The sequence below is a fragment of the Flavobacterium artemisiae genome (assembly GCF_042678225.1).
Lineage (GTDB): Bacteria > Bacteroidota > Bacteroidia > Flavobacteriales > Flavobacteriaceae > Flavobacterium > Flavobacterium artemisiae.
The window spans coordinates 191,115-247,645 of the sequence record NZ_JBHUDZ010000009.1 but is presented as its reverse complement, the minus strand read 5'-3'; the positions used below and the strand labels follow the sequence as shown (position 1 = coordinate 247,645).

Sequence of the window (56,531 nt, the reverse complement as noted above, 5' to 3'; positions counted from 1 at the left end):
AAATATTACACGACCGATGGTTATAATATTTCTGGAAAATCTATCGGAATTGGGAGTTCTTTTGCGAAATATTTCGAAATGGAATATGGATCCCAAAAGGCATTTGTGGTAGAATATTCACTTCCAAACCAAACTGAAAAAATAACCAAAACTGTTGCGGGGATTTCTAATGATGTCCGAAAAGGGAATTTCAAAAATCGTCATTCGCTTCCTATTGATAGTCTGCAATATGGAAAAATTAAAACCAAATATTCTTTTAAAGTCATTTCTTCCAACACCTCTTTACTTACCATCAATACTTTTGCAATTGGCAGAAATGCAAAAGATAAAGAGCATTTGATTTACAAAAAATATCTGGACAGTTGTTTTCAATACCTTTCTAACAATTCACAAATAAAAAATTTAATTGTTGATGTTAGAAATAATGGCGGCGGAACTGATCCAAATGATATTTTGACTTTCTCATATTTAACACAAAAACCGTATCGTGAAAATTCATCTGCTTACGTCAACTTTCAGCAAATTCCGTTTCCAGAATATTTAGTTTATGAAGAAACCGAGCCTCAAAAACAAAAAGAAGAAAGAAAGGATTTTGAAGATGAAGTGAAAGAAGAATTTCCAACTCTGATGAATCAAAAATATATACAAGACCAAAAGTTCAATCTAGTATTACAGCCTGACAAAAATAGTTTTAAAGGACAGATTTATTTATTAATAAGTCCAAGAATTGCTTCTGCAGGATCTTTGTTTGCTTCTTTAGTAGCGGGAAATACAAATGCAATAGTGATTGGCGAAGAAACAATGGGCGGTTATTTTGGACATAACGGCCACACTCCTATCGAATATGAACTTCCAAATACTAAAATCAAAACACAGTTTTCGATTGTAAACTTAGAACAAGACGTTCCTAAAAAAGCCAATCAAATTTTTGCAAGAGGAATTATTCCTGATCATGAAGTGAAACAAACTTTAGAAGATTTTATGCAAAATAAGGACACACAATTTGAATATACTTTGAAATTAATTGAGCAAGAATAAATATGAAATCAAAAAAATATCGATTTTTAAAAGCCCTATTATTACTATTTATACTAATGAATTTGATTGCTTTTTTTCATGCGTATAAGTTCACTCATTTTAAAGAAAATAAATCTGAAAAAACACAAAGTCCTGAAAAATTATCTTCTTTAGAAAAAGTAAAAACATTGTTTTTTGGTGTCAACAATCCTAAACCTAAGAGTTCGAAGATTCCTAGTCAGAAATACCAAACTCTAAAACTAAAAAGCAACAAAGAAATTGAATGCTGGCATATTCAAAATCTAAATCCAAAAGGAACAGTTATTTTGTTTCATGGTTATGGTTCTGAAAAATCGTCTTTAATTGAACGCTCTGATGAATTTCAAAAATTAGGATACAGCACAATGTTAGTTGATTTTATGGGAAGCGGGAATTCAGACGGAAATCAAACTACAATTGGTTTTAAGGAAGCTGAAGAAGTAAAAACTTGTGTTGATTATATTTCCTCACTTGGAGAAAAAAATATTTACCTTTTTGGTTCTTCAATGGGAGCTGTTTCAATAATGAAATCAATAAATGATTATCAAATAAAACCAAAAGGAATTATTATTGAATGTCCATTTGGATCTATGTATGAAACAGTCTGCGCCAGATTTAAAAAAATGAACGCTCCCACTTTTCCTATGGCCGGGATTTTAGTTTTCTGGGGAGGAATTCAAAATGGCTTTTGGGGTTTTGGACATAATCCATCAGAATATGCAAAATCTATAAATTGTCCTGTTCTATTATTATACGGGGAAAAAGATAAAAGTGTAAGTCGAAAAGAGATTGACGAAATATACACAAACCTGAAAGGGATAAAGGAATTAAAGGTTTATAAAAATACCGGGCACGAAAACTATTTGATTAAAAATAAAATAGAATGGAATAAAAATGTTTCTAATTTTTTGATGAAAATCAAATAAACAATCTTAATACAGAATTCTAAAAAAGTTTTTATAGAATTCTTTTTAATCATTTTACAATCTCATTTTAACTCAACCAATATCTAATTATCTATGAAATTATTTTACTTTTTAAGAGCAGAGAAAACTTCTCTTTTTTTATTTATTCTTTGTTTAACTGCAACGATGTCTTTAGCTCAAAGCAATCAAAACTTTGATTGCAAAATTCTAAAAAACATCAAATTAAAATATACCGATAATCCTGATAAAACAGCTTATTTAACAATCTCAGGAAATAAACATGTTGAATATTTAGAAAGTGGCAAATATTTTATAAAATCGGATTTAGAGTGGTTGAACGATTGCGAATACAATGCTAAAATGACGGAAATTACATTACCAGAGTTCCCTTTTAAAGCTGGAGAAATTATGAATGTAAAATTCGAGAATATTGAAGGTAATTTTATCACAGGAAGAGCTATGGTAAGAGGCTCCAGTTATCCAATAAAATTTGAAATTATAAGATAGTTTAATATAAAATAAAGTATGAAAAATTCTATCTCATAAATGTAAATCACGAAAATAATACAAAAAATCATGTAACCCTTTTAAGCTATCACATTTATACCTTTATCATAATTAAAATCAGCAATTATGAAAAAGTTATATTACACTGCAAATGCCATGTTACTATTGATTTTAACTTTGTTAGTTTCTTGTAATCAAAGCAAAACAAATCGTAACGAAAATCAAGCAGAAACAAAAGCAAAACCACATAAAAAAATAGAGTACAAAAAAACATCTTCTGTTGAATACCATTTTGAAAAAACAAAAGAATGGCTGAAAGCAAATGAATCTGACAGTACAAAAACCGCGATTGTATATGCCGTAAACAGAACAGACAAACCTAATCTAGCTAAACAAGATTCGATTGTAGTTCCTTCCGATTTTAGTGGCGATTTGGTTTATTATTTGCCATTTCCACTTCATGTAAGCTCTTTAGAAGAGATTTCTAAAGTTATTATTTTCTCTTACCCAACGCAGACTTTTGCCGCTTACGAAAATGGCGAATTGGTTCGTACGGGCCCAACTAATATGGGAAGAAAAAAAGATCCTACTCCAACAGGTTTATTTTTTACAAATTGGAAAGCTGAAAAAACAACCAGTACTTTTAATGATGAGTGGGAACTAAAATGGAATTTCAATATCGAAAATAAACTTGGTGTTGGTTTTCATCAATATGAATTACCAGGTTATCCAGCTTCTCATTCTTGCTTGAGATTGCTGGAAAAAGATGCTAAGTTTTTATATAAATGGGCAGATGAATGGATTTTGAAAGACAAAGAGAATGTAAAAGTAAAAGGTACGCCAGTTATTGTATTCGGAAGTTATGATTTTGAGGGTAAAAAACCGTGGTTGCAATTGGTCTCAGATGCTAAATCTTTAAATATTTCTGAATCCGAAATTGATACTCAAGTTAAACCTTTTGTACAACAGATTTTAGAAAATCAAACTTTAAGAGAAACAGAAAAGAATACTGCTTCGCTTTAAAAATATAGTTCTTTCTTAAAAAAAGCAGCTCATTACTCTCATGAGCTGCTTTTTTTATTTTTTAAATTCTAAAAAGAATATATTTTGATTGCTAATAATTATATACTTTCGCTATTATTAAAAACCGACCCGATACAACCAACAAACATGAAAAAAGCTCTTTTACTGCTTCTTGTTATTCCATTTTCCAATTACGGCCAATCTTCGAAAATTTTAGATTTCAATGCTGGCTATGCTCCAGAGACCACTTACAATCAAACTACTTATACCTCTTCAAATTATGAAGTTACTTATACAGGATCAGAAGAAATATTGGAAGTCTTCAAAAAAAATGGAGCAACAAATCCCACGAAAATAAATAAAAAGTATGGTATTGAAACTCAAGCCAAAACCGGTAAAATTGATAAAGACGGAAATTTCCCTATTACAATTGAATACTTACAATCTCTTGACGAAAATGGAACAAGTATAATTCCTAGTGGCACAATGTTATTTGGCAAGGCTTCTGCTTCAAGTATGCCCCAAATGGATTCTATAGTTGCAAATAATACCGAAGAGAGTTTTAAAAATGCACTTTTTGAAACTGTAAAGAGCATGTTTTCACAGGTTATTATGCCTCAAAAGAAATTAAAAATCGGAGAATCTTTTACTCAGGAAAATCCGCTAACAATTCCAGTTGCAGGAATAAATTTTGAAATGATCATCAACACAACCTATACTCTTAAACGCATGACAGCTAAAGAGGCTTTTTTTGATATTGTGCAGACCTATACAATAAAATTAATCGAAAGCAGATTTGATACATCCGGAAGCGGCACAGGAAGCGGAAAGCTTATTTATGACATTCCGAATCATTTTATATCTGAAAATAATTTGGATATGGAATTTGATCTAAACCTGAAACACACTGATTTTGGTATCAACTTAATATCAAAGAGTGGTTATAGGCAGACAGTTAAAATTTCTAAAAACTAAAAATAACAAAAGGCGTAAGAATATAAATCTTACGCCTTTTATTTTATCTTGAAAAACTAAAAATTATCTAGAATAATTTGGAGCTTCTTTAGTAATTGTTACGTTATGCGGGTGACTTTCGGTAATTCCGCTTGATGTAATTCTCACAAAACGTCCAGATTCTTGTAAAGTCGGAATATCTTTAGAACCACAATATCCCATTCCAGCGCGAAGACCTCCGATAAATTGAAGCATACTTTCGTTTAATTCTCCTTTGTAAGGAACACGTCCTACGATTCCTTCTGGAACTAATTTCTTAACATCATCCTCAACATCTTGGAAATAACGATCTTTTGAACCTGTTTGCATAGCTTCAACTGAACCCATTCCACGATACGATTTGAATTTTCTTCCTTCAAAAATGATAGTTTCACCTGGTGATTCTTTTGTTCCTGCTAATAATGAACCCAACATTACACAGTCAGCACCTGCAGCAATTGCTTTAGGAATATCTCCTGTATAGCGAATTCCACCATCTGCAATAACTGGAACTCCAGTGCCTTTAATTGCTGCAGCAACTTCTAAAACTGCTGAGAATTGAGGAAAACCAACACCTGCAACGATACGTGTAGTACAAATAGAACCAGGTCCGATTCCAACTTTTACACCGTCCGCTCCATTGTCTACTAAATATTTAGCCGCTTCTGGAGTTGCAATGTTTCCAACAATTACATCTATTTGAGGGAATTTTGATTTTACTTCTTTCAATACATTCACCACACCTTCTGTGTGTCCGTGAGCTGTATCAATAATAATAGCATCTACGCCGGCAGCAACCAAAGCTTCAGCTCTTACAACTGCATCTCCTGTTACACCGATTGCAGCAGCAACTCTCAATCGTCCAAAAGAATCTTTGTTAGCAATTGGTTTTTGAGTCAATTTGGTAATATCTCTAAACGTAATTAAACCAACTAATTCGCTATTAGCGTTTACTACTGGTAATTTTTCGATTTTATGACCTTGCAAAACAACTTCAGCTTGTTCTAGAGAAGTTCCCTCTGCAACAGTTACTAAGTTTTGGCTTGTCATAACCTCAACAATTGGTCTTGCACCATTTTTTTCGAAACGTAAGTCACGATTGGTTACAATTCCTTTTAAGATTTTGTTTTCATCAACGATTGGAATACCGCCAATTCCGAATTCTTTCATTGCATTTTTAGCATCTGCAATTGTAGAAGTTAAAGGAAGAGTTACAGGATCGATAATCATTCCTGCTTCTGCACGTTTTACTTTTCGAACTTTTCCAGCTTGTTGTTCGATAGTCATATTTTTATGTAAAACACCAATTCCGCCTTCTTGTGCCATAGCAATTGCCATTGCGCTTTCTGTTACTGTATCCATAGCTGCAGATACAATCGGAACGTTTAATGTAATGTTTCTTGAGAATTTTGATTTAATGCTCACTTCGCGAGGAAGCACATTCGAGTAGTTAGGTACTAATAATACATCGTCGTAAGTTAAACCTTCGCCGATAATCTTGGAGTTGTGTGCTATCATGTTGCAATTTCTAGTTGAATTGCGTGCAAATATAGTGAATAAATTGCAAACTAGAATACTGCAATAATCATAAATTTAACTTTACAGGAAAATACGTACTTTATTGAACTTTAATTTTTTTAAATTCTAAATTCGAAGGTTGCTTCTAAAATTTGGAATTTCACCTAATCTTTATCTTGAAAAACAAAGTTTATTCCAAATTGAAATGCTGCGCTGTTTGCCTTAGAAACATCTTTGTACTCCAATATATTATTGACTAAAAGATACATATTCATTTTTCCTAAAGTTCCAGCAAGTCCTAATCCTATATTTTTATTCGAAAATGAATCAAACGTATATGTTGCTTTAAGATCTAATTTTCTAAAAATATTTCTTCTATAAAAAGCAGTGAAAGCACCGATTGGCGTTCTTGGTGTTGACATCGCAAAGACTTGGGCGCCAACAGCATTTTTATAATATTTCTCTACTTTTCCGCGGCAATTACATTCATCATCTGGCCGCGCTTCTCCAAATGAGTATTGAATAGATGAATAAAATTTTGTCGGACGCCAAGTGGTATATTTATTATAAAGTGTATCTCGCGGAATGGCTTGATCAAATTCATCAAAAACATTTTCGGGATCATTGGTGCCTAAAAAATCTGGGTTTGCACCTTCATATTGATAAGTTCCTTTATAAGTTAATGTCTCGATATCTTTTGATTGTCGAACAAAACCAAGATCAATTATACTTGCCGTTAATTGCAGATTATCTTTTATATAATAGGTTATTCCAGCATCCACGCCAAAACCTAAACTCCCATTAAAAAAGGTATTATGTGTGATGTCTTTTGCGATACTTCCTTCATATTCATCTTTTGTAAATGACGAAAGTCCAGAAGTTTTTAATTCTAAATCAGAAGAAATAATTTGGTTGTACAGATTTGGAGTTCCAGCATTCTGCCCTGTATAAATATAACCTGAATTCTTTGTCGAAGTTGCATTAGCTCCACTAGAATAAATTTTTGCACGCCCTCCGTAAACAAATTTATTACTCACTTTTTTATGAAAGCCGACATGAAAAACTGAAAGTACTTCAGCTTTTAAACTAAGATCACCAAGGTTAAATGATTTTCCAATATAATTTTTATTTCCATCCAAAGCCAATATTGCAAGATCTTTTGGAACATACATAAAAAAGTCAAATTCCTGATACATCCCAAACGAAATATACGAACGGCTTTCTCTGCCTCCAATTCTAAAGCCGCCAGAAAACAATTCTAACTGCTGATTGGTAATTACTTTATCATTTCTTGAAGACATATTTACTGCATTTCTAACTTTATCATTAAAGTCAACTCCATTGTCAGCAAATAAATCATAAGCCGAAAAACTGCTTGAACCGACATTAGCAGAAATTCCAGATAAAACAGGAAATCCAAAATAAAACTTATACGAAACATCAGCTCCAGGATTTACAAGAGAAGATTGCGGGATGGAAGTAAAATTATACAGCACTTCCTTATTCTGTGAAAAAGAATAAAATTGGAACAACAGACTAATAATCAGACAGTACTTTCTCATTCGATTTCCAGATAAGCTGTTGCACTTGATCTTAATTTCAAATTCCCTACGCTGTTTTCATTTAAAGGTGTACCGCTTTGTATTAAAACAACAAAACCAATTTTAACGGTTTGTTTCAAAAGATCTAAACGTTCATTTGCAAAAACTTCTGTAGGGTATTTTATAACATTCGGACTTCCTTTATAAGCGGGAACTATATAAGACAGCCTTTCGAGTACGGTGTCGTCGGCACTCAGCAATAAAAAATTTACGACAAATGCACGGTCTATATTATTTTCTATTTCAAAATCAAATTCGGCTTTTTTTAAGTGATCGTTTAAAAACTTTTCTTTAAAAATATCAAAAGCTCTCACATCATAAGCAATATGATTACCGCCGTCATCTATAAGCTGATTGGCTGGAACATCAAAATAAGCCAAGTTTCCCACAAAAACTGGTTCGAGCTTTAAATCTTTAACCTGATCAAAATCTAATTCACTCGAACAGGAAGAAAAGAAAAGTAGTAAAAGTATAATTTTTGAAATTCGGCCGTAGTTTAATTCCATGACAAAATAATAAAGTTACAATTATTAAAAACTGACTTTGGTCGTTATTATTATGGGGTAATAGTAAATATAGGCAAATTTATTGGGTTAAATTGTGACCTTAATGTTATTATTTGTTAGTGAAACTTACCAAATAACTTTGAAGCTTCATTATAAGCGCTTTCAAAACTTAAGGAATTTAAACCTGTTTGTTTCTTGTTTGCTGTAAAATAAGAAACTAGTTTTTCTGTGGGCATGTTTCCTGTAAGCTTATCTGTTGCCATCGGACAACCGCCAAAACCTTGAATAGCTCCATCAAAACGGGTACAGCCGGCTTTTGCTGCAGCATCGATTTTTTCGAACCAGCTTTCTGGCGTTGTATGCAGGTGCGCACCAAACTCAATTTCAGGATATTTTGGAATTAATTCTGAAAACAAATACGTAATAACTTCTGGAGTTGATGTTCCTATAGTATCAGAAAGCGATAAAATTTTCACGCCCATATCTGACAATTTCTCTGTCCAGGCACCCACTATTTCTACATTCCATTGGTCTCCGTATGGATTTCCGAATCCCATTGAAAGATAGGTTACTACTTCTTTATTTTTTTTATCTGCAATTTCTAAAATTTCATTTAAAGTAACTAAAGATTCGGCGATCGTTTTGTGTGTATTACGCATCTGAAAGTTTTCAGAAATCGAAAATGGAAATCCTAAATACTGAATTGGTTCATGTTCTGAAGCCTGAACTGCGCCTTGTGTATTGGCAATTATAGCCAAAAGTTTGCTCGTAGTCTGAGAAAGGTCTAACTGTGCAAGAACCTCAGCTGTATCCTGCATTTGCGGAATCGCTTTTGGAGAAACAAAACTTCCAAAATCAATAGTATCAAAGCCAACTCTTAATAATGCTTGTATGTAAGCCACTTTATTTTTTGTCGGAATAAAGGTTTTTATCCCTTGCATGGCATCTCGAGGACATTCGATAATTTTGATTTTTTTACTCAAAGCTTTTTCTTTTGGTGAAGCTAAGTTAGTTTCTTTTTTAAAGAAATAAAAGTTATAATTTTCTTTAAAATTATGTATTGTAAAATATTTCTCTTACCTCTAGCGTTAATTGGAGGAAAATAATACACCATGCTGTCATACTCCAATATATAAACATTCGTCATTTGCAATACATAATTATTACCTAATTACGTAATATTTTTTATTATTACCAAAAAACGTAATAAAAATAAAAATTACGTATATTTGTAATAGAAAGTTTATATATTTTTAATTATATTTGAATATGACTAGTGTTATTACAGGCGACATAATCGATTCTAGAAAACAGAAATCTAAAGACTGGGTAGAAGACCTAAAGAAAATCTTATCTCGTTTTGGAACAAGTCCTACTGACTGGGAAGTATATAGAGGCGATGAGTTTCAAATCGAAATAAAAAATCTTGAAGATGCTTTATGCGCTGCTATTTTGACAAAAGCATATTTACGAAGCTTAAAACTAGATGCCAGAATGAGTATTGGTTTTGGCGATAAAACACATAACAGCGAAAAAATTTCAGAAAGTTACGGCTCTGCTTTTATTCGCTCTGGAGAGTTATTCGAAACTTTAAAAAAGCAAAAAGTAACTTTAGCCATGCGAACGGGAGATGCTGCAATGGATGAAAAAATGAATTTAATGCTGCAGCTGGCGTTAACTTTTATGGATAACTGGCTTGTGCAATCGGCAGAATTTGTGACTACTGCAATAGAAAATCCAACTTTGTCGCAAGAAGAATTAGGACATAAACTAGGAATAAACCAAGCTGCTGTGAGCCGAAGACAAAAACGCGCTCATTTTGATTTGGTTATGAATTTGGACAGCTATTTTAGAACAGAAATAAAACAACTTAAAACCTTATGATTTTATTTGTAAAACTGCTTTTAGCACATTTATTAGGAGATTTTATCTGGCAGCCAAACGCTTGGGTAGTCGATAAAGAAATAAAAAAACATAAAAGTATTTATCTCTACCTCCATATTTTACTTCATGGAGTTCTAGCTGCTGTTTTAGCGGGAGAAATTCGTTTTATTCCTTATGCTGTTTTAATTGCAGTTATTCACGGAATCATCGACATCATCAAACTTAATTTTCAAAAAGAAAAAAATAAACGTACTTGGTTTGTTGTGGACCAAATTGCGCACATCCTAGTTTTAATTGGTGTCGTAATGATTTATCAACACAACATAATAATCAATTTTTGGCAGGATAATGCTTTTTGGATTCTTATTACCGGACTATTATTACTCACTAAACCCACTTCTATTTTTATAAAAATTATAATTTCGATATGGGCGCCAGAAAGCCAAAACAGCCATCAGGATAACTCACTGATAGCTGCTGGAAATTATATTGGTATTTTAGAACGCTTGTTTGTTTTCGGATTTATATTAACCGGACATTTTGAAGCAATCGGATTTTTATTGGCTGCCAAATCTATTTTTAGGTTTGGAGATCTTAACGAAGCCAAAGAAAGAAAACTTACAGAGTATGTTTTAATAGGCACATTGTTAAGTTTTGGAGTTGCAATACTTACTGGATTAATAGTCCAGAGCCTTCTTTTACAACTGCTTTAAAATCTTTTTATTTATCGCTTTTATTAAGGCTGGACCTTCATAAATAAATCCTGTATAAAGCTGTACTAAACCTGCACCTGCATTTAGCTTTTCGATCGCATCGTCTGCAGAATGAATTCCTCCTACTCCAATAATTGGAAATGCTTTATTGCTTTTTTCAGAAAGAAAACGAATAACTTCTGTTGAACGTTTTGTTAATGGTTTTCCAGACAAACCTCCCATTTCGGATTGGTTTTGAGACTGGAGTCCGTCTCTTGAAATTGTAGTATTTGTGGCAATTACACCCGCAATCTGCGTTGTTTTTACAATATCAATAATATCTAACAACTGCTCGTCTGTTAAATCTGGAGCAATTTTTAAAAGAATTGGTTTTACTTTTTGTGTGCTTGTTTTTTGTTTTGCCACATTTCTGTTTTGCAAGGTCTGCAATAAAGCTGTCAAAGGTTCTTTATCTTGTAAAGCTCTTAAATTGGGCGTATTTGGTGAAGATACATTCACCACGAAATAATCTACATGATCGTAAAGTGCATCAAAACAAATGATATAATCTTTTACAGCATCTACGTTATCTGTTACTTTATTCTTGCCGATATTTCCTCCGATTAAAACATTCGAATTCTTTTTCAAACGCTCTACAGCTTCTAGAACTCCGCCGTTATTAAATCCCATTCTGTTAATAATCGCTTGATCTTCTTTCAATCTAAACAAACGTTTTTTCGGATTTCCTTCTTGTCCAACTGGTGTAACAGTTCCAATTTCGATGAAACCAAAACCAAAATCACCTAGTTCTTTGTATAATTTGGCGTCTTTATCAAATCCCGCAGCAAGTCCAACTGGGTTTTTAAATTTAATTCCGAAAACTTCCCTTTCTAATCGAGAATCTTTTACTTCATAAATAGATCTTATAATTGCCGAAACGCCAGGTATTTTAGAAATGAATTTAACAAAAGAGAAAGTAAAATAGTGTACCTCTTCTGGATCAAACCAAAAAAGTATCGGACGAATTATCAATTTATACATAAAAAGTTGTGTTGTTGTGTTGTTGTTTTTTCGGGTGCAAATTTAAATATTATAGTTTAAAAAGGTTGTTTTTTATAAAAACAAATAGCTCAATTTTGTTTAATTCCTAAATTTTTATGTTGCAAATTATAATATGAAACCTATTCTACACCTCTTCCTAAGATGTTTAGGCTATATATTACTTAATTTTGAGATAGTTAAGTCATTCATTTTCTCTTTTAAAATTTAATGTTAAATAAAATGAGATTCAAATGCTGTACATAAAAACATTTTTTAGCCCCTTTCTCTTTTTCCCTTTTTTCATAATCAGTTTATCTTCTAATAAAATCACAGCGCAGAAAGAAGAAAAAGCTTTTAAACCTCATCATCAACTAGGATTATCTATTAATCATGTTCATGTTTTTGAAGGTCGTGATGACGAAGGAAACCGAGAAGTGCTCAGCCTTCCTGCGTGGGGATTAGATTATACTTTTCAATTTCATGAAAAATGGGCAATCGGACTGCATACTGATTTTATTATTGAAAAATTTAAAGTCGAAAAAAATCTGGCCAGCGGAGAAGACAAAGAAACCGTTGAAAGAAGTTATCCTATTGCTCCAGCAGTAATGGGAATTTACAAGCCAAATGAACATTGGAGTTTTCTATTAGGTTTTGGAGGAGAATTTGCTAAAGAAGAAGATTTTTTCCTGACGCGCGCCGGCGTGGAATATGGTTATGAATTACCAAAAGGATGGGAAGTTTTTGGAACTGTAAGTTATGACTTTAAATGGAATGCTTATGACAGCTGGGGAATTGGTTTAGGAATAGCGAAAAACTTTGGAAGAAAATAATTGTTGTAACACTCTTTTATACAAACCATATGAGCTTATGTGTAAAACAAACAAAACAAATCGTATTTATAAAATTCTACTTTTAGTTTTCCTGTTATTTAGTCTCAAAGGGCTTTCACAGCAAGAAAAAGATACCAGCAAAATAATGAGTGTGCGATATGGGAAGAAAGGATTTGAACTGCAGACAAGAGATAATAAATTTCTATTTCAATTACAAAGCCGTCTGCAATTTCGTTTTTCTACTCCTTACGATACAGATCCGCTTACTTATGATGATTATAGTCAAGATGCCAAAACTACTTTTAAAATAAATCGCGCCCGACTTAAAATTGGAGGTCATGCTTTTGAACCTTGGCTTAAATATTATTGGGAGTATGAATTAAGTCAATCCAATTTGCTTGACTTCAGAATTATGATTGAAAAATGGGATTGGCTGAGTTTTAAAGTCGGACAATGGAAAACAGAATTTACCCGCGAACGATTTATAAGCAGTGGTGAACAGCAAATGGTAGAACGATCGCTTATTAATCGTCCGTTTACAGTTGACAGACAACTAGGAGCTGAAGTATATGGCCATTTAAAAGGAAACGGTATTACCGATTTCAATTATTGGTTTGCAGCTTTAACAGGAACGGGGCGCGGAAGCACTTCTAATGATGATGGCAATTTAATGTATTTTGGACGGGCACAATGGAATTTTCTTGGAAGATTTCTTGATTTTGAAGGCTGTGATCTGGAGTTTCATGAAAAACCAACTCCAATTATCGCCTTTTCGGCCATAACCAACCGAAGTCCTTACACTCGTTTCTCTCAAGCGGGAGGAGGTTCTTTAGACGGATTTGAGGATGGTTTACCCGGTCAATACAGGGTTAATCAGTGGAATTTAGAAACTGCTTTTATGTACCGGGGTTTTTCTTGGCAGAGCGAATGGCATACCAAAGAAATAATAGATAAATACAACAACGATAATATGACAGTAATGAAAGGATACTATGTTCAGGCAGGCTATTTCTTTCATAATGTTTTTCACTGGTGGCCTCAACATTTAGAAATGGCAGCTAGACATGCTTCCTATAGACCCGATTATTCCGTAAGGGAAAATAGACAAGCAGAATCAACATTGGCTTTTAACTGGTTTTTTAAAGGACATAAAAACAAACTTACATCCGAAGTCAGTTATTTCAGTTTTCAAGATAAAACACTGCCATTAGAGCAAGGATGGCGCTTTAGAATTCAATGGGACATTTCGCTATAAGACTCAATATCAAAAACATAAGCTTCAAACTTTTATTTCAATTTGCATAAACGACGCATTTTTTTTATAACTTTAATTCATTATAAATCACTGAAAATGAAAAACATATCCAAAATATTAAAAAGATCGGCACTCTTATGTTTGATTGGTACATTTTTCCTTATTTCGATTGATAGTTTTGCACAACGGCATGGCGGAGGCGGTGCTCATAGAGGAAATGCCATTAATCGCGGAGGCGGTGCCACACATACCAGACCTGCCACTCAAACAAGACCTAGTTCTAACGGAGGAAGAATAAGTCGTCCTGCAAATTCTGGCACCAAAGTAACCAGACCTGCCAACGCAAATAATAAGGCGACGAGACCTGCTGCTGCTGCTGCAAGAAATAACGCTAATAGAAACAACACCAATAGAAGCAATAATAATATTGGTAATAGAAATACAAACATCAGCGGTAATACAGTTAATAGAAACAGAAACAACGTAAACATTAATGTAAACAACAGTGTTCATGTTCGCAACAACCGTAACACCTATGTACGACCTGCGCCCCGTCCGTATGTTCGTCCGCCGTATGTGTATGGAGGATATCGATACAATACTTTTCATCCGTATTATTATCATCCTTACAGACCTTATTATTGGGGACCAGTTTGGCATCCTTGGGGATTTTTCGTAGCCACTTTGGCCGTTACAGCAATTGTAGTGAGTGTCGAAAGTACGCAATATCATTACGATCAAGGTGTTTGGTACACTTCCTCAAGTGGCGGCTACACGGCGGTTCCAGCTCCCGTGGGCGGAACGGTAAATAATATTCCGAGTGGCGCACAGACCGTCAATACAGGAACTGTCAATAATTACTATTACGGCGGAACGTATTACGAAAAAGACGGAAATAATTATAAAGTAGTCGCACCAACAGCTGGAACAATTGTAGAAAGCCTTCCAGAAGGTGGAGAAGAAGTTACTATTGGTAATGTGAAATATATCAAATTTGGAGAGACTTATTATCAACCTGTTCAAGTTGACGGAAAAGACAAATATGAAGTTGTTTTGGTTGAAGAAGATAAATAATTTTATTAATTCTATCGGGTTAATATAATTAAGAAAGATATTTTCATAATTTTACCAAACTATTGACAACCACAATTAGATCAAAATCATTTGTTATGAAAAATAAAACCTTTTGGATTTTTGGCGTGCTCACAATTTCCATTATTTCACTTGCATACGGCTATACTAAAATCATCGTGCCTAAAAAAGAAATAGCTGTAAACGCAGCAGATTGTCACGAACTTCCAAGCAGTAATGAATCGGAGTTTAAACCAACTATTGAAAATAAATTCAAACCCAATTCAGATAAAACACCTAAAGGAATGGTTTGGATTCCGGGAGGCGAATTTTCGATGGGATCAAATGTAGAAGACGAAAGTTTATGCAGTATAAAAGGCGTTACAAAAGACGCTGCTCCTATTCATCGCGTTTATGTTGACGGTTATTACATGGATCAAACCGAGGTAACAAACGAAGAGTTTGAAAAATTTGTAAAAGCAACTGGTTATATAACTGTTGCAGAACAAAAACCAACCAAAGAAGAATTTCCGACGGCAAATGAAGAAGATCTAATTACGGGTTCGGTTATTTTTACTCCAACGCCTTCAGCTGTTAATCTTAATGATTTCCTGCAATGGTGGCGTTATGAACCAGGCACTGACTGGAGACATCCAGACGGCCCTCAAAGTACTATAAAAGGAAAAGAAAAATATCCCGTAGTTCATGTGGTTTATGAAGATGCTGCAGCTTATGCCAAATGGGCCGGCAAAAGATTACCTACTGAAGCAGAATGGGAATTTGCAGCAAGAGGCGGTAAAACAGGAAATCTTTATGCTTGGGGAAATAATTTAAAGCCAAACGGAAAATTCCAAGCCAATATTTACCAAGGACATTTCCCTATTAAAGATGGAGATACCGGCGAAGATGGCTTTAAAGGAATTGCTCCAACTGCGCAATATGCTCCAAACGCTTATGGATTATATGACATGGCTGGAAATGTCTGGGAATGGGTAAACGACTGGTACAGCGTAGATTATTACAAATCATTAGCAGAAAGTGGTCAAACAATAAAAAACCCTCAAGGTCCAGCCGCTTACAACGATCCAAACGATCCGTCACAAATAAAACGAGTGCACCGCGGTGGTTCTTTTTTATGTACAGATCAATATTGCACACGCTATATGGTAGGTACGAGAGGAAAAGGCGAATACCGTTCTGCCGCGAATCATCTCGGTTTTAGATGTGTAAAAAGTAAATAAGCAGTTAAAAAATAGTTGTATAGGGATTCATTTCTGAGTCCCTTTTTTGATTTATCGCTACAAGTTATCATCCAGCAGATTTTTTTATATTTGCTAAAAATTCAAAGAAATGCAGCATATTATAGACCGTTTTATCAGTTATGTAACAATTGATACCGAATCGGATCCAAATTCAACAACTACTCCAAGTACAGAAAAACAATGGAACCTTGCCAATAAATTAGTCGAAGAACTAAAATCTATTGGTTTAGAAGACGTAACAATAGACGACAAAGCTTATATCATGGCAACACTGCCAAGTAATGTTGAGCACGAAGTTCCAACGATTGGTTTTGTTTCTCATTTTGATACTTCGCCAGATTTTAGCGGTGCAAATGTAAAACCTCAAATCGTTGAAAATTATGACGGAAAAGATATTGTTTTGAATGCAGAAAAAAACATCATCTTGTCTCCAGATTATTTTAAAGATTTATTACAATATAAAGGTCAAACGATCATTACAACAGACGGAACAACGCTTTTGGGCGCCGACGATAAAGCTGGAATTACGGAGATTGTTTCTGCAATGGAATATCTGATTCAGCATCCGGAAATTAAACACGGAAAAATCAGAATTGGTTTTACGCCAGATGAAGAAATTGGCCGTGGTGCGCATCATTTTGATGTAGAAAAATTTGGAGCACAATGGGCTTACACTATGGACGGAAGCCAGATTGGTGAATTAGAATATGAAAATTTCAACGCTGCCGGCGCTAAAATAACTTTCAAAGGAAAAAGTGTTCATCCTGGTTATGCCAAAGGAAAAATGATTAATTCGATGCTTTTGGCAAATGATTTTATTAATGAATTACCAAAAGGTGAAACACCTCAGGAAACAAAAGGTTACGAAGGATTTTTTCACGTTCATCATATCAAAGGAAATATTGAAGAAACGGTTTTAGAATTAATTATTCGTGATCACAACAAAAAGAAATTCGAAAAACGTAAAGAACTGATTCATAAAATTGCAAAACAATTCAATAAAAAATTCGCGAAGAAATTTGGTGAAGATATCGTGATTGCTGAAGTAAAAGATCAATATTACAATATGAAAGAAAAGGTCCTGCCTGTAAAACATATTGTTGATATTGCCGAAAAAGCAATGAGAGAATTAAACATTAAACCGATCATCAAACCTATTCGCGGCGGCACTGACGGCTCTCAGTTATCTTTTATGGGATTACCTTGTCCGAACATTTTTGCGGGAGGCCATAACTTTCACGGAAAATATGAATATGTTCCTGCAGAAAGTATCCAAAAAGCAACTGATGTTATTGTAAAAATTGCTGAATTAACAGCTGTTCCAGGAATTTTTGATAGTTCTGAAAAATCTAAAAAGAGCAAATAAGTGGAATCAAAATCCGACAATAAAGGCATTTGGAAATATAGCGAGAAATGGGAAGAAGAACTCCTTCTTCTCAAATCTATAATTGATAAAACAGAACTAACCGAAACCACAAAATGGGGCGGTCCTGTTTATGTTTACAATAAAAAAAATGTAGTCGGAATTGGCGGCTTTAAAGATTATTTTACGATTTGGTTCTTCAATGGTGTTTTTCTAAAAGACGAAAAAAAGAAACTTATCAACGCTCAGGAAGATATTACAAAATCGCTTCGTCAATGGCGCTTTACTTCTAAAGAAGAGGTAAACGAAAAAGAAATTCTAGAATATATTGCTGAGGCTATTGAAAACGAAAAACAGGGAAAAATCATCAAACCTGCCAAAAAAGAAGCAATTGTTTCTGAGCTTTTAAATAAAGAAATGGCTAAGAATCTCGCTTTAAAAGAAGCTTTTGAGAAGTTTTCTCCTTACAAACAATACGAATTCTTGGAATACATCGAAACAGCTAAACAAGAAAAAACCAAAATTTCAAGAATCGAAAAAGTACTTCCGATGATTTTGGCGAATGTGGGATTGAATGATAAATACAGGTAAAGTTTAGAAATCCCAATATTGTAAATTCCAAATTCCAAACTATACGAAACCTTTGTCAAAGTTTAAAACTTTTACAAAGGTTTTTTCTTTTTGTAAACTGAGTATATAGAAGAGTTATCACAACCAATTGTCATTCCTAAAAACGAGGAATCTTCACAAGATTGGCGACATAGATTACGGAGCTCCTTGTGAAGATCCTTCCTTCGTCAGGATGACATACTAGAGTATTCAGAACCGTTATCACAACAATTTGTCATTCCGAGGAACGAGGAATCTTCGGAAGAAACTCTACAAAGATTTGTAATATACAGTAAACCCCACAGGTTTTTAAAACCTGTCGGGTTTAAAAAAAAATCCCAAATTCCATTACAAAATTGGAATTTGGGATTTTAAATTTTATTGAAATTTCTAAAAAACCTTATGCCTTTTTACTCACATTATTCAAAGCTGCAGTTTTATCTAAAGAAATAGCAGATCTTTCGATTTTTAATTTTCCTGACATTGTTTCGATCACTAAAGAAGTTTCTGAAAGTTCAGCAACTTTTCCGTGGATCCCGCCAATTGTTATTATCTTATCTCCTACTTTTAAAGCTTGAGCAAATTCTTTTTCTCTTTTAGCCTTTTTTTGCGCAGGCATAATCATAAAGAAATACAATACTACGAACATTAATAAGTAAGGAGCGAATTTCATTATTTCTGACATAATCTTTATTTTTTATTGTTTTATAATTATTTAAATCTTTTTAAAATCAGCTCTTCGACTTCGCTCAGAGTGACATGGAATTGGAATTTGGAATTTTAAAATTTGTTTTTTGTATATCCTACATCAACCCTCTTCCTACTTTTATCATTTTTTTGTTAGCAGTAAGTTCTTTTACCAAATTATCTAAAATTCCGTTGATAAAAATACTGCTTTTTGGAGTAGAATATTCTTTAGCAATTTCTAAATATTCGTTAAGAGTTACTTTTACCGGAATCGATGGGAATTTAATAAACTCACAAATTGCCATTTTCAAGATAATAGTATCAATTTCAGCAATACGATCACTGTCCCAATTTGGCGTTTTGTCTTCGTATTCTTTTGCAAAAGCAGTTTCGTTCAAAATTGTTCTTCTAAACAAATCTTTCGCAAAATCTTTATCTTCAACATCCTTGTACAATTTAGGAACTCTAAAATCGTCCGGCTCTTCTGTTTTGATTGCTTTTAATTGTTTAATGATATGTGTATTTACAACAGGAATATCATCAACCCAAGTTAATTTATCGTCTTCCAGATATTCGTATAATTTTTCATTCGGAACAATCACATTTTCGAACAAATCAATTATAAATTGTCTGTCTTCTTCAAATGTATTTACATTGTTACTCATGTATTTTTTGTAAATATCACTTGCTTTAACATCATTTAAAAGCAAAATAATATAATCATCGTTTAATGACCAGTTATTGATTTTACGGTTTTCTAGAGCGATGCTAAGAGAATTGCTTTCGGCAAGAAGTTGAAAAATTTTATTTTTAATAAATTTTTCATTTGGATTACGTTCTGCTGCAGTAGCAAGATGTTTTTTACTTGACAGATGTAAAAAAACAGACTCTTTTTTACAAATTTCTATCAATGAAGAAAGCATTATAAGATATAAGTCCTGAATATTATCTATGCTGTAAAAAAGAAATTTCTCTTCTTTTTCCAGATTATCAGAACCGCTTTGATGCATTGCATAAATGGACTGCATTACTTTAATGCGTATATGTCTTCTATTTACCACCTTGTAAGAACATTTTAAAATTAGTCTGCAAAAGTATAACTTTTGATGCTTATATTAAAATTTAAACATTAAAAAAACGTTTATTTTGAGATATCGTTTAAAAAATAATATTCTGTTTTCAATCTCATAACAAAAAAAATCTCAGCTTCAGAAAAACTGAAAACTGAGATTTAAATTTGTCTATTTAAATTTCAATAAAAACTTAAATTATTTTTTAGCGTTTTCAATTCTTCTTTGATCGATACGATTTTGAGCAATTGTAAGCGCTGCTTTATGAGTCGTAATGTTATTTTTAGCTGCGAAATCAATAATTTCTAAAGTTGTATTATAGATATTCTCTGTTTTAGTCATGATTTCAGCTTTACCATAATTAGCTAATTCAGCATAAACATTGATGATTCCACCTGCATTGATCAAGAAATCTGGAGCGTATAAAATGCCTCTTTCCTGTAATCTTGCACCGTGAACATTTTCGTCTGCCAATTGGTTATTTGCTGCACCAGCAATTACTTTAGCATTAATTTTGTTAACTGTATCATTGTTAATTGTTGCTCCCATCGCACATGGCGCATAGATATCTACATCTGCAGTATATAAATCTTCACCAGTGTAAATTGTAGCATTGTATTTTTGGGCAACCTGATATAATTTTTCTTCATTAATATCAGTAATTGTTACTTGTGCACCTTCTTTAGTTAAATACTCCACTAAAGTTTCCCCCACATGTCCAATTCCTTGCACTAAAACTTTTTTACCATCTAAAACATCAGAACCAAACTGACTTTTAGCTGCTGCTTTCATTCCTAAATAAACTCCGTAAGCTGTAACAGGAGAAGGATTTCCAGATCCACCTCTTTCTTCAGAAATTCCAGTTACATAAGGCGTAACATCTCTCACAGTGTCCATGTCTTTTGTTTCCATTCCAACATCTTCAGCAGTAATATATCTTCCGCTTAAAGAGTGAACAAATTCTCCAAACTTGCGCATTAACTCAGGCGTTTTCTGCGTTTTAGCATCACCAATAATAACCGCTTTTCCACCACCAATATTAAGTCCAGTAATGGCAGATTTATAAGTCATTCCTCTTGAAAGACGTAAAACATCGTTTAAAGCCTCCCATTCTGTGTTATAATTCCACATTCTGGTTCCTCCCAAAGCTGGCCCCATAACCGAATTATGAATACCAATAATTGCTTTTAAACCTGTATCTTTGTCATTGCAAAATACAATTTGTTCGTGATCGTCAAAAGATAATTGACCAAAAACAGGATCCATTTTTTGAAGTTCCTTTGCAGTTGCGAAAGTTGCATCCATAGCGCTAGTATTAATTAGGTTAAAATTATGAATTCGTCAAAAAGACAACTCAAACATAATTAAAAAATACACATGTGCTAATTTTTTATCTTTAAAACAACAATTTTACAATACAATTGTTTTGATTAATCGCAAATTATTATAATTTTATTTAATAATAATTCTTAAATCTAAAACAATTCAATATCAGATTTCTTAAAAAAATGAAAGAATTAAGCTATTTAAATAAATATTTCATTAAATATAAATACAGTTTTTTACTAGGTATTTTAATCACTATAATCTCACAAATATTTGCGCTCTTTACTCCAAAACTGATTAGCAAGTCATTAGACGCTATTGAAAAATTTGATAAACTTTCAAAAGCAGAACAATCTTCACAGATAATTATTGATTCTTATTATGAAGGTCTCGTTCATAATGTTTTATTAATTATCGTAACTGCTGTAGTTTCAGGATTTTTTCTTTTTTTAACTCGTCAAACTCTAATTGTAATGTCGCGCCATATCGAGTTTGATTTGAAAAATGAAGTTTTCAAACAATATGAAAATCTTTCACAGAATTTCTATAAACAAAATAGAACTGGGGATTTAATGAACCGTATCAGTGAAGATGTTTCGAAAGTCCGTATGTATGTTGGTCCAGCCGTAATGTATAGTATTAATACATTTATTCGCTTTACGATCGTTATAATATATATGTACAATGTATCACCGCTGCTTACCTTATATACCATATTGCCACTTCCCATTCTTTCTTATTGTATTTTTAAGTTAAGTTCAGAAATCAATAAACGAAGCACTACTTTTCAGCAATATCTTTCTAAAGTATCCAGTTTTACGCAAGAAATTTTTTCTGGAATAAGAGTTATTAAAGCCTATTCTTTAGAAAACCAGCACCAAAACAATATGGTTGATCTTGCCGAAGAAAGCAAACGTAAAAGTTTAAGTCTGGCAAGAGTACAATCTTTGTTCGGACCTTTGATGATTGCCCTTATCGGAATCAGTAATTTAGTGGTGATTTATTTTGGAGGTGTAATGTACATTAACGGAACGATTCCGAATATTGGGACAATTGCCGAATTTATATTATATGTAAATATGCTTACTTGGCCAGTTGCTTCTTTAGGCTGGGTTTCGTCTATGGTTCAGGAAGCTGAGGCGTCTCAAAAACGTTTAAATGAATTTTTAAAAATTGAGCCCGAAATTAAAAATAACAACGAAAATCCATCTTTTATCACAGGAGAAATTGCGTTTAATAATGTCTACTTCACTTATCAAGACACAAACATCGAAGCTTTGAAAGATGTTTCGTTTACAGTTAAAAAAGGAGAAACATTGGCTATTTTAGGAAAAACTGGATCTGGAAAATCTACCATTCTTTCTCTAATTTCGAGACTATATGACGTTACTGATGGAGAGATTACAATTGATAAAAACGAAATCAGTTCTTTGAATTTGAATGACCTTCGAAACAATATCGGAATTGTACCTCAAGATGCTTTTTTATTCTCGGATACTATTAAAAATAATATCAAATTCGGAAATCAAAATGCAACGGATGAAGAAGTTATTGAAGCAGCAAAAAATGCTGTTGTACACGATAACATTATTGCATTTAATAAACAGTATGACACCGTTTTAGGAGAAAGAGGAATCACACTTTCTGGCGGACAAAAACAGCGTGTTTCTATTGCGAGAGCTATTATTAAAAATCCAGCAATTTTACTTTTTGACGATTGTTTGTCTGCGGTTGATACCGAAACTGAAGAAATGATTTTGAATAACTTATTTGAAATTTCAAAAGACAAAACTACTATTATTGTGAGCCATCGCGTTTCGTCTGCAAAGAACGCAGACAAAATTATTATTCTCGAAGATGGACGCATCATTCAACAAGGCTCTCATAATCAATTAATAAATCAGGAGGGCTATTATGCATCGTTATATTTAAAACAACTTTCGGAAAAAGAATTACTTTAATTGTTGCGTAATAGATAATTTTTTATGATTTTTGATTACTATTAATTCCAAAAATGATAGAACGTATTATGAGAGAAAATGACATGTTAGAAAAAGAAGAGATTTTTTCTAAAGTATTACGAGCAGGAAGAAGAACTTATTTCTTTGATGTGAGAGCTACTAAAGCTGATGATTACTATATCACGATTACTGAAAGCAAAAAATTTACTGAAGAAGATGGTTCATTCCATTTCAAAAAACACAAAATTTACTTATATAAAGAAGATTTTGGTGCCTTTGCCGAAATATTAGAAGAAATGACTTCTTATGTTTTAAACCACAAAGGAGAAGAAGTAATTTCTGAAAGACATCAAAAAGATTTTAAAAAAGAATACAGTTCTGATAAATCTGAAAGCCAAAGATCTAGTTTTACAGATATTGATTTTGATGATATTTAATTCAAAAATAAACTTTCTATAAAGTACGAGTCCAATTTGTCCTGCATTTTGGACTTTTTTTATATATTACAGATTCAATTTTAGATTGCAGCTTTTAAATTTTAGATTTAGAACTAAAATCTGATTTTAAATTAGTAATTAAACATCTTAATAATGAAAAAATTAATTCTTCTTTTAAGCCTTATTTTCTTCGCAGTTTCAATTTCTGCACAAAATGTAGAATATGAAACGAAAAACAACATTCAATATTATAGCGCATCTGTAAATAAATCAGACAAATACATTAACGAAAGATGCGTTTTAGATATCTATTATCCTAAAAACAAAACCAATTTTGCTACAATTGTTTGGTTTCATGGCGGAGGCTTAACAGGCGGCAACAAAGAAATTCCTGAAGCTTTAAAAAATAAAGGTTTTGCCATTATTGGAGTAAATTACAGACTTTCTCCAAAAGTAAAAGCAGCAAAATGTATTGAAGACGCTGCTGCTGCAATTGCTTGGGCATTTAACAATATATCAAATTACGGAGGCGATAAATCTTTGATTTTTGTTTCTGGACATTCGGCAGGCGGTTATTTGGCTATGATGACTGGGCTAGACAAAAAATGGCTTCAGAAAGAAAATATCGATGCTAATCAAATTGCGGGATTAATTCCGTTTAGCGGGCAGTGCATTACGCATTTTGAAATTAGAAGAGAAAACGGAATTCCAGAAAAACAGCCTACTATAGACACTTTTGCACCTTTATATTATGTTCGTGCCGATGCGCCGCCTTTGTTATTAATAACTGGAGACCGCGAATTGGAAATGTTAGGCCGTTATGAAGAAAACGCATACATGGCAAGAATGATGAAACTCGTAGGTCACAAACAAACCAAACTTTACGAACTTGACGGTTACGGCCACGGAATGACAGAACCTGGTTTTCCGCTTTTGGTGAATGAAGTAAACCGAATTTTAAAAGAACTAAAAAAATAATCACTAAATAAAATTCCACGGCAATGGAGACACAAATTTTAATTATTCCAGGATTAGGAGATTCTGGAGAAAAACACTGGCAGACTTTCTGGCACGAAAAATTCGAAAACTCAATTCGTATTGTACAAGATAATTGGGATGAACCCATTCGAGAAGAATGGCTGAAAAGATTAAATGAAAACATTTTAAAACTTAATAAACCAACCGTTTTAGTAGCACATAGTCTGGCTGTTTCTTTGGTTTTGCATTGGGCAGAAAAAAATCAGAATCCGAATATTATCGGGGCATTTTTGGTTGCTCCCGCCGATGTAGATTCTCCAGATCATACACCAGAATGTACGAGAAATTTTTCTCCTATCCCGCTTTACAAATTACCATTTCCGTCTGTAGTTGTGGCAAGCGAAAATGACCCTTATGCTTCTTTTGAAAGAAAAAAATACTTAGCAGAACAATGGGGAAGTGATTTTGTAAACATTGGAAAACAAGGTCACATCAACTCTGATTCTGATTTAAAATATTGGGAAGAAGGACAGTTGATTTTACAGAAGTTAATTGAAAACATACAAAAGTAATCAGTGTTCTGGTTTTTAGTGTTCAGGGGGAACTGATGCCTAGCTGAACACTAAAAATCTAAACACTGAACACTATCCTATGCGCAGTCCTTCCGGCACTTTAAAATCAGGAGCTAATAGTATCACATCTCCCTCCTCGCCTACAGCTCCTAAAACCAAACATTCGCTCATAAATTTTCCTATTTGTTTTTTCGGAAAATTAACCACACCAACAATCTGACGATTCAATAATTCTTCTTTTGAATAACGTTTTGTTATTTGTGCCGATGATTTTCTAATTCCAATTTCAGAACCAAAATCAATTGTGAGCTGAAAAGCCGGTTTTCTAGCTTCAGGAAAATCGTTTACTTCTATTATGGTGCCGACGCGCATATCGGTTCTTTCAAATTCGTTCCAAGTTAAATCCATTTGTGCTTTATTTATCGAGATTTACAAACCTATTAATTTTGTAATGATCTGAACTAATTCTATAATCTTTTTTCTCGACTTAGCTTATAATTTTACAAAACTTGTAAGCAAAACTAACATTAAAAGGATATAAAAAATGGATAATAGTTTAGTAAATACCAGCGAATCTCTTAGGGATCATGATTTTGATATCAGACTACACAATACCGATAAATATATAGAAACTGCCAAAAACGTAAAACTTTATGTAAAAGATTACGGAAAAGGAAAACCAGTAATTTTAATTCACGGATGGCCTTTGTCTAATGAAATGTGGGAATATCAAATCGAATTTCTGGTTCAGAACAACTTTAGGGTTATTGCTTATGACAGAAGAGGTTTTGGAAAATCTTCACAGCCATGGAGCGGTTACGATTACGACACACTTACAGATGATTTGAGTGCAATTATCGAACAATTACAACTTGAAGATGCTGCACTAATTGGTTTTTCTATGGGTGGCGGCGAAGTGGTTCGTTATTTCAGCAGACATGGCGGAAAAGGCGTTACAAAAGCTGGATTAATTTCTTCTATTATTCCGTTTCTTCTAAAAACTGAAGATAACCCAGACGGGCATCCGAGAGAAAAAAGTGAAAATACTGCGACTGCAATAAAAGAAGATCGTATCGGATTTGTAGATAACTTCGGAAAAACTTTCTTTGGAGTTAATATCATCAACAAACCGATCAGTACTCCTTTATTAGAATATTACAGAATGCTTTGTTCTTTTGCATCACCGCATGCAACATTAAAATGTGCTGAATCTTTCTCTTATACCGATTTTAGAGACGAACTTCACACTGTAAATGTTCCAACTCTTATTATTCATGGAAATGATGACAAAATTGTCCCGATTGATTTGACTTCAAAAAAAGCTGCTGAAGCTATCGCAGACAATACATACATTGTGTACGAAGGTGCACCGCATGGATTATTTTATACTGAAAGAGAAAAATTAAACGATGATTTACTTCATTTTTTAAATTCATAAAACTTCTATATTTATCCAGGGAACTGCGTTTTGATTAACAGATGGTTCTCTGGATATTTTTATTCTTGTGCGCTTTTATTTACAGAATATTAGTTTTATTTTTGAAAATCTAATTTCTATTCGAAAATGGCACAAACAGCTTCAAACATGCTTCCTTTAGGGACAATTGCTCCAGAATTCTTTTTAAAAGACACGAATTCGAATTATACGTATTCGTTCAAAAATTTAAAAGGATCAAAAGGCACATTGGTTATGTTTATCTGCAATCACTGTCCGTTTGTGCATCATGTAATCAAAGAAATTGTGATGATTGCCAATGATTACCGCGTTATGGGAATTGGCGTAATTGCTATTTCCAGCAATGATGTTGTAAAATATCCGCAAGACGGTCCAGAATTAATGGCAGAATTTGCATTGGAAAACAAAATCGATTTTCCTTATTTATATGATGAAAGTCAAGAAACAGCAAAAGCTTATGAAGCCGCTTGTACTCCAGACTTTTATTTATTTGATAATGAAGACAAATTATTTTATCGCGGACAACTCGACGATTCAAGACCTGGCAACGGAATTCCGTTAAGTGGAAGCGACTTACGAGGTGCAATCGACGCCTTAATTTACAACAGAACTTTAAACGAGCTACAAAAACCAAGTATTGGCTGCAGCATTAAATGGAAACAGTAATTTGTTACTATTTAAAAAGTTTGCTTATCTTTGCAGATCAATTTGTTAAAATTTATGGGAAATATAATACCATTTACAGCTTTTAAAAAGTCGTTTTCTTACACAGGAAAATCGACTGCTGCTGTAATTATTTCACATAACAAGGCCTTTATTTTTTAGGCCTCCGTCTATTTCAGTTTCTTCTTTCGGCGGAGGATTTTTTACCAGGATTTTTAATTCATTTTGTATTTGAGGGAGTTTTCTCTTTCAAGTAATTTTTATTTTTCTACAAACTCATTTTTAAAACAATTATTTCTTAAAGGGATAAATCATTTAAATATTTAAATAATTCTTTAACAACATTATAAATGGATCAAACTATGAAACCCACACCAACATTTACCTCAGCTGATTATAAATTACTGAGAGAATTAATTTTAAAAAGTAAAAATGATACAAATGCCAGAGAAGCTAATCAGCTTTCTCAGGAATTAGACCGCGCAGTTATAAGTAAAGGCGAGCTCGACACATCTGTTATCAGGATTAATTCGACCGTAACTGTTGAAGACGTCAAAGCAAACAAACAAATGAAAATTCAGATTGTTCTTCCTTCTTCTGCAGATGTTAAACAATCTAAAATTTCTATTCTTGCTCCTTTAAGCGTTGCTATTATTGGTTTTAAAGAAAATGACCAAGTAGACTGGGAACTTCCTGCCGGAATTAAAACTTTAAAAATTGTTGCTGTAAGTAACTCTTAATTTTTTTGAACACCTCATTCGTGACGGTGTTTTTTTATTTCTTTTTTAAATAAAAAAAAACTATCCAATATAAATACTGAATAGTTTTTAGTCTTCCTTAAAAACGCAATATTACAACTGCGAGTGAATATAATTGGTAATCGAAGCCATTTTCACATCATCTAACTTCGCTTTCTTTTGCATTCTAACCAAAATTGGAGCCCACTCTTCTTTTGAGAATTTTACCGGCTCGTATAGTTTGTGGCATTTTGCACAACTGTTTTCGTACAAGTTTTTGCCTTCTGCCAACTCTGGCGTTAATTCTACTGCTGTTTTTGCTTCTGGAGCTTTTTCAGCTGCTGCTACCGGAACTGCCTTCTGAGTACCGCAAGAAGCCAAAACTAACGCAAATCCTGTAAGGATTACATATTTTTTCATTGTCTTTGTTTTTAAAGTAAATATAAAAAAAATCCCATCCGACTTGCGAATGGGATTCAGTATTAAGACAATTTAAAATTAGTCTAAATTCCTTATTTTACTTCCATTAATTCAACATCAAAAATCAAAGTAGCGTTTGGTGGAATAACCCCTCCAGCTCCAGAAGATCCGTATGCTAAATGAGAAGGAATTACAAAACGAGCTTTGTCTCCAACTTGCAATAAAGCAATACCTTCGTCCCATCCTTCGATAACTTGACCTTGGCCTAATCTAAATTCGATTGGTTTTTTTCTTGGGTAAGAAGAATCAAAAACTTTTCCAGTTTCTAAAGATCCTTCGTAGTGAACTGCAACTGTTTTTCCAGCTTCAGCTCTTTTTCCGTCACCTTTTTGAATCATTTTGTAACGTAATCCGCTTTCCGTTTTATCAAAACCAGCAGCCAATTGTTCCATTTTAGCTTCAGCAGCTGCTTTTTCTGCTTCTTCACGTTTTGCACGAGAACCTTCAAAAACTCTGAAAGCTTCAATAGCATTCCATTTTTCAGCTTCATCTCCTACTCTTACGATTTCTACAGATTCTAAAGCATCACCTTGAGCAACAGCATCTACAACATCTTGTCCTTCTACTACGTGACCAAAAACAGTATGTTTTCCGTCTAACCAAGAAGTTGGTACGTGAGTGATGTAAAATTGAGATCCGTTTGTTCCTACACCAGAGTTAGCCATTGCTAAAACTCCAGGACGATCGTGTTTTAAACTTGGGTGAAATTCATCATCAAATTTGTAACCAGGACCACCAGTTCCAGTTCCAGAAGGACAACCTCCTTGAATCATGAAATCAGGAATTACACGGTGAAATTTTAATCCATCGTAGTATTTATTTCCTTGTGATTTAATTTTATTTTCTAAATTTCCTTCTGCCAATCCTACGAAGTTCCCTACTGTTCCAGGAGTCAAATCGTGTGTCAATTTTACTAAAATTGAACCTTTGCTAGTATTAAATTTAGCGTATATTCCGTTTTCCATCGTTGTTGTTTTTAATTTAATTGCAAATTTACAAATTAATTTTTTATCATTTTGCGTGAAAAATGCATGTATCCTTAATTACCGGATTTTGCAGATTGATCACCGCTATTTTCGTGTCTTCATCAAAACCGTTCGTTTTATCTACGATTTTCGCATAAGGTTGTTGATTTAAAAAAATAGTATCGTTTTTAAGAATGACATTTTGATTAAACACAATAAGATCTCCTAATCCACACGGCTGACCGCACTTCCACATATATTGTTTTATTTGTTCGTCAGACAACGTCTTTTCACAGCTGACACAAAACTGAGTTATCAAAACCAAACTTAAAATTGCTGTTATCTTTTTCATATCAAAAAATTTAGATTTCTATCTTTTAGATTTTCTTTTATAAGTAAGACCATAAACTGCTAAAGAAAGCAAAGACAAAACCATACAGCCAATTGTTACAGCGTGCCAGCCTCCAACTTTCCATAATAATAATCCGTAAGCAGATCCTGCGGCGGTTCCTAAAAAGGTTAACGACATAAACACCGTATTTAGTCTATTTCTGGCTTCTGGCAGTAAAGAATAAACACGTGTTTGGTTGGAGATATGAACTCCTTGGATTCCAATATCAATAAATACAATTCCGATTGCGATTCCGATCACACTTTCTATAGAAAAATAGAAAACCAAGAAACTTATCAAGATCAATAAACAACCATAACCTACCGCTATTCTAGAATTTCCTTTATCTCCAAGTTTTCCAACCAAAGGTGCCGCTAATGCTCCAGAAGCACCAACGATTCCGAATAAACCAATCGTCGCACTATTAAAACCAAATGGTTCTCCAGACAACAGCAAAACCATTGTAGTCCAGAAAGCTCCAAATTGAGCGAAACTAAAAACATTGATTGCCGTTGCTTCGCGCAAAACAGGCTGTGTCTTTATAAGTGTAAACAAAGACTGAATCAACTGGCCATAAGTACCTTGAAACTGTGGTTTATTTTCTGGGAATTTACTTTGAATCACAAAAAAGATCAAAAGACAAATTCCAGATGCAATATAAAACATCGATCTCCAGCCTAAAACCTGACCAATAAAACCGCTTAATGTTCGCGAAAGCAAAATTCCAACCAAAAGTCCACTCATAATTGTCCCTACTACTTTTCCGCGTTGTTCAGGTGCGCTTAATGACGCAGCAAGCGGTAATATCAATTGCGGTACAATAGATGTGATTCCGATAAGAAGTGAGGCTATTTGTAAAATTAAAAAGCTTTTTGCTGTAGCTGCAATCAATAAAGCAATCACAGAAGCAAAAGTGGTCATTAAAATCTGCTTTTTTCGTTCTAATTTATCGCCAAGAGGCACCATAAAAAACAGTCCGACAGCATAACCTGCCTGAGTTAGATACGTTATTGTTCCGGCGCTGGCTTCGGGAATTTTAAATTCGTTCGCAATTAAGACAATTAAGGGCTGGCAGTAATAAAGATTTGCAACTATAAGACCAGTGCAAACTGCCATAAACAGGACATTAGTTTTAGATAAATTCATGCTGCAAAAATACCAATCTAATCTTTAGCAAAACTTTAAAAATACTTATTTTTTTTTAACCATATAAGTGATATAAGTTCATTTAAAAAGATTGACAGCGTTCAAACTTAAATTTTCTTAAATCACTTATATGGTTGTATTTATTCTCTTTTATGCTTTTAATAATTCAAAAAATCTTCTCTTGCAGGGCTGAAAACATCCGTTAACATTCCAGTTTCTAAACACACGACACCGTGAACAGCGTGCGGTGGAATGTAAAAACTATCTCCTTCTTTGAGCGTTTGCGTAACACCACTGATCGTTACATCAAATTTACCGCTTGCAATATAGGTAACCTGCGAATGATAATGATCATGTAAAACGCCGATGCCACCTTTTTCGAAATGAACATTTACAAGCATTACTTTGTCATCAAAAGCTAAAATTTTACGTTTGATTCCTTCGCCTACTACTTCCCATTCTATCTCGTCTCCTTTTATAAATTCTTTGCTTGTAGCCATTTCTATTTAATTTTTAATGTTTGAATATCTTTTTCCATTAACGCTAAACCTTCGTTCAGCTTATTTTCTTTAAAGTATTTTTCGAGTTCTTTTAATCTTTTTAGATTATCGTATTTAAGTCCCGAATTTAATTTTCTTTGGCAGAGCGAACACAATCTAATAGAATGCTTGTCTGTTTCAAACATGCTGTTGGTGCCGTTCATTACACAATTGGCTTCAATACAATGATGCAGACCAAACATATGGCCTATTTCATGCGAGCAGATTTTTAGAAATCGATCTAAAGCTAAATTAAAATCAGCTTCTTTTTGCATTCTATAAATAGAACTTACGGCAATTTTATCACTGTAGGAAGCAAGTCCAAACACATAACTCCATTCTGGTTTGGGATATAAATCCTTTTCTGTTATCGCCATTAAGGCAATTCCTTTCTCGGGTTTCTCCTTTTTTAGAACATCACGCAAAATATAACCTGCTAAAAACTGCTCTTGTTCCATGTCTCCAATTCGTCTGGCATGATTCGGAATAATATCGTTTGAAATGCCTTTTGAAGTTCTTGTTTCTAACTGAAAAAATATTTGCAAATACTGACGAACTAACTCTATTTGTTTTGTTTGTGCCACATTAAATTCACCAATAGGCTGTAAGTAAATAATATTTTCTTCTGATGTTGGAATAATATGTTTTGACTTGTAAAATTGCTCAAAACTCTGTCCTTTTTCTTTATGAGAAAATAACCAATCTCCATACGCAGGTGTACCAAGTTTAACATCATTAGCTTGAATATCGACAATATAAGGTTCTGGAGGCGGAATCGGTTTTGAAACTGAAGTTGTATTTGAATTTACATTCTCTTTTTTATTTGATTGGCAAGAGCATAAAATTAAAAGAGCAAAAAAAAGAAGTCTTTTCATAAGTTTCTGTTATATCAAATTAAGTTTTTGGAAATAAAATCGCAACTTGTTTTTATTGATTCAAAAGAATTTACTGCAAAATTGTTTTCTTGTTCTACAAAGAAATGCACCACTCCAGATCGCTTAGCTGAAGCAAATAAAGGTTTAAAATCAATAGTTCCAGAGCCTATTTCTGTATTAAAATCATTATTCTTTTTATCCTTATCTTTTACGTGCCACATTTTAAAACGCCCCGGATTTTCTTTAAACAGTTTTAAAGGATCATTTCCAGAATGAATTACCCAATACAAGTCTAATTCAAAGAAAACCAAATCTTTATCCGTTTCATTTAATAAAACTTCATAACCTGTAATTTGATCGTGTTTTTGAAATTCAAAATCATGATTATGATATGCCAGTTTTAAGCCTTCTTTTTTACACAATTTTGCAGCTTCGTTTAAACGCGAAGCAATCTTTTTATAATCGTCAATAGATTTTCTAAAAGGTTCATCAACCCACGGAACAGTTAAAAATTCACTTTTAAGAATTTTTGCCGCTTCAATCGAAGCCAATAATTCTGCTGTGTTTCCATCGTATAAAAAACTTCCTAAATTATAATGTCCGCTCACAGCTTTTAAACCATTATCATCCAGAATCTTTTTTAATTCTTTCGGAGTTAATCCCCAAAACTGATCTTTTATCGAGAATCCATACGTTTCTACATTGCTATATCCCGCTTTTGAAACTATTTCTAAAGTTGCTTTTACATCTTTCGGAAGTTCATCACGAAGTGTATATAACTGTAAACCTATTTCTCTTTTTTTCATAGAAAATGCGAATGAAGGCGCTGCCAAAACAGCTGTTGCAGCAAGACCTGTAGTTACAATAAAATTTCTTCTGGTAATCATTGTCGATATAATTTCAGAAAGTAAATATATTATAAAAAATGATTCTCAAAGTTTTTTATAAAGTTTTGAAGCGCTTCTGCAGTCTCCACAGACACAATTTCACCTTTATCATTAACCTTTCCGCGTACACCTTGTATTAAAAGCTCCGTTGTAGCATCAAATTTAGCTTCAAGGGTTTTCATAACAAGCAAAAGCTGTTCATGCCCCATTTCTCCCGATGCAGATGCCGTTATCAAGCCCGTTTTTTTATTTGAAAAAATAGTAGTAGAAACACACCACTCCAAAGCATTCTTTAAACTTCCAGGAAGACTAAAAACATATTCTGGAGTGCAGATAATAATACCATCAGCATTTATTATTTTATTTCTAAAGGAATCTATTTCAGTTGGAGGGTTTTGATTGTCCAAACCTGGATTAAAATGTGGAAGCTGATCTATATCTTCAAATATTTCGACTTCAAATTTCGAATCTAAATGATTTGAAATATAATTAAGGATTCTAAAATTACTAGAATTCTTTCTTGTACTGCCTGTAATGGCTAGTATTTTTATTTTTGCTGCTGCCATTAAATAATAATTCGTATTTCTAAAATTAAATTTTAAAAATACGAATTATTAAAGAGTTTTAGATGAAAAAAATTACTTAGACGTTAGTAAATTCATTCCTGAAAGTTTTACTGAATCTATTGCCTGCGGCGGATAATTCTGTTTTTCTTGTCTTGTAGAAGTAACTTTTTGTTCTTTATTTATATAAATATAATTGTAACGCCAGTAATGTTCTCCCGCCATCTGAGAATCAGAATGATTGTTTAAGAAAACCTGATCGGCGTAAACAAGAATTTCTCCGTCTTTACTATTGTCCAAAGTCCTTACTGGAGTCCCTAGTGTTTTAATGACTTTCTGTTTACTTTCTCCTACATTTGCAACAGTTGCAACTGAACTAGAGCATGATATCAGCACTGCCGACATCCCTAGCAACATTATTATTTTTTTCATAGATAAATGTTTTTACGAATTGGTTGGTAATTTCTTTAAACATAATTAGGTATGTAATGTTACTTAAAGATAAACAAATAAAGCTTACAAAATTTCATTGTTATGTTATATAATTATCATTAAACACTTGATAAACATTAATTTAACAACTGACACAATTGAAAATATTATTTCAATTCTTGTTTTTCAAATTGCCAAATATTAACTCGTATCTTTGCGGCCAAGAAAATTTTGAAGAAAAAATGCGAATTGACATTATTACACTTTTGCCAGAATTATTAAAAAGTCCATTTGAGGCCTCCATTATGAAACGTGCCATTGATAAGGGTTTAGTTGAAGTACATTTTCATAATCTTCGTGATTACAGCACGAACAGACAGAAAAGTGTAGACGATTATCCGTTTGGAGGCGGTGCAGGAATGGTAATGACAATTCAGCCGATTGATGATTGCATCACGCATTTAAAAAGTCAGCGCGAATACGACGAAATCATTTATATGTCGCCAGACGGCGAAACTTTAAACCAAAAAATGGCTAACAAAATGTCTATGTATGAAAACATTATCATTTTGTGCGGTCATTATAAAGGTGTTGACCAAAGAGTGAGAGATCATTTTATTACTAAAGAAATTTCTATTGGCGATTATGTCTTGTCTGGAGGAGAATTAGGCGCTTTGGTTTTATCTGATGCCTTGATTCGATTAATTCCAGGTGTTTTAAGTGACGAAACCTCGGCATTGACAGACAGTTTTCAAGACAACTTGCTTTCTGGACCAATATATACAAGACCTGCAGATTACAAAGGCTGGAAAGTTCCTGAAGTTTTAACCAGCGGTCACGCTGCCAAAATTGATAAATGGCGTGAGGATGCTGCATATGAACATACAAAAAACAGAAGACCAGATCTTTTAGAATAAATTCCAAATTTTTAAAATACCAAATTTCAATTTTGAATAAGTTAAACAATTGGAATTTGGGATTTTATATTATTTAAATTTGAAATTCATTTTATTTGGAATTTAATTTATTTTAATTACATTTGCACCCGAATTTGACCAACCTCTGGCGAGATCCGTGAACGTTGCTCTATATAAACTATAATTTAAAAATTATCATGGCAGATTTATTAAAATTCGTTCAAAACGAATTCGTTGCTAAAAAAGATTTCCCTGAATTCGGAGCTGGAGATACTATCACAGTTTTCTACGAAATTAAAGAGGGTGAAAAAACTAGAACTCAGTTTTTCAAAGGAGTTGTAATTCAAAGAAGAGGTTCTGGTAACACAGAAACTTTTACAATCCGTAAAATGTCTGGTGCAATTGGAGTTGAGCGTATCTTCCCAGTTAACTTACCAGCTTTACAAAAAATCGAAATCAACAAGAAAGGTGCTGTACGTAGAGCTAGAATTTTCTACTTCAGAGAACTTACTGGTAAAAAAGCTAAGATTAAAGATAAAAGAAGATAATCATTTATCTAATTGTTATAAAAAACTCGTTTCATATCGTTTGAAACGAGTTTTTTTTATGTTCTATTTTTGCTACTGCTAAAACTGTAATTTTTTAATATCAAAATCATCGATTTAGCAATATTCTGAGCTCCAAATAACAATCTGTTAATTTCGCCTTTTCTCAGGAAAACTCAACCGTTTTCGTTGTGATTTTATTATATTTGCTCCGCTCATTTTGAGCCGACTATTATTTTACATCGTTAACTCCTGACGATACGATTATAAAAAAAAAAAAAAAATGACACAAAAATCAAAAATTTTTTACACCTTAACTGATGAGGCGCCTTTATTGGCAACTTATTCTTTATTACCAATTGTTCAAGCATTTACTTCAACTGCTGGAATCGAAATTGAAACTAGAGATATTTCTCTAGCAGGAAGAATCCTTTCTAATTTCCCAGATTCTTTAACAGCTGATCAAAAAACTGGAGACGCATTGGCAGAACTTGGCCAATTAGCAACACAGCCAGAAGCTAACATTATCAAATTACCAAACATTTCTGCATCTGTACCGCAATTAAAAGCGGCTATTGCTGAATTACAATCGCACGGATACAACGTACCAAATTTCCCAGAAGATCCACAAAATGATGCTGAAAAGGAAATTAAAGCAAAATATGCAAAAGTTTTAGGTTCTGCCGTAAACCCGGTTTTACGTGAAGGAAACTCTGATCGTAGAGCTCCAAGAGCTGTTAAAAACTTCGCAAAAGCAAATCCACACTCTATGGGTGCTTGGTCTGCTGACTCAAAAACTAAAGTAGCTTCTATGGCTGGAGGTGATTTTTACGGAAGTGAAAAATCATTGACAGTAAACGAAGCAAACGATGTTAAAATCGAATTCGTTGCTAAAGACGGTTCTACAACTGTACTTAAAGCAAGTACACCGCTTAAAGCTGGTGAAATTATTGACAGCTCTATTTTAAGTGTAAGCAAATTAAAAGCTTTTGCTGCTGATGCGATTGCTGATGCTAAAGCTGCAGGAGTTTTACTTTCTGTACACTTAAAAGCTACGATGATGAAAGTTTCTGATCCGATTATCTTTGGCGCTATCGTTGAAGTATATTTTGCTGATCTTTTCAAAAAATACGAAACTTTATTTGCAGAATTAAACGTTGATACTAAAAACGGTTTAGGCGACATTTACGCTAAAATCGCTGGAAGACCTGAGCAGGCTGAAGTTGAAGCTGACATTACTAAAGCAATCGAAAACGGTCCAGCTTTGGCAATGGTTAATTCTGATAAAGGAATTACAAACTTACATGTTCCTTCTGACGTTATTGTTGATGCTTCTATGCCGGCAATGATCCGTACTTCTGGACAAATGTGGAATAAAGAAGGAAAAGCGCAAGATACATTTGCTCTTATTCCAGATAGATCTTACGCTGGTGTTTATACAGCTACAATTGATTTCTGTAAAAAACACGGTGCTTTTGATCCAAAAACAATGGGAAGTGTTCCTAACGTTGGATTAATGGCTCAAAAAGCAGAAGAATACGGATCTCACGATAAAACTTTCCAAATGAAAGCAGACGGAGTTGTTCGTGTTGTTGATGCAAACGGAACTGTTTTAATGGAACAAAACGTTGAAACTAATGATATTTTCAGAATGTGTCAGGCAAAAGACGCTCCTATTCAGGACTGGGTTAAACTAGCTGTAAATAGAGCTCGTTTATCTAGTACTCCTGCTGTTTTCTGGTTAGACGAAAACAGAGCACACGATAGAGAATTGATCGTAAAAGTTCAAAAATACCTTAAAGATTACGATACAACTAACTTAGATATCAGAATCTTAAATCCAGTTGCTGCAACTGAATTTACTTTAGACAGAATCATCAAAGGTTTAGATACTATTTCTGTAACAGGAAACGTTTTACGTGACTATTTAACAGATTTATTCCCAATCTTAGAATTAGGAACTTCTGCTAAAATGTTATCTATCGTTCCGTTAATGAATGGTGGTGGATTGTTTGAAACTGGTGCTGGAGGTTCTGCTCCAAAACACGTTGAGCAATTTACAGAAGAAGGATATTTACGTTGGGATTCTCTTGGAGAATTCTTAGCACTTGGAGCTTCTTTAGAGCATTTAGGTCAAACTTTAAACAACTCTAAATCAATTGTTTTATCTGAAACTTTAGATCAGGCAAACGATAAATTCTTAGCAAACGATAAATCTCCTGCTCGTAAAGTGGGTCAGATTGACAACCGTGGATCTCACTTCTATTTGGCATTCTACTGGGCGCAAGCTTTAGCTGCTCAGAATAATGATGCTGAATTAAAAGCGATCTTTACTCCTATTGCTGCAGAATTTGAAGCTAACGAAGCTAAAATTGATGCTGAATTAATTGGAGCTCAAGGAAAACCACAAACTCTTGGAGGATACTACCAGCCAACTCCAGAATTAGTGAGCAAAGCAATGCGTCCTAGCGAAACATTTAACGCTATTATTGCTAAAATTAAATAATTTGCAGAACGCACTAAGTGCAATCTTCAATATAAATTGGAAAGGACAACTCACAAGGTTGTCCTTTTTTTTATCTTAGCCATTATTTAACAATCAGTATTTTCCATATATAGAGCGAATTAATATTTATGTAAACCAAAATCAATGTAATGTCTGCCAAAAAACTATATACTTTTCTGATTGTTATTTTTTCGGTTTTTAATGCATATTCGCAGGAAAAATTTACTTTAAGCGGTACTGTCAGCGATAGTAAAAACAACGAAACTTTAATTGGTGTAAATGTTTTTATTCCAGCTTTAAAAATTGGCACGACAACAAATGAGTATGGTTTTTATTCGATTGCTGTTCCAAAAGGAGAATATCAAATAGAGATTAGTTACGTAGGCTATCAAAGCATCCAACAAAACATTACTTTAAACCAAAACATCAAAACGAACTTTTCGATCAGCGAAAGCGGTCACGAACTGCAGGAAGTGATTATTACAGATAATCGAAACAAAATCAATATTAAGTCGCCCGAAATGAGTGTAAACAGGCTTTCTATTACTGCGATCAAAAAAATGCCGGTGGTTTTAGGCGAAGTTGATGTTTTAAAATCAATATTATTATTACCTGGAGTTACCAATGCTGGCGAAGGCGCTTCTGGATTTAATGTTCGCGGAGGCGGTGCCGATCAGAATTTAATTTTATTAGACGAAGCAACCATTTTTAATTCGTCTCACGTTTTCGGTTTCTTTTCTGTTTTTAATCCAGATGCTGTTAAAGATTTAAAATTATACAAAGGAGGAATTCCTGCTCGATACGGCGGAAGAGCTTCTTCTGTTTTGGATATTTATCAAAAAGATGGCAGCAGTAAAGATTTCCATATGAATGGCGGTATCGGACTAATTTCGAGCCGATTGCTGGCCGAAGGACCAATTGTAAAAGATAAAGGTTCATTTTTAATTGGCGGAAGAGCTTCTTACGCTCATTTATTTTTAAAATTTTCAGAAGAAGATAAAGACAACGCTGCTTATTTTTATGATTTGAACACCAAATTGAGTTACAAAATCAACGACAACAACAGTTTATATCTTTCTGGCTATTTCGGACGCGACGTTTTTAGTTTAAATAAAAGTTTTACGAATATTTACGGAAATTCAACTTTGAATCTGAGATGGAATCATTTGTATTCGAGTAAATTATTTTCGAATCTTTCGCTCATTTACAGTGATTATTATTATGGTTTAGATCTCGATCTTGTAGGTTTTCAATGGGATTCTGGCATTAAAAATTATAACATTAAATACGACTTTAAACATTATATTTCAGACAAATTCAAATTAAATTACGGTTTAAACGGAATTTACTACGAATTCAACCCTGGAACTATAAAACCAACTGGTACAGATTCTGGTATAAATCCAGATCAGTTAGACAAAAAATATGCTTTTGAGCCCTCTGTTTATTTGGATGCAGAAAGTCAGATTTCAAAAAAAATAACACTTTCTTACGGACTTCGCTACAGTTTATTTTATCGCTTAGGTGCTTCGACTATAAATTATTACGATAATAATCAAGCTGTTGTTTTTAATTCGGATATGCAGATTTACGAAAAAGGAACACCAACCTCAACAAAGTATTTTGGAAAAAATAAAATGATTCAGAGTTACAATAACTTTGAACCGCGTTTTGCTGTTTCGTATCAATTAAACGACGATCAAGCCATAAAAGCCAGTTACAACAGAATGGCGCAATATCTTCAATTAATTTCTAATACTTCATCTCCTACTCCGCTGGATGTATGGATGCCAAGCGATAATTACATCAAACCTCAAATTGCAGATCAAGTTGCGATAGGGTATTTTAGAAATATAAAAAACGGCGCTTATTCTCTTGAAGTTGAAACGTATTATAAAGAAATTCAAAACAGACTGGATTATATAGACGGCGCCGATCTGATTGCAAATAATGCTGTTGAACAGGTAATTCTTAACGGACAAATGCGCGCTTACGGTTTAGAAATTATGGTCAAAAAAAATGAAGGAAAGTTTAACGGCTGGATTTCATACACGTTATCCAAATCAGAACAGCAGACTCCTGGCAGAACTCCTGAGGAAATTGGTATAAATTATGGTCAATGGTACAGTTCTGCTTATGATAAAACACATAATTTAGCGATAACATCCGCCTATAATTTAAACGAAAAATGGTCTTTTGGCGCCAATTTCACTTTACAATCGGGTCAGCCGGTAACATATCCGAACGGACAATATGAATATTTAGGCATAACGGTTCCAAGCTATGGATTACGAAATGAAAATCGACTTCCGGCTTATCATCATTTGGATGTTTCGGCAACACTTACACCTCGTAAAAACAAAGGAAGAAATTGGAAATCCGAATGGGTTTTCAGTATTTATAATCTGTATAACCGAATGAATGCCGCTTCTATCAATTTCCGCCAAAATGTAGATACAGGAGCTAATGAAGCCGTGCGAGTCTCTATTTTTGGAGTTGTGCCGGCTGTGAGTTATAATTTCAAATTTTAAACTTACTTTCTTAAAAAGAAATAAATCAATGTAGTTATGAAAAAAGCAAGTTTATTTATCCTAACTTTATTAGTTGTTATTTTTAGCAGCTGCGAAGAAGTTGTAGACGTTGATCTGAACACTGCTCCTCCTAAATTAGTTATAGAAGCCGCTATAAATTGGGAAAAAGGCTCTACAGGAAGACAACAGTCTATAAAATTATCTACAACAACTGGTTATTACGAAAGCAGTGTTCCGACGGTTTCTGGTGCAGTTATTTACATTAGAAATAGTAAAAATGAACGTTTCAACTTTTTAGAAGTTCAAAAAACCGGACGTTATGTATGTGGTACTTTCAAACCTGTTCTTAATGAAGAATATACGTTGACCGTAATAAGCGGCGGTAACACTTATACGGCAAAAGAAATTCTAAAATCGGTTGCACCAATAACTAGACTCGAGCAAAATAACGAGGGCGGTTTTACGGGACAAGATATAGAAGTTAAAGCTTTTTATACGGATCCTGGAGATGAAGAAAATTTTTATTTATTTAAGTATGGTTATTCTAATAAAGTAACTTCCAGCTATTATGTATCTGATGATAAATTTTATCAGGGAAATGAAATTTTCAGTACTTCTGATGAAGAAGATTTAAAATCTGGCGACGAAATTGAAATAACACATTTCGGAATTTCAAAACAATATTTTAATTATATGAATATTCTTGTGAGTATCGCAGGCAGTAATGTAGGCGGGCCTTTTCAGACGCCTCCAGCAACTGTAAAAGGAAATATCATCAATACAACCGACAAAAGTAATTATCCGCTGGGTTATTTTTCTTTAAGCGAAACTGATACAAGAAAATACACTATTGAATAAATCCTATAATTATGGAACCCAAAATCAAAACCTTAACCGAAAAAAAACTTATCGGAACTTACATCGAAATGTCGTTTATAGAAAATAAAACATTTCAATTATGGAGCGGTTTTATGCCAAAGCGAAAAACAATTCGCAATACGATAAATACTGATTTATATTCGTTAGAGGTTTTTCATGAGGCGCATTTTGATAATTTTGATCCAAATGAAACTTTTCAGAAATGGGCCGCTGTTGAAGTAGCCAATTTTGATTTTGTTCCAGAAGACATGAAAACTTTGATCATTCCGGCTGGTCTTTACGCCGTTTTTAATCATTTCGGACCTGTTTCTGAAGGTTACAAAACGTATCATTCTATTTTTACAGAATGGCTTCCAAATTCGCAATATACCGTAGACGATCGTCCTCATTTCGCTGTAATGGATGAGAAATACAAAAAAGACGATCCAGATTCTGAAGAAGAAATCTGGATTCCGATAAAAGAAAGAGAATAATCAAAGCTTAAAAAAACATGTTGATAGAAACCCTCATTTCTCTTTTTGAAAGAGATTTAAAAAAGTTAAAAACCGAATTAGAATTATACCCAAATGAATCTCAGATTTGGAAAACTGATCGCGAAATTTCAAATTCAGCAGGAAATCTCTGTCTGCATTTAATTGGAAATCTTAATACTTACATCGGTGCCGAATTAGGAGATTCAGGTTATATCAGAAACCGTCCGTTAGAATTTTCATTAAAAGATATTCCGAGAACTCAATTGATTTCTGATATAGATAAAACTTTGGAAATTGTTATCAATACCTTAAATTTGTTAACTGTAGAAGATTTAGAAAAAACCTATCCGCAGCTTGTTTTTGAAAAAGAAATGACAACCGGTTTTTTTCTCGTTCATCTATCAACACATCTGGGTTATCATTTAGGACAGATAAATTATCATCGAAGGCTTTTGGATTTTAGATTTTAGATTGCAGATTTTAGATTGGAGATTACTCACTCCAAAATCTAAAATTATTCCCCTCCTCAACATATGTAAATGTTTTAAAAATTAGAATTGTGAAACCTTTGTATTCTTAATTTTAATTTTTAAAACATGAACCATTTAATTACACTTGCGTTATGTGTTTTTGCATTCCAGACAAAAGCACAAACTTTCAAAAATCCCGATTCTTTATTCAATCCTACTCCATACGGATCCAGTCATGCATCTTCTGTAAAAACTTCGGGAGAACTCGTTTATATTTCTGGCCAGAGCGGCGGTTTAGGCAAAGACCATATTTTAAGCACCAGCTTTAGAGAACAAGTCCAAGTGGCTATAAAAAACCTAACAACCATTTTAAACAGTTATCAACTAAAACCAGAAAACGTAATGAAAATTACAATTCTAATAGTCGATCATTCCTCAGAAAAGCTAAAAATTTGGGAAGAAGAAATTAGTAAAACATGGAAAAACAAACCATTTCCTACCAGCACTTTAATTCCCGTTCCAAGATTAGCACTCGACAATATGCTAATAGAAGTAGATGCTGTTGCTTTTAAAGCCAATTAAATAAAAACAAGTCAAAGCCCATAACTTTCGTACATTTGCGGACATATTTTAAATCAACTCTAAATGTCATCACACCATATAGTTCGCGACGATCAGGAACCTGCTTTAATTATTGCCAACGGCGCATCCTGCGATCCAGAATTATTAGGACAGTTATTAGAATGGTCACCGCTTGTTGTGGTGCTTGATTCTGCTATTGAAAGAGTTCTTGAATTAGGTATAAAAATCGATGTGCTTCTTGGCGATTTTGATCATGGCTTTGATCCCGAAATTTACAAAACCTCTCAATTTCCAATCGAAATTGTACATACTCCAGACCAAGACAAAACCGATTTAGAAAAAGCTTTTGATTACTTAATAGAAAGAAAAATTCCTGCCGTAAATGTGGTTTGGGCAACCGGAAGACGCGCCGATCATACGATTACGAATCTTACGAATATTGTAAGATACCGAAATCTGCTTAAAATTGTGATTTTAGACGATCATTCAAAAATATTTTTACTGCCAAATAAATTCGAAAAATGGTACACCGCTAATACCCCAATTTCATTAATTCCGATAGGAGTTGTTAATGGAATTTTTTCGACCAATTTAAAATATCCTTTACAAGACGATACGCTGACAATGGGTTATAGAACAGGAAGCAGTAATTCGGTTTCTCAAGACGGAATCGTTTCGATTACACATTCTAATGGGGATTTACTTTTGATGGAGTGTTTTGATTGATGGATATTTTCTATTTTTCAATAATTTTATAAATAAAAATACTTTCAGGAGCACGACTTCCTTCCAAACAATAAATTACAATTAATGCTTCATTCTCAGAAATTTCAAATTGATGCGTATCATGATTCTGAGAATAGGCATAATAAATAGCATCCTTTTCCCGAATCTTGAGATTAAATTTTTGTGCTAATAATTCGAGCTCTTCTTTTTTAAAAAATTTAAAAGTAGATAAAACCTTTACATTTTCCTGAATGATATTAATTCTTTTATTTCCAATTTCGACATACGAATTAACCCAATCATTATAATCAGAAGAGTAAAGCCAATCAAAGTGCTGTTCTTTAAACAAATATGTTTTTACACCATCAAAGAACAAGAATTCATTTAATGGTGAATCTGAAGCAATTGTATCTTGCTGCCTTTTTTTATCGTCATGAACATAATTCTCATTACTTATTACAAACTTTTTTATAACCTGCATTAATCGATAGATAGCAGGAGTTGAAATTTGAGCAATTTCTTTCCATCCATCATAGGTATCTATTACCTTGCATATTTCTTTCGTGCAATCTACAGAATGGACTTCAAAACCAAAATCATATGTAGCTATCTCACCTTCAATTAATTTTGTTAAATTATCTACAATTTCTTCTAAATAACTGATACTGCAGGATGCCAGCTCATTTAAGCCTTCTAGTTTTCCTTTTATGTAAAGGCAGTCCCTTCCACTTTCGTTTTTATAAAAATCGTATTCGAGCATATTTAGCTTAAGAGAATTTATTTAGATGATTTTATCTTCAAAAGTTTATAAATATAAAGAATCATCTAAAATAAATTTAAAAAATATACAGCTTCACATATAGTTAAAATTTAAAAATTTTAAAAACAAATCTCCACATTCAACAGAATAAACCATTCTAGATTTAAGATACAATATCTGACAAAAAGAATCTTTTACAGGATATTTTTTTATCTTTGAAATTCAGATTTTTTAATCCAAATGGCTTTATCTTTGAGCCTTCAGAAAATCAAGATTCATTTTTTATGGAACAGAAAATACATCAGGGAAGAAACGTAAAACGTTTTAGAGAAATGCTTAACATAAAGCAGGAAGCGTTAGCTTATGATTTGGGTGAAGACTGGAATCAGAAGAAAATTTCTATGCTCGAGCAGAAAGATGTTATTGAAGACAATTTGCTGAAACAAATCTCTGCAGTTCTTAAAATTCCCGTTGAAGCATTTCAGAACTTTGATGAGGAACAGGCGATAAATATTATTTCTAACACTTTTGGAGATAATGCCTGCGTTGGGAATCCTAATTCTACATTCAACTTTAGCCCAATTGAAGAGATCAAAAAACTTCATGAAGAGAAAATTGCATTGTACGAACGTATGATTAAAGAGAAAGATGAAATGATGGCGAGGCTTGAAAAATTAATTAAATAGAGGTTAATTAACCAAATTTAGCTTTTATAATTCGATGACTTCATTTTTCGAATTATATATTAGAAACTCTATTTTATCATGTTCTTCAGAAATCTTATTAATAAATTCCTTTGCTTGCTCGATGTTTTTAAACACAGAGTACACATCTTGGATTTCCAAATTATTTTGAAAAGGTTTAAATTTTACATCTAAAACAATCCCTGTCTCACAATTTGACATTAGAACTGTAACTTCATTCTCTTTTAAAGTTGGGTATTTCATAATTATATCTACGCTCTGACACGATTCAAACCTTTTATTTTATATTTCCTAGAAACTACAGAAAAAGTCAGGAGACTTATGATACATTTATTCCGTTGCCCGAAGTCTTTTGAATTTAACCATAATTTCAGTATTGATTAATCCCAATGACTCCAAATTGTATCGATTTTTATTAAAATTTATGTTTTTGTTTTTTATAGAATAAGTATAAATAGGAGGACATGCTTCGTGAAGCACTTTTAAATCTAAATAAAATCCATTAGCTGCATCATTTTTAGACCTTTCAAAAACAAAATTTTTACTAAATGCTTTATTATCATAAATAAATGTAGGTTTCAAAACTTTGTCTTGAAATACACCATATCCATTAAATTCAGGAATTAAACCATTTGCACTTCGGGAAAGCAAAAATATAGTGTCTTTATTTTTGACTTGAAAAAACAAGGTATACACAAACCTATTCGATTTATAATTGTCCCCATTTGGAATTGGGTATCTTTTTTGATAATCGATTATTATTTTTTTCAAATCATTATCAAGAGCCTCTTTTTTATTACAGCTAAATAATAAGAAGAAAGTTAATATGAATGTTATTTTGTGCATATAATTTTTTATGAATTAGTGCCCTTCTATAATATCATTAAGCTTTAAAAACATTTCTTCTTTGGAAATAATTTCTTCTTTTAAAGATTTTTCATCATTAAATTCAGCATAAAAAGATTGAAACACTCCTAACTCCAATTCAACTTCTCCAATATCTTCAATACCTAAATATCTAATAGATTTGATTTTTTCAATTGAGCTAGCTTTTATTTTTTTAATAAAAGAGATATCATTTGCTATATGATTAGCATCCTCAATTACAGTTGGCGCTAAAGAATTTAAAACGGTAATTATTGAAATTGCAAATTTATCATTTTCAAAATTTTCACAAAAATACACTAAAGAACAATTGAAATGTTTTGATGTTGATGAATCATCAAAAGAAAATTCCGTAGAAACAATTGATTCTGCTTTAGAAAGAGTGTTTAAATCATAATTCGTATTTCTCCCTAAAATTTCTCCTTGCATTATTTGCCCTGACACAAAAAAAACATCATTAATTCCAATGAATTTATAATCATAAAATTTAGCAATTTCGTTTGCCCGATTGTCAATTTTCTTTTTCAAATCTGATTTAGTTGCTGTTACAACTATTGATTTTAAAATTCCAGATACAACTTTTGTATTATTTTTTTTAAACAATAAAGTTGCACCAATGATTATTTCTTCCATTATTTATTATAGAGATATTAGTTCGATTGTAATGTTATGACTATCCTTAAGCAGTTCTTTAAATTTTAAATCAATTCTTTTTTCTAGATTATCAATTCCTTTTTTCTCTGACAAAAAAACTAACTTTTTAATTTTAGTATCATGGTGGCAGTTGTGTGTAAGTACTTTAACAACATTTTTATAAAATTCATGATGCGTATTTTTACCAGAAACTTTTAGCTCATATGCAATAAAATTTTCGTAATCCACCAAATCAAACCTTTCATTATTCGTTGTTGAAACCCTCACTTCAGATTTTATATTTTCTCCATTAATAACTTTTTGCTGCCATTCACTGGTAATCAATTGCGCAAATTTAGTTTGACTCGATACATCCTTAGATTCAACACGATATTTTTTATGAATTTCTTTAAGTTCAGATATTATACTATTTGACATTGCTGGGAAGTTTACAAATCTAATTGCTAATGTAATATATTTTTGAATGGATTAAACAAGCCATAAAACTGGAACTTGACTAGAAAGACTTAATTTGAAATATTAAAGTAAAACAAAAATATTTTAAGGCTTATGAAACGTTTTGAAAACTCGTTCTAAAAATCTAAATAAAAAGGAATGCCTATCTTTGTTGGAAATTAAACAAAATGCATTCAAAAGACAATTCCGAAAAAAACAATCTTCATCCTAGAAATCTTCATCGTAACCGTTACGATTTTGAACTTCTTATTTCGAATTGTCCAGAGTTAAAGCAATATGTTTCAATCAACAAACATCAAATTGAAACTATTGATTTCAGCGATCCTAAAGCGGTTAAAGTACTCAACAAAGCATTGCTGAAAACGTATTATAATCTGGATTTTTGGAGCATTCCAGCAAATTATCTCTGCCCGCCAATTCCCGGCCGTGCAGATTACATACATTACATCGCCGATTTATTAGCCGAAACAAATAATGGCAAAATTCCCAACGAAAGCACCGTTTTAGGTTTAGACATCGGAACGGGTGCAAATTGCATCTATCCGATATTAGGAAATGCTATTTACAATTGGAGTTTTGTTGCCACTGACATTGACAAAAAAGCTATTGAAAACTGCAGTAAAATTATCGAAGCCAATCCGAAATTAATTGATTCTATCAGTCTGCAGCAACAAACAGAATCACGATTTATTTTCAAAAATATTATTACCCCAGAAGATCGATTTACTTTTACGATGTGTAATCCGCCTTTTCATTCTTCGGCAGAAGAAGCCAATAGAGGTTCTTTACGAAAAATCAAAAATCTGAATCCAAAAGACAAAAAAGTTAATGCACCTGTTTTAAATTTTGGCGGTCAAAATAATGAATTATGGTGCAAAGGCGGCGAAATTGCTTTTATAACTCAAATGATTTTCGAAAGCGCACATTATAAATCACAATGTCTTTGGTTCACTACTTTAGTTTCAAAAAAAGAAAACCTTCAAAGCATTTATAAAACATTAAAAAAAGTAAATGCTGTGTCTGTTAAAACAATTGATATGGCTCAAGGCCAAAAAACAAGCAGAATTGTAGCTTGGAGTTTTTTACCAGAACAACAATCAATAACTTGGAAATTTTAAGATTCTTTAAATCTCCATATTAAATTTTGTTTTGTAACTTCAATTAAATTATAATATTATGAATACTCTTCAGCTCAAAAATATCTTGATTTCAGAAATTGAAAAAATTGACGATGATAGTTTTCTATCAGCCCTAAAAATCATTTTAGATAGTCGAAAATCATCTCCAAAGGCTAACGAAATATACAATAAAGAGCTTATGGTTGCCGAAGAAGAAATAAAAAGCGGCAATTACTCCTCGCACAATGAAATGAAAGATGAAATAGAAAAATGGAAAAAGAAATAATCTGGTCTAAATCAGCAAAAAACAACTCCAAGAAATCTATTCTCACACCTTAAAGAAATCAAAAGCAATACCACTTCCAGCTAACTTCTTGATTCAATCTATAACTCAGTTTCAATTTTAAGTTCCCATTCTGAAATATATGAATTGGACGAAATGAAAATTTTGAATGACGGAAATTATCGCGCCTATGAAATTTACAGTTATCGTATTTCATATAAAGTAACTTTAAAAGAAATTCATATTTTAAGAATACGCCATACAAGTAGAAATCCTAAAAAGTTATAATCTGACAAAACCTTGATTTTGTAATCTGCTTTTACTAAATTTAATGTAAACTATTAAAAATCAAAATCATGGCAGAATATATTGGTTATCTCGCATCCGTTTTTATCGTTGGTGGTTTCTTGCTTAAAAACCTTAGGACAATTCGGTTTATCAATATGTTTGGTTGTATTTGCTTTGTAATTTATGGCATTTTCTTAAATGATTACAGAGATTTCGAACAATGGCTCTGGCCGGTAATTATTCCGAATGCTATTTTATCTTTTGTGCAGATTTATTATTTATCTAAGAAAAGCACATCTTAAAATTTTGATAGTTTAAACCAAAATTATATTATGCCTCGATCATTTTTGTAAAGTATTTTAGTGCAAACCTAATTCACTATTATGATTAAATCTGCTTTAAAAATTGCGGTTCTATTTTTATTTGTCGGCTGTGCTTCGACACAGAAATTTAGCGATTACAGCTTCAAAACTAAAAAAGACAAAGATTCTTATGTCAAAGCGTATAACAAATCGCTTAAACTTTGGGACGTTCCGTACACAGAAGAAGACGTTAAAACTACTTTTGGAACGGCTCATGTTATTCTTGCGGGACCAAAAAACGGTAAAAAATTAGTACTCCTTCACGGTATGGATGCCAGTTCAACAATGTGGTATCCGAATATTAAGGCATTAGCCAAAGATCATCGCGTTTATGCCATAGATTTTTTATTGGAACCAAATAAATCTGTATCAAACGGTAAATCGCTTTCCGCAGAAGATATCGTAAATTGGTACAATCAAATTTTTGATCATTATAAATTAACGAAATTTGATATCGTTGCCGCTTCACGCGGAGGCTGGATGGCAACATTATTAGCAACACAAAGAGAAAATTCTATTAACAGAATCGTTTTACTAAGCCCTGCGCAAACGTTCAAATTTATAGATAATCTGAACAAAACATCTTCTGCTTTAATGCTGAAGCTTTTTCCAAATGAAAAGAAATTCGGAAAAACATTGAATACCTTTTCAACGCATCCGGAAAAAATAAGTCAGACCTATAAAAGACAATTTTATTTGGCGAATAAATATGCCAAATCAAATTCGAGTATGCTTAAAATGACGCCTTTTTCGGAAAAAGAATTAGAAATGATTCACAATCAAGTTTTGGTTTTAATTGGAGATCATGACGTGATTAATGGGGAAGAAAGCATCGAAAGAGCAAAAAAATACTTAGTGAACAGCAAAACTAAAGTTATTAAAGATGCTGGTCATTTTCTTTCTATAGACCAATCGAAAGTTGTAAATGATGCTATGATTGACTTTTTGAAATAGTTTTTTTCCTTTTTTTCACGAATTATACGAATTGGTATTAATTTCTTTTAATCTGTATAATTAGTGCCCGAAAAGCTTAAAAAAAAGAACCAATTAATCTTCGTATCTTTACAAAACCAAATTTTCAGTGCAAATATGAATTTTCAAGTTTCCTCAGAATATAGTCCAAAAGGTGATCAGCCGCAAGCAATTGAAAAACTTGCTAAAGGTGTAATCGAAGGCGAAAAATATCAAACTTTATTAGGAGTTACCGGTTCTGGAAAAACATTTACGGTAGCCAATGTCATTCAAGAAATTCAAAGACCTACTTTGGTTTTGGCTCACAACAAAACATTGGCTGCACAATTATATTCAGAATTCAAACAGTTTTTCCCTAATAACGCCGTTGAGTATTTCGTTTCTTACTACGATTATTATCAGCCAGAAGCTTTTATGCCCGTAACGGGAGTCTTTATTGAAAAAGATTTATCTATCAATGAAGAGCTTGAAAAAATGCGTTTGAGCACCACCTCTTCCCTACTTTCGGGACGACGAGATATTTTGGTTGTAGCTTCGGTTTCGTGTTTATACGGTATCGGAAACCCTGTAGAATTCAAGAAAAATGTGATTGAAGTTTTTAGAGATCAGGTTATTTCGAGAACCAAATTATTGCACAGTCTTGTGCAGAGTTTGTATGCCAGAACAGAAGCCGATTTTAATCCAGGAACTTTTAGAATTAAAGGCGATACGGTAGAAGTTTATCCAAGTTATGCTGACGATGCTTTTAGAATTCATTTTTTTGGAGATGAAATCGAAGAAATAGAATCTTTTGATGCAAAAACTTCACAAGTAATTGAAAAATTTAAAAGACTAACCATTTACCCTGCCAATATGTTTGTGACTTCTCCAGAAGTTTTACAAGGTGCCATTTGGGAAATTCAGCAGGATTTGGTTAAACAAGTAGATTATTTTAAAGAAATAGGAAAACATCTAGAAGCTAAACGTCTGGAAGAAAGAACCAATTTTGATCTCGAAATGATTCGGGAATTAGGATATTGCTCTGGAATCGAAAATTATTCTCGTTATCTTGACGGAAGACAAGCTGGAACAAGACCTTTCTGTTTATTAGATTATTTTCCAAGTGATTTTTTAATGGTTGTTGACGAAAGCCACGTAACAGTTTCGCAGGTTCATGCCATGTATGGAGGCGATAGAAGCCGTAAAGAAAACTTGGTTGAATATGGTTTTAGACTTCCAGCTGCAATGGACAATCGTCCGTTGAAATTTGAGGAGTTTGAAGCGTTGCAAAATCAAGTCATTTATGTTTCTGCAACTCCTGCTGATTACGAATTACAAAAGTCTGATGGTGTTTATGTCGAACAGATTATTCGTCCAACTGGGCTTTTGGATCCGATTATTGAAGTTCGTCCGAGTTTAAATCAGATTGATGATTTGATTGAAGAAATTCAGGTACGATGTGAATTGGATGAAAGAGTTCTGGTTACTACTTTGACCAAAAGAATGGCCGAAGAATTGGCTAAATATTTAACCAAAGTAAATGTTCGCTGCCGTTATATACATTCTGAAGTTGATACGCTTGAGCGTATCGAAATTATGCAGGATTTGAGAAAAGGTATTTTTGATGTTTTAATTGGAGTTAACTTACTTCGTGAAGGATTAGATTTACCTGAAGTTTCGCTTGTTGCAATTCTAGATGCCGATAAAGAAGGTTTTTTACGTAACCGTAAATCTTTGACACAAACCATTGGCCGTGCAGCAAGAAATGTAAACGGAAAAGCAATTATGTATGCTGATAAAATTACAGAAAGCATGCAGAAAACAATTGACGAAACTAACTATAGACGTACAAAACAAATCAATTATAACACAGAGAATAATATTGTTCCGCAGCCGTTAAACAAAAAAATAGAAAGCGCGTTTACCAAAAACCCACTGGTTGAGTATGAATTAGGACATCCGATTCCTGTGGCTGCCGAACCAGAAACGGCTTATTTATCTAAAGGCGAATTGGAAAAAATGATTCGCGAGAAACGCAAAACAATGGAAAAAGCAGCTAAAGAATTAGACTTTTTACAAGCGGCAAAACTTCGCGACGAAATTAAAAAACTACAGGAACAGCTGGCTTAATTATGCTGTTCCTGAAAAATCTCCAGTAAAACAATCGGATTAATTACTGTATTCGGTGATTTTTTCATCATATCCAAGACGCGTTTAACTGCCGATAAATTCAATCCCATTTCTATGGCAATTTGGTGAATTGCATTAAATTCTTTTTCATGCAAAACCCCATCACAATGCATCAATAATGCTAATCTGTAAAATTGATTGATACGCTGCATCTCAGTCGGTATCGGCAAAGGTTTCGTTTCCTGATGAAATAAATCCTGAAATTCTTCCTCAGAAATATCCAATTCGAAAGCCACAAGTCTTAAAAATTCCAGCTCGCGTTTGTGCAAATGACCATCCACTGTAGCCAATGAAATCATTTCTAAAAGTAAACTTCTTTTTTCTGCTTCTGTATTCATCAATTTATTATTTTTAGCTAAAATATTACAATTAAAAATAAATACAAAATACGGATGATGCAGCGGATTTTTATGCTTTGTTTATTATTTACTTTTATCGTAAAAGCACAAGAAAACACAGCTTCAAAAAATGTCTCTACTTTTACCATTGAAGCTCCTCAATTAAAAACTTCAAAAAAAATCTGGATTTACCTGCCTGAAAACTACGCCGCTAATATCAAAAAAAGGTATTCTGTTATTTACATGCACGACGCACAGAATCTCTTTGACGCAAAAACTTCTTTTTCTGGCGAATGGAATGTCGACGAAAAATTAGACAGCTTAAAAGCGCCTGTAATTGTGGTCGGAATCGAACATGGAAATGACAAACGAATTGATGAATTAACGCCTTTTAAAAACGAAAAATACGGAGGCGGAAATGCCGATCAATATCTGAATTTTATTGTACAGACTTTAAAACCGTATATCGACAAAAATTATCGTACCAAAACAAAAGCAAAAAACACCACCATTATGGGAAGTTCGCTTGGTGGTTTGGTTTCATTTTACGGTGCTTTAAAATATCCGAGTATTTTTAGTAAGGCGGGAGTTTTTTCCCCATCGTTTTGGTTCTCTAATGAGATTTATACTTTCACAGAAAAACAATCCAAAATAAAGACAAAGATCTATTTCCTTTGCGGTGATAAGGAAAGCGACGATATGGTAAACGACCTTCATAAAATGGAACGTTTATTGGACACAAAACGCTGTTATTGTCTACACTTAACAAAATCAAGAATTGTAAAAGGCGGTGAGCATAATGAAAAACTGTGGCGCGATGGTTTTGTAAAAGCAGTTCTTTGGCTGGGCTATTAATCAAAAAAATAAAGAAATACCAGAATTCTAATGAAACTAATTTTAAGAGAATACAATTTAAAACTAAAACACACTTTTACGATTTCTAGAGAATCGACTGATTTTCAACCATCTTTAATTGTAGAATTACAAAGTGATGGTTTTTCTGGTTTTGGAGAAGCAACTTCAAATCCATATTACCACATAACAGTTCCGATGATGATTCAGGATTTGGAAAAAATCAGAACTATTATTGAAAGTACAGAAAATGAAACTCCAGAAGTATTTTGGGCAAAAATGCATCCGTATTTAAAAGACGATATGTTTGCTCTCTGCGCTTTAGATTTGGCCTATAATGATTTGTATGCACGTAAAAAAGGCAAAAAACTATACGAATTATGGAATTATACTACCGAAAGAAATCCGATGACCGATTATACAATCGGAATTGCTTCTATTAAAAAAATGGTTTCTAAAATGCAGGAGCTCCCTTGGCCTATTTACAAGATAAAATTAGGAACCAAAGAAGATATCGAAATTGTAAAAGAACTTAGAAAACATACTGACGCTATTTTTAGAATTGATGCTAACTGCGGCTGGGGCGTTGAGGAAACAATTAACAATGCTGTTGAATTAAAAAAATTGGGCGTAGAATTTCTAGAACAGCCCATGAAAGCAGATAATTGGGAGGCTCACAAAGAAGTTTTTAAACATTCTGTTCTTCCTATAATCGCTGACGAAAGCTGTATTATCGAAGAAGATGTAGCAAAATGTTTTAATCATTTTCATGGTGTAAATGTCAAACTTGTAAAATGCGGCGGACTGACTCCAGGAAAACGAATGATTGAAGAAGCTAAAAAATTGGGCTTAAAAACTATGGTAGGCTGCATGACCGAATCTACTGTTGGAATTTCTGCTATTGCACATTTATTACCCCAATTGGATTACGTAGATATGGATGGTGCGCTTCTTTTGGCAGAAGATATTGCCACTGGAGTAACTATAAAAGATGGTATTGTAAGTTATTCAGATTTAAACGGAACCGGCGTTACACTTCTATAAAATGATAGTCAATCAATTTCCAGACAGAATTATCGAAATAAACCAAGAACAATATTTGTATTTTGGCGGTACGGCCTATTTAGGATTACCCACAAATGCAGCATTTCGGAATTTAGTCATTCAGAATATTTTAAAATGGGGAACCACTTACGGTAGTTCCAGAACAGCGAATATTCAGCTAACGGCTTATGATGCAGGCGAAAAGTTTCTGGCTTCTCATATCGGTTCAGAAAGCACTGTGACGGTTTCTTCTGGAATGCTGGCCGGCAAATTGGTTGTAGAAAAATTAAAAAAGCAAACTGATTGTTTTTATCATTTAAATGAAATTCATTCGGCTATTCAGATTAAAAATAGTGTTCCTGTTTTTATAAATGAAAAATTGAATCATCATTTATTAGATTCAAAATCAGAAAAAATAACGATTTTGACTGATGGCGTTCCGTCATTTCAAACCAAACCTGTTGATTTGTCTTTTTTAGAAGAAATTTCAATTCATAAAGAAATCACATTGGTTGTTGATGAATCGCATTCGTTAGGAATTATTGGTGAAAATGGCTCAGGAATTTATGCTTCAATTGATTTTCCTGTAAAAAGAAAAATCTTAGTTTCTTCTCTCGGAAAAGCTTTTGGTTTAACAGGCGGTGTAATTGCTTCAGATTCTGAGTTTATTACCGAAGTAAAAGAATTAGAAACTTTTACAAGTGCTGCCGGAATGAATCCCGCTTTTGTTCAAACACTTTCTGGTGCTTTTGAAATTTATAAAATACAGCATCAAAAACTGTTGGATAATTTAAGCTATATTAATTCGATTTTAAAACCAAACGACAATATTAAATTTGACAAAAATTATCCTTTAATCTATTTGTTATCAAAAGAATTAGTTGAGGCATTAAAAAATGAAAATATAATTATCGCTAGTTTTAAATATACTAAAGAAGCTGAACCATTAAATCGTATTGTAGTTACGGCTAATCACACAAAAGAAGATTTGGACAAATTGGTCGGCGTTTTAAATAATTATAGCTGTTAACCACAAATTACGCAAATTTTCACCAATTCTTATTTCATGTAAAACTGTATAATTTGTGGAAATTTGTGGAATTTGTGGTAAAAATTTTCTAAATCTAAAATTGCAATCAAATAGCTTTTAAAACGTACCTTTGTTAAAAATAAATAATGCGTTTAAACTTCAAGTAAAGATTAAAAACTTGAAACCTGAAACTTGACACGAGGCTGAAGACCGAACTGGCGAAGCAAACAAAAAAAGGAGAACAAAAAATTATGACAAACAACGATATACTTAAAAAACTTCGCGTGGCTTTGATGCTCCGTGACGACCAAATAGTTGAAATTTTAGAATTAGTAGATTTTAGAATTTCGAAATCAGAACTAGGCGCTTTTTTCAGAGCTGAAGATCATCCAAACTATATGGAATGCGGCGATCAGGTTTTGAGAAACTTCCTAAATGGATTGGTAATTCATTTAAGAGGAACGAAAGAAAATCCTAAAAATCCTAATGATGTTTTAGCAAAACATAAATCAGAAATTCCGAAGAAAGAAACTTCTAAAGAAAGAGCTGAATTTAAAGCAACTCCAAAAGATTCTGAGAAATACAGAGGTGATCAAAGTTCACCAAAGTCAGGTTCGGCAGCTGGAAAACCTAAAAAGAAAGCATTTCCAAAAGGAAATGGAAAACCAGTTGTTGTAGAAAAAGT

Annotated in this window: 64 protein-coding genes (1 of these 64 only partly in view); 40 read left to right on the top strand and 24 right to left on the bottom strand. The window is 33.0% G+C overall.

Annotated features, from left to right (window positions below):
• From ACFSC2_RS10215 to ACFSC2_RS10195, 5 genes are all read left to right on the top strand, one after another.
• On the top strand, positions 1–1,038 hold the 3' portion of the coding sequence (locus ACFSC2_RS10215) for a S41 family peptidase (RefSeq protein WP_379814084.1). It extends 462 nt beyond the left edge of the window; 1,038 of the gene's 1,500 nt are visible here — the last part of the coding sequence; its start codon lies beyond the left edge, outside the window; it ends in the stop codon at positions 1,036–1,038.
• A 2-nt stretch (positions 1,039–1,040) separates the two neighbouring features.
• The gene (locus ACFSC2_RS10210) at positions 1,041–1,982 is read left to right on the top strand and encodes an alpha/beta hydrolase (protein ID WP_379814085.1); all 942 of its coding nucleotides are present in this window, start codon (positions 1,041–1,043) and stop codon (positions 1,980–1,982) included.
• 93 nt (positions 1,983–2,075) lie between these two features.
• The gene (locus ACFSC2_RS10205) at positions 2,076–2,489 is read left to right on the top strand and encodes a hypothetical protein (RefSeq protein ID WP_379814086.1); all 414 of its coding nucleotides are present in this window, start codon (positions 2,076–2,078) and stop codon (positions 2,487–2,489) included.
• 126 nt (positions 2,490–2,615) lie between these two features.
• Positions 2,616–3,512 (top strand): L,D-transpeptidase, encoded by an 897-nt coding sequence (locus ACFSC2_RS10200; protein ID WP_379814087.1) that lies wholly within the window; start codon positions 2,616–2,618, stop codon positions 3,510–3,512.
• 147 nt (positions 3,513–3,659) lie between these two features.
• On the top strand, positions 3,660–4,487 hold the full coding sequence (locus ACFSC2_RS10195; RefSeq protein WP_379814088.1) for a hypothetical protein: 828 nt from the start codon (positions 3,660–3,662) through the stop codon (positions 4,485–4,487).
• A 63-nt stretch (positions 4,488–4,550) separates the two neighbouring features.
• Here the strand turns inward: ACFSC2_RS10195 and guaB are convergent, their stop codons facing one another.
• The 4 genes from guaB to ACFSC2_RS10175 form a co-directional block, all read right to left on the bottom strand.
• Entirely contained in the window at positions 4,551–6,023 is a 1,473-nt protein-coding gene (gene guaB / locus ACFSC2_RS10190) for an IMP dehydrogenase (protein ID WP_379814089.1), read from the bottom strand.
• A 164-nt stretch (positions 6,024–6,187) separates the two neighbouring features.
• The gene (locus ACFSC2_RS10185) at positions 6,188–7,585 is read right to left on the bottom strand and encodes a DUF5723 family protein (RefSeq protein WP_379814090.1); all 1,398 of its coding nucleotides are present in this window, start codon (positions 7,583–7,585) and stop codon (positions 6,188–6,190) included.
• Positions 7,582–8,130: a hypothetical protein gene (locus tag ACFSC2_RS10180; protein WP_379814091.1), complete on the bottom strand. Its 549-nt coding sequence runs from the start codon at positions 8,128–8,130 to the stop codon at positions 7,582–7,584. The genes ACFSC2_RS10185 and ACFSC2_RS10180 overlap by 4 nt, the downstream gene beginning before the upstream one ends.
• A 116-nt stretch (positions 8,131–8,246) precedes the next feature.
• Positions 8,247–9,113, bottom strand: coding sequence for a hydroxymethylglutaryl-CoA lyase (locus ACFSC2_RS10175; RefSeq protein ID WP_379814093.1), 867 nt, complete (start codon positions 9,111–9,113; stop codon positions 8,247–8,249).
• 286 nt (positions 9,114–9,399) lie between these two features.
• On the opposite strand from ACFSC2_RS10175, the gene ACFSC2_RS10170 reads away from it, so the two are divergent.
• Complete coding sequence (locus tag ACFSC2_RS10170; RefSeq protein WP_379814095.1) at positions 9,400–10,014, top strand: hypothetical protein; 615 nt, start codon at positions 9,400–9,402, stop codon at positions 10,012–10,014.
• Positions 10,011–10,727 carry a DUF3307 domain-containing protein gene (locus tag ACFSC2_RS10165; protein ID WP_379814096.1) on the top strand — a complete coding sequence of 239 codons (717 nt, stop codon included), beginning with the start codon at positions 10,011–10,013 and terminating at the stop codon, positions 10,725–10,727. The genes ACFSC2_RS10170 and ACFSC2_RS10165 overlap by 4 nt, the downstream gene beginning before the upstream one ends.
• On the opposite strand, the gene ACFSC2_RS10160 is transcribed toward ACFSC2_RS10165, so the two are convergent.
• Entirely contained in the window at positions 10,713–11,747 is a 1,035-nt protein-coding gene (locus ACFSC2_RS10160) for a quinone-dependent dihydroorotate dehydrogenase (protein WP_379814097.1), read from the bottom strand. The genes ACFSC2_RS10165 and ACFSC2_RS10160 overlap by 15 nt on opposite strands.
• A gap of 251 nt (positions 11,748–11,998) precedes the next feature.
• On the opposite strand from ACFSC2_RS10160, the gene ACFSC2_RS10155 reads away from it, so the two are divergent.
• The 6 genes from ACFSC2_RS10155 (at position 11,999) to ACFSC2_RS10130 (ending at position 18,119) form a co-directional block, all read left to right on the top strand.
• The gene (locus ACFSC2_RS10155) at positions 11,999–12,577 is read left to right on the top strand and encodes a hypothetical protein (RefSeq protein WP_379814098.1); all 579 of its coding nucleotides are present in this window, start codon (positions 11,999–12,001) and stop codon (positions 12,575–12,577) included.
• A gap of 37 nt (positions 12,578–12,614) precedes the next feature.
• Positions 12,615–13,832, top strand: a complete 1,218-nt coding sequence (locus ACFSC2_RS10150) for an OprO/OprP family phosphate-selective porin (protein ID WP_379814099.1) — start codon at positions 12,615–12,617, stop codon at positions 13,830–13,832.
• A gap of 96 nt (positions 13,833–13,928) precedes the next feature.
• The gene (locus tag ACFSC2_RS10145) at positions 13,929–14,906 is read left to right on the top strand and encodes a DUF6515 family protein (protein ID WP_379814100.1); all 978 of its coding nucleotides are present in this window, start codon (positions 13,929–13,931) and stop codon (positions 14,904–14,906) included.
• Between the two features lie 95 nt (positions 14,907–15,001).
• A complete protein-coding gene (locus ACFSC2_RS10140; protein ID WP_379814101.1) occupies positions 15,002–16,144 on the top strand; it encodes a formylglycine-generating enzyme family protein in 1,143 nt (380 codons plus the stop codon).
• Between the two features lie 109 nt (positions 16,145–16,253).
• On the top strand, positions 16,254–17,531 hold the full coding sequence (pepT, locus tag ACFSC2_RS10135) for a peptidase T (RefSeq protein WP_379814103.1): 1,278 nt from the start codon (positions 16,254–16,256) through the stop codon (positions 17,529–17,531).
• On the top strand, positions 17,532–18,119 hold the full coding sequence (locus ACFSC2_RS10130; RefSeq protein ID WP_379814104.1) for a YdeI/OmpD-associated family protein: 588 nt from the start codon (positions 17,532–17,534) through the stop codon (positions 18,117–18,119).
• A gap of 418 nt (positions 18,120–18,537) precedes the next feature.
• On the opposite strand, the gene yajC is transcribed toward ACFSC2_RS10130, so the two are convergent.
• The 3 genes from yajC to ACFSC2_RS10115 all read right to left on the bottom strand — a co-directional run bounded on the left by yajC (position 18,538) and on the right by ACFSC2_RS10115 (position 21,199).
• Complete coding sequence (yajC, locus tag ACFSC2_RS10125) at positions 18,538–18,822, bottom strand: preprotein translocase subunit YajC (protein ID WP_379814105.1); 285 nt, start codon at positions 18,820–18,822, stop codon at positions 18,538–18,540.
• 118 nt (positions 18,823–18,940) lie between these two features.
• A complete protein-coding gene (nusB, locus tag ACFSC2_RS10120; protein WP_379814307.1) occupies positions 18,941–19,852 on the bottom strand; it encodes a transcription antitermination factor NusB in 912 nt (303 codons plus the stop codon).
• A 240-nt stretch (positions 19,853–20,092) separates the two neighbouring features.
• Positions 20,093–21,199, bottom strand: a complete 1,107-nt coding sequence (locus ACFSC2_RS10115; protein WP_379814106.1) for a Glu/Leu/Phe/Val family dehydrogenase — start codon at positions 21,197–21,199, stop codon at positions 20,093–20,095.
• Between the two features lie 203 nt (positions 21,200–21,402).
• On the opposite strand from ACFSC2_RS10115, the gene ACFSC2_RS10110 reads away from it, so the two are divergent.
• From ACFSC2_RS10110 to ACFSC2_RS10095, 4 genes are all read left to right on the top strand, one after another.
• Complete coding sequence (locus tag ACFSC2_RS10110; protein ID WP_379814107.1) at positions 21,403–23,181, top strand: ABC transporter ATP-binding protein; 1,779 nt, start codon at positions 21,403–21,405, stop codon at positions 23,179–23,181.
• A 68-nt stretch (positions 23,182–23,249) separates the two neighbouring features.
• On the top strand, positions 23,250–23,618 hold the full coding sequence (locus ACFSC2_RS10105) for a PUR family DNA/RNA-binding protein (RefSeq protein ID WP_379814308.1): 369 nt from the start codon (positions 23,250–23,252) through the stop codon (positions 23,616–23,618).
• Positions 23,619–23,771: 153 nt separating this feature from the next.
• On the top strand, positions 23,772–24,596 hold the full coding sequence (locus ACFSC2_RS10100) for an alpha/beta hydrolase (RefSeq protein WP_379814108.1): 825 nt from the start codon (positions 23,772–23,774) through the stop codon (positions 24,594–24,596).
• Between the two features lie 23 nt (positions 24,597–24,619).
• On the top strand, positions 24,620–25,168 hold the full coding sequence (locus tag ACFSC2_RS10095; RefSeq protein ID WP_379814109.1) for an RBBP9/YdeN family alpha/beta hydrolase: 549 nt from the start codon (positions 24,620–24,622) through the stop codon (positions 25,166–25,168).
• Between the two features lie 72 nt (positions 25,169–25,240).
• Here the strand turns inward: ACFSC2_RS10095 and ACFSC2_RS10090 are convergent, their stop codons facing one another.
• Positions 25,241–25,576, bottom strand: coding sequence for a tRNA-binding protein (locus tag ACFSC2_RS10090; protein WP_379814110.1), 336 nt, complete (start codon positions 25,574–25,576; stop codon positions 25,241–25,243).
• Between the two features lie 136 nt (positions 25,577–25,712).
• Here ACFSC2_RS10090 and ACFSC2_RS10085 point away from each other — a divergent pair, with 136 nt between their 5' ends.
• The 3 genes from ACFSC2_RS10085 to ACFSC2_RS10075 all read left to right on the top strand — a co-directional run bounded on the left by ACFSC2_RS10085 (position 25,713) and on the right by ACFSC2_RS10075 (position 28,027).
• Positions 25,713–26,606, top strand: a complete 894-nt coding sequence (locus ACFSC2_RS10085; protein ID WP_379814111.1) for an alpha/beta fold hydrolase — start codon at positions 25,713–25,715, stop codon at positions 26,604–26,606.
• Between the two features lie 126 nt (positions 26,607–26,732).
• Positions 26,733–27,290, top strand: a complete 558-nt coding sequence (locus tag ACFSC2_RS10080; protein WP_379814112.1) for a thioredoxin family protein — start codon at positions 26,733–26,735, stop codon at positions 27,288–27,290.
• Between the two features lie 359 nt (positions 27,291–27,649).
• Entirely contained in the window at positions 27,650–28,027 is a 378-nt protein-coding gene (locus tag ACFSC2_RS10075; protein ID WP_379814114.1) for a GreA/GreB family elongation factor, read from the top strand.
• Positions 28,028–28,138: 111 nt separating this feature from the next.
• Here the strand turns inward: ACFSC2_RS10075 and ACFSC2_RS10070 are convergent, their stop codons facing one another.
• The 9 genes from ACFSC2_RS10070 to ACFSC2_RS10030 form a co-directional block, all read right to left on the bottom strand.
• Entirely contained in the window at positions 28,139–28,444 is a 306-nt protein-coding gene (locus tag ACFSC2_RS10070) for a cytochrome c (RefSeq protein ID WP_379814115.1), read from the bottom strand.
• A 92-nt stretch (positions 28,445–28,536) separates the two neighbouring features.
• Positions 28,537–29,469, bottom strand: coding sequence for a peptidylprolyl isomerase (locus ACFSC2_RS10065; protein WP_379814116.1), 933 nt, complete (start codon positions 29,467–29,469; stop codon positions 28,537–28,539).
• 46 nt (positions 29,470–29,515) lie between these two features.
• Positions 29,516–29,821 carry a hypothetical protein gene (locus ACFSC2_RS10060; RefSeq protein ID WP_379814117.1) on the bottom strand — a complete coding sequence of 102 codons (306 nt, stop codon included), beginning with the start codon at positions 29,819–29,821 and terminating at the stop codon, positions 29,516–29,518.
• A gap of 18 nt (positions 29,822–29,839) precedes the next feature.
• Positions 29,840–30,976 carry an MFS transporter gene (locus tag ACFSC2_RS10055; RefSeq protein WP_379814118.1) on the bottom strand — a complete coding sequence of 379 codons (1,137 nt, stop codon included), beginning with the start codon at positions 30,974–30,976 and terminating at the stop codon, positions 29,840–29,842.
• A 188-nt stretch (positions 30,977–31,164) separates the two neighbouring features.
• Positions 31,165–31,506 (bottom strand): cupin domain-containing protein, encoded by a 342-nt coding sequence (locus ACFSC2_RS10050; RefSeq protein WP_379814119.1) that lies wholly within the window; start codon positions 31,504–31,506, stop codon positions 31,165–31,167.
• A 2-nt stretch (positions 31,507–31,508) separates the two neighbouring features.
• On the bottom strand, positions 31,509–32,420 hold the full coding sequence (locus ACFSC2_RS10045; RefSeq protein WP_379814120.1) for a reprolysin-like metallopeptidase: 912 nt from the start codon (positions 32,418–32,420) through the stop codon (positions 31,509–31,511).
• A gap of 14 nt (positions 32,421–32,434) precedes the next feature.
• Positions 32,435–33,307: a sugar phosphate isomerase/epimerase family protein gene (locus ACFSC2_RS10040; RefSeq protein ID WP_379814121.1), complete on the bottom strand. Its 873-nt coding sequence runs from the start codon at positions 33,305–33,307 to the stop codon at positions 32,435–32,437.
• A gap of 29 nt (positions 33,308–33,336) precedes the next feature.
• Positions 33,337–33,873: an NADPH-dependent FMN reductase gene (locus ACFSC2_RS10035; protein WP_379814122.1), complete on the bottom strand. Its 537-nt coding sequence runs from the start codon at positions 33,871–33,873 to the stop codon at positions 33,337–33,339.
• Between the two features lie 72 nt (positions 33,874–33,945).
• Positions 33,946–34,302 carry a hypothetical protein gene (locus ACFSC2_RS10030; protein ID WP_379814123.1) on the bottom strand — a complete coding sequence of 119 codons (357 nt, stop codon included), beginning with the start codon at positions 34,300–34,302 and terminating at the stop codon, positions 33,946–33,948.
• A 242-nt stretch (positions 34,303–34,544) separates the two neighbouring features.
• On the opposite strand from ACFSC2_RS10030, the gene trmD reads away from it, so the two are divergent.
• From trmD to ACFSC2_RS09985, 9 genes are all read left to right on the top strand, one after another.
• Positions 34,545–35,219: a tRNA (guanosine(37)-N1)-methyltransferase TrmD gene (trmD, locus tag ACFSC2_RS10025; RefSeq protein ID WP_379814124.1), complete on the top strand. Its 675-nt coding sequence runs from the start codon at positions 34,545–34,547 to the stop codon at positions 35,217–35,219.
• Between the two features lie 197 nt (positions 35,220–35,416).
• On the top strand, positions 35,417–35,767 hold the full coding sequence (rplS, locus tag ACFSC2_RS10020; RefSeq protein ID WP_073487327.1) for a 50S ribosomal protein L19: 351 nt from the start codon (positions 35,417–35,419) through the stop codon (positions 35,765–35,767).
• Between the two features lie 280 nt (positions 35,768–36,047).
• A complete protein-coding gene (locus ACFSC2_RS10015; RefSeq protein ID WP_379814125.1) occupies positions 36,048–38,270 on the top strand; it encodes an NADP-dependent isocitrate dehydrogenase in 2,223 nt (740 codons plus the stop codon).
• Positions 38,271–38,419: 149 nt separating this feature from the next.
• On the top strand, positions 38,420–40,801 hold the full coding sequence (locus tag ACFSC2_RS10010) for a TonB-dependent receptor (protein ID WP_379814126.1): 2,382 nt from the start codon (positions 38,420–38,422) through the stop codon (positions 40,799–40,801).
• A 36-nt stretch (positions 40,802–40,837) separates the two neighbouring features.
• Complete coding sequence (locus tag ACFSC2_RS10005; RefSeq protein ID WP_379814127.1) at positions 40,838–41,659, top strand: DUF4249 family protein; 822 nt, start codon at positions 40,838–40,840, stop codon at positions 41,657–41,659.
• Between the two features lie 11 nt (positions 41,660–41,670).
• Positions 41,671–42,153, top strand: coding sequence for a GyrI-like domain-containing protein (locus ACFSC2_RS10000; RefSeq protein ID WP_379814128.1), 483 nt, complete (start codon positions 41,671–41,673; stop codon positions 42,151–42,153).
• Between the two features lie 17 nt (positions 42,154–42,170).
• Positions 42,171–42,623, top strand: coding sequence for a DinB family protein (locus tag ACFSC2_RS09995; RefSeq protein ID WP_379814129.1), 453 nt, complete (start codon positions 42,171–42,173; stop codon positions 42,621–42,623).
• Between the two features lie 126 nt (positions 42,624–42,749).
• Positions 42,750–43,205 carry a RidA family protein gene (locus ACFSC2_RS09990; protein WP_379814130.1) on the top strand — a complete coding sequence of 152 codons (456 nt, stop codon included), beginning with the start codon at positions 42,750–42,752 and terminating at the stop codon, positions 43,203–43,205.
• Between the two features lie 63 nt (positions 43,206–43,268).
• Entirely contained in the window at positions 43,269–43,931 is a 663-nt protein-coding gene (locus ACFSC2_RS09985; RefSeq protein ID WP_379814131.1) for a thiamine diphosphokinase, read from the top strand.
• 10 nt (positions 43,932–43,941) lie between these two features.
• Here ACFSC2_RS09985 and ACFSC2_RS09980 read toward each other — a convergent pair whose 3' ends face one another.
• A complete protein-coding gene (locus ACFSC2_RS09980; RefSeq protein ID WP_379814132.1) occupies positions 43,942–44,691 on the bottom strand; it encodes a hypothetical protein in 750 nt (249 codons plus the stop codon).
• A gap of 284 nt (positions 44,692–44,975) precedes the next feature.
• Here ACFSC2_RS09980 and ACFSC2_RS09975 point away from each other — a divergent pair, with 284 nt between their 5' ends.
• The gene (locus ACFSC2_RS09975) at positions 44,976–45,377 is read left to right on the top strand and encodes a helix-turn-helix domain-containing protein (protein ID WP_379814133.1); all 402 of its coding nucleotides are present in this window, start codon (positions 44,976–44,978) and stop codon (positions 45,375–45,377) included.
• A gap of 24 nt (positions 45,378–45,401) precedes the next feature.
• Here ACFSC2_RS09975 and ACFSC2_RS09970 read toward each other — a convergent pair whose 3' ends face one another.
• The 4 genes from ACFSC2_RS09970 to ACFSC2_RS09955 form a co-directional block, all read right to left on the bottom strand.
• The gene (locus tag ACFSC2_RS09970) at positions 45,402–45,638 is read right to left on the bottom strand and encodes a hypothetical protein (RefSeq protein WP_379814134.1); all 237 of its coding nucleotides are present in this window, start codon (positions 45,636–45,638) and stop codon (positions 45,402–45,404) included.
• A gap of 87 nt (positions 45,639–45,725) precedes the next feature.
• Entirely contained in the window at positions 45,726–46,241 is a 516-nt protein-coding gene (locus ACFSC2_RS09965; RefSeq protein WP_379814135.1) for a hypothetical protein, read from the bottom strand.
• A gap of 15 nt (positions 46,242–46,256) precedes the next feature.
• Positions 46,257–46,913, bottom strand: a complete 657-nt coding sequence (locus ACFSC2_RS09960) for a hypothetical protein (protein ID WP_379814136.1) — start codon at positions 46,911–46,913, stop codon at positions 46,257–46,259.
• A 6-nt stretch (positions 46,914–46,919) separates the two neighbouring features.
• Positions 46,920–47,351: a hypothetical protein gene (locus tag ACFSC2_RS09955; RefSeq protein ID WP_379814137.1), complete on the bottom strand. Its 432-nt coding sequence runs from the start codon at positions 47,349–47,351 to the stop codon at positions 46,920–46,922.
• 206 nt (positions 47,352–47,557) lie between these two features.
• On the opposite strand from ACFSC2_RS09955, the gene rlmF reads away from it, so the two are divergent.
• From rlmF to uvrB, 6 genes are all read left to right on the top strand, one after another.
• Positions 47,558–48,508 carry a 23S rRNA (adenine(1618)-N(6))-methyltransferase RlmF gene (rlmF, locus tag ACFSC2_RS09950; RefSeq protein WP_379814138.1) on the top strand — a complete coding sequence of 317 codons (951 nt, stop codon included), beginning with the start codon at positions 47,558–47,560 and terminating at the stop codon, positions 48,506–48,508.
• A gap of 58 nt (positions 48,509–48,566) precedes the next feature.
• Entirely contained in the window at positions 48,567–48,794 is a 228-nt protein-coding gene (locus tag ACFSC2_RS09945; RefSeq protein ID WP_379814139.1) for a hypothetical protein, read from the top strand.
• Positions 48,795–48,938: 144 nt separating this feature from the next.
• Positions 48,939–49,079, top strand: a complete 141-nt coding sequence (locus ACFSC2_RS09940) for a hypothetical protein (RefSeq protein WP_379814140.1) — start codon at positions 48,939–48,941, stop codon at positions 49,077–49,079.
• A gap of 68 nt (positions 49,080–49,147) precedes the next feature.
• Positions 49,148–49,381, top strand: coding sequence for a uroporphyrinogen decarboxylase (locus ACFSC2_RS09935; protein ID WP_379814141.1), 234 nt, complete (start codon positions 49,148–49,150; stop codon positions 49,379–49,381).
• A gap of 81 nt (positions 49,382–49,462) precedes the next feature.
• On the top strand, positions 49,463–50,395 hold the full coding sequence (locus tag ACFSC2_RS09930; RefSeq protein ID WP_379814142.1) for an alpha/beta fold hydrolase: 933 nt from the start codon (positions 49,463–49,465) through the stop codon (positions 50,393–50,395).
• Between the two features lie 135 nt (positions 50,396–50,530).
• The gene (uvrB, locus tag ACFSC2_RS09925; protein ID WP_379814144.1) at positions 50,531–52,522 is read left to right on the top strand and encodes an excinuclease ABC subunit UvrB; all 1,992 of its coding nucleotides are present in this window, start codon (positions 50,531–50,533) and stop codon (positions 52,520–52,522) included.
• Here the strand turns inward: uvrB and ACFSC2_RS09920 are convergent.
• The gene (locus ACFSC2_RS09920; protein WP_379814145.1) at positions 52,519–52,920 is read right to left on the bottom strand and encodes a TerB family tellurite resistance protein; all 402 of its coding nucleotides are present in this window, start codon (positions 52,918–52,920) and stop codon (positions 52,519–52,521) included. The two genes, uvrB and ACFSC2_RS09920, sit on opposite strands and share 4 nt — an antisense overlap.
• Positions 52,921–52,977: 57 nt before the next feature.
• On the opposite strand from ACFSC2_RS09920, the gene ACFSC2_RS09915 reads away from it, so the two are divergent.
• From ACFSC2_RS09915 to ACFSC2_RS09900, 4 genes are all read left to right on the top strand, one after another.
• A complete protein-coding gene (locus tag ACFSC2_RS09915) occupies positions 52,978–53,775 on the top strand; it encodes an alpha/beta hydrolase (protein ID WP_379814146.1) in 798 nt (265 codons plus the stop codon).
• A 30-nt stretch (positions 53,776–53,805) separates the two neighbouring features.
• Complete coding sequence (locus ACFSC2_RS09910; protein WP_379814147.1) at positions 53,806–54,816, top strand: dipeptide epimerase; 1,011 nt, start codon at positions 53,806–53,808, stop codon at positions 54,814–54,816.
• Between the two features lies 1 nt (position 54,817).
• Positions 54,818–55,846, top strand: a complete 1,029-nt coding sequence (locus tag ACFSC2_RS09905) for an aminotransferase class I/II-fold pyridoxal phosphate-dependent enzyme (protein ID WP_379814148.1) — start codon at positions 54,818–54,820, stop codon at positions 55,844–55,846.
• A gap of 251 nt (positions 55,847–56,097) precedes the next feature.
• Positions 56,098–56,531: DUF1456 family protein (locus ACFSC2_RS09900; RefSeq protein ID WP_379818627.1), on the top strand; the 434-nt coding region annotated here is incomplete at its 3' end.

Excerpts from the sequence above, each read along its gene's own strand:
- ACFSC2_RS10065 (WP_379814116.1), bottom strand. The coding sequence starts at position 29,469 with ATGGAAAACGGAATATACGCTAAATTTAATACTAGCAAAGGTTCAATT.
- ACFSC2_RS09975 (WP_379814133.1), top strand. The coding sequence starts at position 44,976 with ATGGAACAGAAAATACATCAGGGAAGAAACGTAAAACGTTTTAGAGAA.
- ACFSC2_RS10145 (WP_379814100.1), top strand. The coding sequence starts at position 13,929 with ATGAAAAACATATCCAAAATATTAAAAAGATCGGCACTCTTATGTTTG.
- ACFSC2_RS09915 (WP_379814146.1), top strand. The coding sequence starts at position 52,978 with ATGCAGCGGATTTTTATGCTTTGTTTATTATTTACTTTTATCGTAAAA.
- guaB (WP_379814089.1), bottom strand. The coding sequence starts at position 6,023 with ATGATAGCACACAACTCCAAGATTATCGGCGAAGGTTTAACTTACGAC.
- rlmF (WP_379814138.1), top strand. The coding sequence starts at position 47,558 with ATGCATTCAAAAGACAATTCCGAAAAAAACAATCTTCATCCTAGAAAT.
- ACFSC2_RS09935 (WP_379814141.1), top strand. The coding sequence starts at position 49,148 with ATGGCAGAATATATTGGTTATCTCGCATCCGTTTTTATCGTTGGTGGT.
- ACFSC2_RS10045 (WP_379814120.1), bottom strand. The coding sequence starts at position 32,420 with ATGAAAAGACTTCTTTTTTTTGCTCTTTTAATTTTATGCTCTTGCCAA.
- ACFSC2_RS09990 (WP_379814130.1), top strand. The coding sequence starts at position 42,750 with ATGAACCATTTAATTACACTTGCGTTATGTGTTTTTGCATTCCAGACA.
- ACFSC2_RS09995 (WP_379814129.1), top strand. The coding sequence starts at position 42,171 with ATGTTGATAGAAACCCTCATTTCTCTTTTTGAAAGAGATTTAAAAAAG.
- ACFSC2_RS10115 (WP_379814106.1), bottom strand. The coding sequence starts at position 21,199 with ATGGATGCAACTTTCGCAACTGCAAAGGAACTTCAAAAAATGGATCCT.
- ACFSC2_RS10185 (WP_379814090.1), bottom strand. The coding sequence starts at position 7,585 with ATGAGAAAGTACTGTCTGATTATTAGTCTGTTGTTCCAATTTTATTCT.
- ACFSC2_RS10055 (WP_379814118.1), bottom strand. The coding sequence starts at position 30,976 with ATGGCAGTTTGCACTGGTCTTATAGTTGCAAATCTTTATTACTGCCAG.
- ACFSC2_RS09965 (WP_379814135.1), bottom strand. The coding sequence starts at position 46,241 with ATGCACAAAATAACATTCATATTAACTTTCTTCTTATTATTTAGCTGT.
- ACFSC2_RS10105 (WP_379814308.1), top strand. The coding sequence starts at position 23,250 with ATGAGAGAAAATGACATGTTAGAAAAAGAAGAGATTTTTTCTAAAGTA.
- ACFSC2_RS09960 (WP_379814136.1), bottom strand. The coding sequence starts at position 46,913 with ATGGAAGAAATAATCATTGGTGCAACTTTATTGTTTAAAAAAAATAAT.
- ACFSC2_RS10200 (WP_379814087.1), top strand. The coding sequence starts at position 2,616 with ATGAAAAAGTTATATTACACTGCAAATGCCATGTTACTATTGATTTTA.
- ACFSC2_RS10015 (WP_379814125.1), top strand. The coding sequence starts at position 36,048 with ATGACACAAAAATCAAAAATTTTTTACACCTTAACTGATGAGGCGCCT.
- trmD (WP_379814124.1), top strand. The coding sequence starts at position 34,545 with ATGCGAATTGACATTATTACACTTTTGCCAGAATTATTAAAAAGTCCA.
- ACFSC2_RS10165 (WP_379814096.1), top strand. The coding sequence starts at position 10,011 with ATGATTTTATTTGTAAAACTGCTTTTAGCACATTTATTAGGAGATTTT.
- ACFSC2_RS10070 (WP_379814115.1), bottom strand. The coding sequence starts at position 28,444 with ATGAAAAAATATGTAATCCTTACAGGATTTGCGTTAGTTTTGGCTTCT.
- ACFSC2_RS10090 (WP_379814110.1), bottom strand. The coding sequence starts at position 25,576 with ATGGATTTAACTTGGAACGAATTTGAAAGAACCGATATGCGCGTCGGC.
- ACFSC2_RS10085 (WP_379814111.1), top strand. The coding sequence starts at position 25,713 with ATGGATAATAGTTTAGTAAATACCAGCGAATCTCTTAGGGATCATGAT.
- ACFSC2_RS10205 (WP_379814086.1), top strand. The coding sequence starts at position 2,076 with ATGAAATTATTTTACTTTTTAAGAGCAGAGAAAACTTCTCTTTTTTTA.
- ACFSC2_RS10075 (WP_379814114.1), top strand. The coding sequence starts at position 27,650 with ATGAAACCCACACCAACATTTACCTCAGCTGATTATAAATTACTGAGA.
- ACFSC2_RS09905 (WP_379814148.1), top strand. The coding sequence starts at position 54,818 with ATGATAGTCAATCAATTTCCAGACAGAATTATCGAAATAAACCAAGAA.
- ACFSC2_RS10010 (WP_379814126.1), top strand. The coding sequence starts at position 38,420 with ATGTCTGCCAAAAAACTATATACTTTTCTGATTGTTATTTTTTCGGTT.
- ACFSC2_RS09955 (WP_379814137.1), bottom strand. The coding sequence starts at position 47,351 with ATGTCAAATAGTATAATATCTGAACTTAAAGAAATTCATAAAAAATAT.
- ACFSC2_RS09980 (WP_379814132.1), bottom strand. The coding sequence starts at position 44,691 with ATGCTCGAATACGATTTTTATAAAAACGAAAGTGGAAGGGACTGCCTT.
- ACFSC2_RS10100 (WP_379814108.1), top strand. The coding sequence starts at position 23,772 with ATGAAAAAATTAATTCTTCTTTTAAGCCTTATTTTCTTCGCAGTTTCA.
- ACFSC2_RS10095 (WP_379814109.1), top strand. The coding sequence starts at position 24,620 with ATGGAGACACAAATTTTAATTATTCCAGGATTAGGAGATTCTGGAGAA.
- ACFSC2_RS10050 (WP_379814119.1), bottom strand. The coding sequence starts at position 31,506 with ATGGCTACAAGCAAAGAATTTATAAAAGGAGACGAGATAGAATGGGAA.
- ACFSC2_RS10140 (WP_379814101.1), top strand. The coding sequence starts at position 15,002 with ATGAAAAATAAAACCTTTTGGATTTTTGGCGTGCTCACAATTTCCATT.
- ACFSC2_RS09985 (WP_379814131.1), top strand. The coding sequence starts at position 43,269 with ATGTCATCACACCATATAGTTCGCGACGATCAGGAACCTGCTTTAATT.
- pepT (WP_379814103.1), top strand. The coding sequence starts at position 16,254 with ATGCAGCATATTATAGACCGTTTTATCAGTTATGTAACAATTGATACC.
- ACFSC2_RS10060 (WP_379814117.1), bottom strand. The coding sequence starts at position 29,821 with ATGAAAAAGATAACAGCAATTTTAAGTTTGGTTTTGATAACTCAGTTT.
- ACFSC2_RS10155 (WP_379814098.1), top strand. The coding sequence starts at position 11,999 with ATGCTGTACATAAAAACATTTTTTAGCCCCTTTCTCTTTTTCCCTTTT.
- ACFSC2_RS10000 (WP_379814128.1), top strand. The coding sequence starts at position 41,671 with ATGGAACCCAAAATCAAAACCTTAACCGAAAAAAAACTTATCGGAACT.
- ACFSC2_RS09945 (WP_379814139.1), top strand. The coding sequence starts at position 48,567 with ATGAATACTCTTCAGCTCAAAAATATCTTGATTTCAGAAATTGAAAAA.
- ACFSC2_RS10080 (WP_379814112.1), top strand. The coding sequence starts at position 26,733 with ATGGCACAAACAGCTTCAAACATGCTTCCTTTAGGGACAATTGCTCCA.
- ACFSC2_RS10110 (WP_379814107.1), top strand. The coding sequence starts at position 21,403 with ATGAAAGAATTAAGCTATTTAAATAAATATTTCATTAAATATAAATAC.
- uvrB (WP_379814144.1), top strand. The coding sequence starts at position 50,531 with ATGAATTTTCAAGTTTCCTCAGAATATAGTCCAAAAGGTGATCAGCCG.
- ACFSC2_RS09910 (WP_379814147.1), top strand. The coding sequence starts at position 53,806 with ATGAAACTAATTTTAAGAGAATACAATTTAAAACTAAAACACACTTTT.
- ACFSC2_RS10180 (WP_379814091.1), bottom strand. The coding sequence starts at position 8,130 with ATGGAATTAAACTACGGCCGAATTTCAAAAATTATACTTTTACTACTT.
- yajC (WP_379814105.1), bottom strand. The coding sequence starts at position 18,822 with ATGTCAGAAATAATGAAATTCGCTCCTTACTTATTAATGTTCGTAGTA.
- ACFSC2_RS09920 (WP_379814145.1), bottom strand. The coding sequence starts at position 52,920 with ATGAATACAGAAGCAGAAAAAAGAAGTTTACTTTTAGAAATGATTTCA.
- ACFSC2_RS10160 (WP_379814097.1), bottom strand. The coding sequence starts at position 11,747 with ATGTATAAATTGATAATTCGTCCGATACTTTTTTGGTTTGATCCAGAA.
- rplS (WP_073487327.1), top strand. The coding sequence starts at position 35,417 with ATGGCAGATTTATTAAAATTCGTTCAAAACGAATTCGTTGCTAAAAAA.
- ACFSC2_RS09930 (WP_379814142.1), top strand. The coding sequence starts at position 49,463 with ATGATTAAATCTGCTTTAAAAATTGCGGTTCTATTTTTATTTGTCGGC.
- ACFSC2_RS10150 (WP_379814099.1), top strand. The coding sequence starts at position 12,615 with ATGTGTAAAACAAACAAAACAAATCGTATTTATAAAATTCTACTTTTA.
- ACFSC2_RS10195 (WP_379814088.1), top strand. The coding sequence starts at position 3,660 with ATGAAAAAAGCTCTTTTACTGCTTCTTGTTATTCCATTTTCCAATTAC.
- nusB (WP_379814307.1), bottom strand. The coding sequence starts at position 19,852 with ATGCAGTCCATTTATGCAATGCATCAAAGCGGTTCTGATAATCTGGAA.
- ACFSC2_RS10035 (WP_379814122.1), bottom strand. The coding sequence starts at position 33,873 with ATGGCAGCAGCAAAAATAAAAATACTAGCCATTACAGGCAGTACAAGA.
- ACFSC2_RS10040 (WP_379814121.1), bottom strand. The coding sequence starts at position 33,307 with ATGATTACCAGAAGAAATTTTATTGTAACTACAGGTCTTGCTGCAACA.
- ACFSC2_RS10170 (WP_379814095.1), top strand. The coding sequence starts at position 9,400 with ATGACTAGTGTTATTACAGGCGACATAATCGATTCTAGAAAACAGAAA.
- ACFSC2_RS10005 (WP_379814127.1), top strand. The coding sequence starts at position 40,838 with ATGAAAAAAGCAAGTTTATTTATCCTAACTTTATTAGTTGTTATTTTT.
- ACFSC2_RS10210 (WP_379814085.1), top strand. The coding sequence starts at position 1,041 with ATGAAATCAAAAAAATATCGATTTTTAAAAGCCCTATTATTACTATTT.
- ACFSC2_RS09970 (WP_379814134.1), bottom strand. The coding sequence starts at position 45,638 with ATGAAATACCCAACTTTAAAAGAGAATGAAGTTACAGTTCTAATGTCA.
- ACFSC2_RS10030 (WP_379814123.1), bottom strand. The coding sequence starts at position 34,302 with ATGAAAAAAATAATAATGTTGCTAGGGATGTCGGCAGTGCTGATATCA.